Here is a 56,980-nt window from a genome sequence, read left to right as displayed (position 1 = left end):
CTGTTCCGCAAACAACGCCCGTGCTGCATTCGCCACAATCGTGGAGGAGTTGCTCGTGATCCGATTCACCGTATCCATCCGCTTGGTACCGTCCAATACCATTGCTTTCAACGCATCAATCTGCGCATCACTCACGTAATCGCCACGGGTATCGGCTTGGGAAACCACTTTTGCAAATGCGTCCAACATAAACTTTGATCTCCTAAGGTGTTTAGTTCAAGCACGGCTCCGGTCACAACCAACGCAGACGATGCTCTGCAATCAAACTGCCTAAGCAGAATGAGACAAGCGCACCAGCTAATGGATCATGAACCGCTCAAATATTTCTCGCTCTTCCAGATAAGAAGCTTAGGAAATGTAAATTTTCCTAACAATCGGAGAACTTTACTCATGTAGATGACTGACCAAGCCGCATCTACGTGCATTAACAAGTTTTCCAACTTCTTTGTTTATACTATGTCGTTGAATCGTTATTCATTACAAATTATAAAGGCTCCTTTTGAGCCTGTAAGCCTGCATCTATCGGTACTCTAGTTGATTCTTCAGGGGAAGTATGAAGAGCCTGTTGAACAGAAACTGCCATGAAGGTGAACTTGCAAAGATGCTTTGAATTGTACTATCTAGTACAAATGGTACAGAGCTAACGGATAGAACTTAGATTTAAAAAGTAAAGAATTGCAACAAATCTGAGCCGGTCAGTTTTTCTTCAGACGATCGACTTGAACCGCGATCGCCCGCTTTCATCCTCACTCAACTCAGCAGCCATAAAGACATTGGCTCGGGTGTCTGATGCTAATGCGTCAATTGAAGCGGCGTGGCGACCTGCTGAATTTCTTGCAGCTTTTGCAGCACTAGCCCTTCTGTTAGCAGTCGTCTCGCTTCCTGTATGCCTGCCTCTAGTGAGGGGCAACCGCCACAGCGCCAGAGATAGAAACCGCCGCTCCAAAGTGTGGATTGCATCCATTCAGAGGGGTGTCCGCCGAGCACGGTTGTCATAGCCTTGACGAGTTTGGGGGTTGCGTCCAGAGCGACATTTTTACCCTCAAACCCATAGTCACGCGGATGTAAGTGCAGCCGTTCAAACCCGATCGTGGGTATGCCCAAACCAATGATGGCAGTACGCTCTCTCGGTAAGTCGCCACTGCCTTCTAAGCCTTTCACGCTGGTAAAGTGAGTCACGCCACGCTGCGCGATCGCATCCTGAAACATCAGTTCCGTTGGCGGATGGACAAAACCAGATACGACATGCGCATCACCAGCGTAGGGCGACCAGATGAGTTCCATCGTTGCAAGGGGAGGACGTTTGCCAATTTGGTCGCGATAGGGCACTAAGCCGTGCGCCAGGGGGAAATGGGAGGGTAAATAGATAAACCCTAACCCTGTTGCCGCCAAAACATGCTGCACCTGCGTGAGTGAAAGTTGGCTCCAATCAACGCCCAAGCCCCGCCAGAAGTCAATCAACGGTTCACCCTCTTTCGTTGGCATCCGATTGCCCCCATGCATAATCACGGGACACTTTGCAGTTGCCAGGATCAAGGCGATTAGGGGACTCAGCGGAGCCGTGCGCGATCGCCCATCGTAGGGCACTCCCATAACCGTCACTGGATAAGCAGACGCGATCGGCTGCAAACGTGGACCCAATTCTTCGTAAGCATCCAGCATGCCTGCCAGTTCGGTGCCAGTGGGTCGCCGAATCCGATGGGCAATCATGAAGGCACCAATTTGAGCCGGAGTTGCTTCTTGTAGCAACATCATCCGGGTGGCAGCAGCGGCATCCTCACGGGTCAGAGACTCGCTGGTGTGAGTGCCACTACCCACTTTGCGAAGCAGTTCTCGAAAGGCATAACTCATAATCTTTGCTCAAGGGACGCGATAAACTAGCACGTTGATTCTGACAAGCGATCCAGGGAACCCAACGGCTGCACGGCCAGCCAACTGCTTTTATTCGACGTTGGCGATCGATAGAGGCAACTCAATTTGGGGCGGCAACAAGGCTGCTACAAGGTTGAAAAAATGCTGAATCGGTGGGACTTGTAGACGATCGCGCGTTGTGACCAGCACCACCTGACGAGTAAACGGTGGATCGGTAAGCGTGTCCGTCAGCACGCCATTGGTCTGATCAACATTGGGTGCCAGCGATCGTACTGCCAGAGTCGGGTCAGCATACGCCTCAACCAATGCTGTTTCTGGCAACAGCGCGACCAAGCCACCCTGTCGCACCACGCCTCGAAAGGCATCGGGTGTATTCAGCTCGAGTACGGCACGTAGAGCGGCTCCACGTCGTTCAAACTGTTCTTGCACCAGGCGCTGCATGCCATAGCCATCCTTAAACACGACTTGCGGATACTTTGCCAATTCGTCCCAAGGTACTGTTTCGTAAGCGGCAAGGGGATGGTCTGCTGCAATCAGCACCTTAATCGGTTCATCGTACAGCACCTGCACAACCATCTCTGGGTTCGTGGTCAAAAAGCGGTTGTGCATAACGATCGCCACATCAACCAACCCATCTTTCAGCACTTTGAGTGAGCGATCGCTGCCCAATGCTGTCACTCGCAGTTGCACATCAGGATAGTCGTGGCAGAACTGTTGCAAGACGGGCGGTAGATGATACGCACAAATTGAGTGAATGGCTGCTACGCAGAGCTCCGGTTGCTTTCCCGTAAGCAAATCATCAAGGTCTTGAACGGCATTCAGCCACTCCTGACAAATCTTTTTGGCACGAGGCAGAAACCGATCGCCCGCTATCGTCAGCTTCGCCTGAGTCGTGCGATGAAACAGCGGCATTTTCAAGCCTGCCTCCAGACTTTGAATCTGACGACTAATGGCCGATTGCGTCACACCGCAACGCTTTGCAGCTTGTTGAAAGCTCCCTGTGTCTGCCACTGCTAGAAAAGCTTGCAGTTGCTCTAAGCGCATGAATCAAAAAATGTAGTGAAGATCACTCAAAGGGGTTGTTATGAACTTAACGGATCTGCGCTGGCAGTTCGGTAGAGATTGATACAGCCAACGTGCTCAACGGTAGTGAGAAGCTCATTGAAAAATCGCTCTAGCGGTAGACGAGTGGCAGGAGTCAGAAGCCAGCAGCCAAGCATTCGGGAGAAGCGAAGCCTGTCTCCTGATCGTTGCAGCCGTCAGCTTTATAGCGACTAAAAAAGCCCCACAAGATGCAGGGCTGCTCGTTCGTTGAGAGTTGAACGTTTGCTTTAACGGAACTTACCAGGGTTCAGCAACCGGGGGCTGGAGACTCTGGATGTACCGCTTAGTTTTTCACCTGTCCCCCCGTCCCGGCGATCGAGGAAGGGACGCAGGTTGATCCCATCAGCGCGACTGCTGCCGATGTCGCCAATCTGGGCATTGGACAACCCACCAATGGCGCGTCCGATTTGATCCAAAATGTTGCTGCTGCCGCCACCTACGTAAGTATTGACGCCCTGAGTCTGCTGCCCACTATCGGCAACGGTCAGGTTTTGAAAGACACGATCGCGCGTCGATGTCGGATCTTGGCCATTGGGCACCGTCAGCACAATGCGACAGCTTGAAACTCTCTCAGTCGTCACACAAACAGTGTTGTAGCCGTTCTCTGCGCCCGTCTTCATTTCCAATAGCCCATCCGGTCGGTATGACTCCAGACGACGGCTAATTTCGCTGCAGCGACGGTTGGCATCCCAACCACCACCCATGTTGCTTGGCACGGCCCAGGGGTACGACTGGGATGGCTGGCTTTCGGGGTGGTACATCACGGTGTACTGTCCGCTTGCCATCTCACACGTGAAGCGGTTACCAGACGCTGATGTGGTCGTTGAGCCACTACTGGGTCTGGTCGTCGAGCCAGGTCTCTGAGGCTCTGTGTTGACAATGACATCACCTGAACCAGGTGCCGTTGTTTGAGCCACCTGCAAAGGCCGTACGGTGCGAGCAAAGGTCGGTGGTGCGATCGCGCCACTGCTTCCTAATAGCAGCACTATACCTAGCGATACGCCTAGTCCGTTGAAAGACGCCGCTGAACGACTTAACCCTCTTCCTAAACTCGGTAACGACATAGCAAAAACCTCAAAAATACTGTGGTGACTGAAGCGACAATGGCGAAAATAGTCGATCGTTTGCTAATGACAGCCCAAGACCTTGCACATTGCTCTCCCACAATCTTGAAGACTGCCTCATCTGAATCAAAGTTCCCTTTAACGGCATGATTTCAACGCGTTATACCCCTATCGTTACCGCTGGCCTCATGGGCAAAAACTTTTGCCAGCAGGGCATAGCGCTATTCTGCAGCGCGTTCCATAACCAAAGGCACCGCTGTAAGCAAACCTAGATTAGGGGAGCTAATTTCACAAAACTTTATTTTGAAACAGTAGGTATCGTATACTACGCGTTGGTGATTAGCAGGAGCAGAACCGTAAATGTCGGAGGCAGTGAAGCCCCTGACGGTGCCCAAGGAATTGCTAGGTCCTCCTGGCGATTTAAATCCAACGCTGCTGATGTTCATCAGTGCAGTGGCGCTGGCGTTGGTCTCTACTTTGGGTTACTTTTGTTGGCATTGGTACCATTGGTGCAGTTTTTTACTCAATTTTGTGGCACTGCACATTGTTGGTACTGTGATTCATGATGCCTGTCACAACGTGGCACATCGCAACCGAGTGATCAACGCTATTTTGGGCCATGCCAGCGCGTTGATGCTATGTTTCTCGTTTCCAGTATTTACACGTGTCCACATGCAGCATCATGCTCATGTGAATGACCCCCATAACGATCCAGATCATGTCGTTTCTACGGCTGGGCCGTTGTGGATTATCAACGCACGCTTTTTGTACCACGAGTTCTACTTTTTCCAGCGCAAACTGTGGCGAAAGTATGAACTATGGGAATGGGTTGTTGCCCGTCTGGCGTTGGCCGCGATCGTGTACGCTTCTTTCCAATTCGGCTTTACAGATTACGTCTTCAATTACTGGTTTGTCCCGCTTGCGATCGTGGGTTTGGCGCTCGGGTTGTTTTTTGATTACTTACCGCATCGCCCGTTTAATGAGCGCGATCGCTGGAGGAATGCGAGGGTTTACCCCAGCGCCATTCTGAATCTGCTGATCATGGGGCAGAATTACCACCTGGTGCATCATCTTTGGCCATCCATTCCTTGGTACAACTATCAGCCGGCTTACTTCGCGACCAAGCCGCTGTTAGACGCTAAAGGATCGCATCAGTCATTGGGCATCTTACAAACGCCGAAAGACTTTTTTGGCTTTCTGTACGATGTTGTACTAGGTATTCGCTTTCACAAACCGCAGTCAGCAGTGACAACGCCCTTTAAAGAAACCGTTGCTGTACCACCCCTAGTGGATGAAGTAGTTGACGTTGAAGCGGCTGAGCCGTTGCTTTCAGGACGTTCTACACCGTCTTCGTCATAAGTCTGGTAGCCATTGATCGTGGCTATGGCTGTTCGCATCTACCAATTTTCTGCGATCGGCCACCTGAAATCTATCCAGGTAGAGATACTCTCTGCCAGCCTTCCCTCAATAATGTAGGCATAGCAAGAACCTTAACGCTTGGTAAATTTGAGGGAAAAATTATGGTCGGAAATCTTTTAACCTTGCTGGCGACAGCCCTTAGCCTGCTCATCGTTGATCTCGCTGTGCCTGGAGTTGATATTGCCACCTTTCCTGCGGCTTTGATTGCAGCGGTATCGATCGGGCTGGTCAACGCGTTTGTGAAGCCTGTTTTGTCCATTTTGTCCTTGCCATTGACGTTTCTCACCTTAGGGCTCTTCACCCTAGTGGTGAACGGCTTGTGCTTCTGGTTGGCATCCGTGCTGGTACCTGGCTTTAGAGTCGATGGTCTGCTGGCGTTTATCCTGGGCCCTGTTGTCTTATCGTTGGCGAGTACGTTTTTGAACAAGTATTTTGCAGAACGCAACGCTGGTGTGGTTACACAAGCCACACCTGAGGCCTAAACAGGTTAAAGGGACGTTGCAGGTAACGTCCCTCATTCGGAAGGCTATGACATTTCTAAACGATTCCTTTGAAGCAACGCTGTGAGGCACCGAGAGGTGGATTAATAGCGTTGCTTCGGCGTTGGACTTGAGGTCATAGCGTCGATTTTGAGATCAGAGCGACCTGAGCCATCGTCCAATCAGGTCTCAAAGACCTCGCATGACGCAGGTAGGGATGGTAAATCTCAAGATCTGGGTTTGGTGTATTGAAGTGGATAAGAAAGCGGATGCAGCGCTCCAGGCTACCGTTGACATGCATCTGCTGTACGTCTAGCAGGGGTACGTTTGACCACCGCGGACGCTCACGGGCGATCGATGCCGGAAAAATCGCATCCAGGTCACGGGTCGCCGAAAAGGTGGCGCTGACAATTTCGTCAGGATCGATTTGATTGTGGGTTTCTAGTTCGTTCAGCAGTTCATGTACTGCTGAACGAATCGCTTCAATCGAATTTTCTGAGACTGTCGTTGCTCCACGTACTGCTCGCACTTTCCAACCCACGCTCAATCCTCCGCGCCTTTCAATAAAGTTTTTAATGCTAACCAGAATTAAATCAGGCTTCTCTGTCGGTTGAGAGACCCGAACTCAATCATGGCTGATCTTCATCATGGCTGCAAATGCTCAGCATGGCAGCTAGGGTGCAAGTTCCCTTATCAAGACTTTGCGTTTAGAGAGACAGTGTTTAGGGACGATAGAGCCAGAGCGGTAACCCGCTTGTAGACAGCTCAAACTCCAGCCACTCAATGCTCGTTGCGAACCCAGGCAGAGCAGCCAGTTGACTGAATTGGCTAGACTCTCTTGAAACCAGCCGATTCAGCAATGGTTTGCGTTCTTCTAGCGTAAAACAGCGGGTTTTTTCGGGATCTAGCCCTGCCAGTTCTGCGGCCCAACAACGCGCGTCTTCCTCAGTGCCCAGGCGATCGACCAAACCAAGGTTCAACGCCTGCTGTCCAGTAAACACGCGTCCGTCGGCAAAGCTTCGCACTGTTTCAACAGCGAGTTTGCGCCCGTCAGCAACGGTTTGCACAAATTGCTGGTAGCTCACATCAATGAGCTCTTGCAAAATAGTTTTTTCGGGTTCAGTGATTTCGCGATCAAACGCCAAAATATCTTTATACGGACCCGATTTCACCACTTTGAACGAAACGCCAACCTTGTCAAGTAGGCGCTCTAAGTTGTTGCCCCGCAAAATTACCCCAATGCTGCCCGTGATCGTGCCGGGATTCGCCACAATGTGCTCGGCACCCATCCCAATGTAAACGCCACCGGAGGCTGAGATGTTGCCAAAGCTAGCCACAATTTTGGTTTTACGCTGCAAGCGCTTTAAGGCATCGTAGATTTCCTGCGAATCGCCTACCGTGCCGCCGGGGCTGTCAATCCGCAATAACAATGCTGGAAAACGACGCTCTTCGACTGTTTTGAGTGCATCCAACACACGTTTGCGCGTTGCACCCGCGATCGCGCCGTTGATTTCGATCCGCGCAATTTGTTTTTGAAACCGAGGCTTAAAGGGCCAGACCATAGTGATTCAAGAGACAATGGGTCAACTTAGACAAGAGCGATCGGAAACAATGCCGTGATCGTCCTTGTGAGACACCGACAAAACGGAATAAACCAATTTCTGCAGGGCGCTCCAGTTCCAGTGTGCCTCATTACTTCACAATTAGACGATCAACCAGATCGACGGCAATTTAGCACGGGTCAAGTTGCGGTCGATCGAAGCGCCTCAATTCACCGATCAAAACACAGCGATCCAGCTACGGCAGGGCTGAAGCATGAGTGAATAATGAGAGTTATGAGCGAGCTTTTCTGTAGCAAGAACTCAATCCTAATCCCAGGAGAAGCGTTGCAGCTGATCAGCCAGTGAGCAGCCACGATCGCTCTTTAAGCTACTTAACATAAGTACAAGATTAGCTACAATTGTAGAACTCGATCTGATCAATACGCGTTCACACGTGGCTGCCAAGCTACGCTTGCATCATGGACTCAAACCTCACTCCACCGCAGCCTAGCCTGGCCCCCGGCGGGAAGCTCATTGCGCCACTGTTGTTAATTGCGCCTTTTTTCTTTTGGGGCACCGCTATGGTCGCCATGAAAGGTGTCATTCCCAACACGACGCCACTTTTTATGGCAGGAGTGAGGCTCGTACCTGCAGGTGTGATGGTATTGGGTGCTGGCATGCTGATGGGCAGACCACAACCTAAAGGTTGGGCAGCGTGGCTATGGATTCTGCTATTTGCCGTCGTGGATGGCTCTCTCTTTCAGGGATTTTTAGCAGAAGGGTTGGTCAGAACCGGCGCAGGTTTGGGCTCTGTGATGATTGACTCGCAGCCGCTGGCGGTGGCGCTGATGGCGCTGTGGCTCTTTGGCGAACGGATTGGGCTATGGGGTTGGCTAGGGCTGCTGCTCGGTGTCGTTGGTATCAGTCTGCTCGGCTTGCCAGAGGAATGGCTGCTGAATGTTTGGCAGCAGCGATCGCTACCGAACGGCCTCCAACTGGGTGCGGATCTAATGCACGATCTGTTTCAAAATGGGCAGTGGCTGATGCTGCTGGCAGCTCTATCAATGGCTGTGGGGACGGTACTCATGCGCTACGTCAGTCGTCATGCCGACCCCATCACTGCCACTGGGTGGCATATGATTCTGGGTGGACTGCCCCTGTTTGCACTCTCATCACGGTTTGAAGACGATCAGTGGTTGCATTTAGATGGGTCGAGCTGGATAGCGATGGGATATGCAACCGTGTTTGGTAGCGCGATCGCCTACGGCTTGTTCTTCTACTTTGCTTCCAGCGGTAGCCTGACCAGCCTCAGTTCGTTGACCTTTTTAACACCGATCTTTGCGCTGCTGTTTGGTAACTTGTTCTTGTCCGAACTGCTGAGCCCACTACAGTGGTTTGGGGTAAGTCTGACGCTCGTCAGCATTTATTTCATCAATCAGCGTGAGCGTCTGGCAGTCAGGTTCAGTCGTACACCTGTCGTTCAGACCGTGACTGACGCCTTAGCTAAACCAGAAACTGTTGCATTGGCAGAGTTGGCAACTGTCACAATGCCAGTGAGCGAACCGGAGTGAGCTTGACATTGCACCGACCCTTACGGCTATTACTGTTATCGACCTCTGTGGGAGCACTAGGCTCAGGCTTAGGTGGCGGTGTCGAGCTGACGTTGCACAACATTGCTAAGGCGTTAGTTTCACGACAACACACCGTCAAAATTGTGGCACCAGAGGGATCGGTGTGTGACGCTGCCCCTGTTGTAGAAATTGAGGGCGCCTTGCAAACGACTGCACAGAGCGAGGGACGAGAGGCGCCGATCTCTATGCCTGGTCAGGCCGTTTTAGCCAACATGTGGACGTATGCCCGCCAGATTCAAGATGAGTATGATTTGCTGGTGAACTTTGCCTATGATTGGCTGCCGTTTTACTTAACGTCCTTTTTCGACTGCCCGATCGCCCATCTGGTGAGTATGGGTTCGCTGACAGACGCGATGGATGGCGTGATTGGACAAACGATCGCGCAATTTCCAGACAGCATTGGGGTTCATAGTCGAGCCCAAGCCGATACCTTCGCCTTTGGCGCACAATGTCATGTCCTGGGTAACGGCTTTGACCTGTCGCTCTACGACTTTTGTTCGCAGCCAGAGCGTAGCCTCGCCTGGGTGGGTCGCCTTGCACCGGAAAAAGGGTTAGAAGATGCCGTGGCTGCAGCGCAAGCGACTCAAATACCGCTCAAAATTTGGGGGGTCATGCAGGATCACGCCTACTGGCAGGAGATTCAGCAACGTTATCCAATGGCACCGATCAGCTACGAAGGGTTTCTGCCAACGGCTCAACTTCAGAAGGCGTTGGGCAAGTGTCAAGCCTTGATCATGACGCCTCATTGGGTCGAAGCGTTTGGCAATGTCGCGATCGAAGCCCTTGCCTGTGGTGTCCCCGTCATTGCCTATCGGCGAGGGGGACCCACAGAAATTGTCCAGCATGGCAGGACAGGCTGGTTAGTAGAGCCAGACGATATCGTTGGTCTGATAGATGCGATCGCCCATCTGGAAGGCATCGATCGTCATACATGCCGCCAGCAGGCAGAGGCAGAGTATTCGTTAGAAGCTATGGGCGATCGACTAGAGCAGTGGTTTACAACCGTGCTGGCTCAATCGGGCCGCTGATGCCGTTCAAATGCTTGTAAAGCAATAGGATTGATCAACGACTGAAAAAACGAGGTTTACAGATGCAGCTTGGAGACTCAAACGCCCCTTCATAAAGCACAGAAGCTTTAAGCAATATGGGTTATGCGTCCCTAAACTAGCCTGTGTTTAAAGTAGCCCACCAACTTAAAAGCACTCAGTGAGACGCTGTAATCATTCGTATCATGCAGGTTACTGAGCAAAACTATGTGATTAAGATCACCAACGAGGATGATCTTGATCGCATCGGCCAAACGGCGCTAAAGACATACTTTAGGGGACTCAACTTTAGCCGAGTCATCAACAGGGAACACACGACTGACCGACAGGTTTCTTTCGAGGACTGTCGGTTTTTTATTTGCTGAAACACATGTGATGAAGATCACACTATATGCTGATCTAGATCGCATCAGCCTTTTGGCTGATGCACGATACTATAAAAGACTCAACTTTAGCCGAGTCATCAACAGGGAACACACGACTGACCGACAGGTTTCTTTCGAGGACTGTCGGTTTTTTATTTGCTGAAACACATGTGATGAAGATCACACTATATGCTGATCTAGATCGCATCAGCCTTTTGGCTGATGCACGATACTATAAAAGACTCAACTTTAGCCGAGTCATCAACAGGGAACACACGACTGACCGACAGGTTTCTTTCGAGGACTGTCGGTTTTTTGTTGGCGAAACAGATCACAGGTGGCAAGGCTACCCGTAGTGAGTAGTCTACAGCTTATGTCCGAGAGGGCAAGAGGTGTCTGACCCCTAGCTTGTTATCTCCCATTACCGCATAGCGCTCATTGTCTCTTTCCAGGATAACTCTTTACAAAGAATATTCAAGGCACGTTGCTCTTCTCCTTCAAACAAGCGACTATCGATCAGTTCGGTCAAAACTTGCTGTGTGAGCTGAGCCGCAAACGTACCGCCACAGCGCAGCAGATGGCTGTAGTAGCAAAATTGAGGTTGCCCATCCTGATTACGATGGAAGCGATGAATTTCGTCCGGTGTCATGGTTTCAACCGGTGTGTTGACCGGGACAACCACACGCGGAATACCGTGAACCCCATAGGATGTTCCGTTTTGACCTTCCAGGGTGCCAATTAAAACGGTCCATAGCAGCGTGCGGGTTTCACTAATGAGGTCAGGCGCAAAGACGGGATCGGGTTCGCTCGACAAGCGTGGCCCCATATTGAGAAACATGGGGTTAAACAATTGGGTGTTGTAGACGAGCCCAACGGCCCAATGACGATCGCCGCCATCTAACCGCACAAAGCAGCCAAACCCATAATCATCTGGCTTTGGTGAATTGATCCGGCTGCGTTCATCGTCGAGTTCCACAATGTAGTCGCAGTGCGAATTAGATTTGACGACTTTGCCTAGACGCATAATGAATCCTCCTTTGGCGATCGGTCATAGCCTTCTTATTAAGAATAGGCACGAACGGCTAAAGTGAAACATTTGTACCGGAAGTCGAGGTGACTTATGTCCATTGATGCTATGCCTTGCCAAAGTATCCTAGTTATACGATTTTCACCCCAGATCCAGAAGAACCATTCGTTTTGAGAATTAAGGCAGTGATTTTTAGAGTGAGCATTGCTCACTCTACCTATGCCAGTAATAGATCTACTTTTAGAGTGGTTTCTGAGAGCTAATGTTCTTCCTACAATGCCAGCATCGATTTCAGGTGATTGCCATGTTTGGATTGCTCTGGGGTATCGTCGTTGTTCTAGTTGCCTTCTGGCTACTGGGTTTCTCGCTTCACATCGCTGGTGGTCTCATTCACCTCTTGCTAGTGCTGGCGATCGCGGTCGCAGTCTACAACTTCGCGATGAATCGTGATGCCCGACAGTAGACGCAATGTGCAGAGGCCACATGATGCAAGATGAGCTTGATCGCGCGATCACAGTCCTAATTTTTCACGGATGACATCGGGCTTCTCTTTGAAGCCAACCATGACAGCAGTGCCGTCTTTGACAAACAGGGGGCGCTTGAGCAGCATGGCATCCTGGGTAAACGCCTCAATCCATTGGGCCTCTGCCCAATCATCTTTGGCAGTCCCCAGGGCGCGATACGACTGCCCAGAAGTGTTTCGCATCGGCTTAGAACCAAGGGCTTCTACCCAGTTTTGGACCAATGATTGAGCCGGGGGCTGCTCCTTGGTGTTGATGAATTCATAGGCGACACCGTTGCTTTCAAGCCAGTTAAAGGCTTTCTTACAGGTGCCGCAATTGGGGATGCCATAGACTTGAAGAGACATGCGTAGATAAGGCGATACAGCTTTTCCTAGTTTAGAACCTACTCTCTGCTTCCTACCCTAGCCTCAGACGTTTGCGCCAGTTCGGTCAAGAAACGGAGCGCTTTTGTCACATGACTGGCGCAGTCATAGGGCGAACTGGCGTAGAAGGATCGCCATGCCGCTGCTTTGTGCTCGTCATAATGAGTGCGATGGCTAGGATGCTGATCCAGCCATGCCAAACGAACCGCGTGACCCACCAGCACATCCAGCACAATGTAGTCTTCAATTTGCAGGTTGGGGTTGCGATCGGCGATCGCCGCCAATTCCATCAGCGCTTCGATGTTGACCTGGCGATATTCGGGCGCTTGCATTTTGTTGAGCAGATGCTCGACCTGAAGGGCAAAGTTTTTCTCGCCGGGGGTGGTTTCTGCCAGCAGCAGATCGCTGTCCAACCGATTGCGGCGTTCGAGCTTATCACCAATGACCAAACCCTTGCAGTGCTTCAGCAGATTCCAGACATTGGGGTAAAACTCTTTGGGCACCCGGTTCAGCGAGCCATCGAGCTGGCGTTTACGCCACCAGTTATCGATTTCAGGCTGAGAATCATTGCTGGTTATAGCCTCCTCCGATCGCACCACCCATTCAATGTTCATCTGCCGCTGCTTGACGGGCAACGACTCTTGCTGGAAGAGAGCTTTGTCTAAGCCCTGATAGCCCTCCAGTACATGTTGGAGGCGGATCTGAATTTCGTGCGGACTCAATTGCATGAGACGCTCGTAGGCTTCATCCTGCGGCACATCCAGTTCCCCCGCCAGTTCGCTGGTGATCAACAAAATCAGATAGCCGACTCTCAGGGTGAGCAGCCCATCAAACAGTGAGGGTTTAGCTTTAATGAGCAGACTGAGGTAAACCAGAATCTCCTGGGTCAGCATCCGATCGCGAATGTCTTCTCGACAAAATTCAGCGATTTTCTCCAGCAGTTCGACAGGCGTACTGGGTCGGGTGATCAGCGAAGCTTCACTATAGGCACGCCCTACAGCGATTTGCTTCTGCCGCACCAAAATATCCATCACCGCATCGATCAGCCCCATGTCTAATTTATTACGGAGTCCCGCAGCACGACGGACGATCGCCCAGAGTTTCAGCTTGCCTGCTTTGGCATAGATTTCATCTAGCAAGTTGCCAACGGTGACCGATCGGTCGGGCTGTCCAAACCCGGTGTCAAAATCCAAACCCTCCAACCGCACGAGCGTACTCAAGAGTTCGACCTGTTCGTACAGGTTGGCAGATTGCTTCAGACTGGAGAGCAACAGCGCAATGTTCGTCTGGCACTCTAGCTGGAATTCCTGGGTGATGCTGAGGCGCACCAGTTGATCGGGATGGAAGCTGAGGTAAGGGGTTTCCGGTAGCGCATCCTGCACGGGCGATCGGGTGAAGTCGAAGTCGTGGAGAAAATCAATCCGCTCGATCGCCGAGGTCAGCATCAACTGGTTGAGCCGTCCCAGCTTCACCTGAATGCCATTACAGTTGCCGCTGTTTAATTCCTTCAGGAGCGTCAGCAACGGCATGGTGTCACTAGCTTCTGGGTCATCGGCTGCTAGCATGTCCTGCGTCACAAGCAACGTCATAGTGGGTCGTCCAAGCTGGCTCCAGTGTCGTTGAATGTGTGCCAGTTCGGTGCGAATTTGCGTCACCAGGAAGTGCGGATCGAAGGTGAGATAGAAATGTTGTTTATCCAGAAGAGAGGGCAAAAAGACGATCCGATCGCCCCGAATCTGAAAAAGACGCGATGTGGTCAGACTCCGCAAACGACGAGCTGGACGACCCGTTAATGCCAGCTTATCGTTGCGCCCAATCTGGGTATACACAGCCGCCAACTCCTGCGCGTCCCGCACCTGAAACGCTTCTGCTTGGGTTGGCGTCTGGGTCGCAATGCCGTAGCCCGCCAACTGCGACTGGAGCGCTTCATTTTCGGCTAACAGAGCAAGCTGCACAGGCGGTTTACGCTGCTGCCGCACGTGCAGATGACGACCCAGTGGATCAATATCGCTGACCGCCAGCAGCTTTTCGCTCAAGAGTTGCCCCAGCAGGTACAGGCTTTGTGCCCACACCAGCGGCACGTTTTCATTCGGTAGCCGTTCTTGACTCTGGGGTGCTGCCTGTTCTGCTTCTACGCAATCTGCTGGGACGTAATATAGCTCTGGCAGTAAGTGCAATCCATCGCGCTCCACCAGTACGGCTTGCAGCTTTTGCTGGTATGCGTCCGCTTGTTCGCGATCGCCCCGAAACATTGCATCTAGCAGCAAATAGGTAAAAAACAGAGGCCACTCACATTCGATATGCTCAAACTGCTTCAGTTCCCACGGCTCGTAGTGCAGACGACTGGTGTCTTCCAGAACGGTTTGGTGTCCATCGCGCAGAAAGCGTTTGCAGCCGTACTTGCCCTGAAGCTTTGTCACAATGTCGTTACGGGTACGATCGCGCAGGGGCTCGTCATCGACCGCAAAGGCCGGAAAGCCAACAACACTCAACAATGCCGCATCGACTTCTTTCGAGCTAGATTCTCTTGGCAAGAGCGATTCGAGGGTGATGCGCGATCGGGCAATTTCGTCCGGCAGTACGTGGATCACAGACGTTTGGCTTCCGTGAGCACCAAACAGATTGAGCCCACTCATGGCTTCCAGTGCGGCTTTCGCCATGCCAACGGAACTTGCATTTAGCTCTGGATTCCCGTGATTGATTTTGTTGCCTCGCTCCCAGATGCCAAAGTCGGGGGTGCGATAGGCACGTCCGATGTAGTAGACCAGATTTTGAATAAAGTTGACTTCATCCGTCGTGAACACAATGTGCAGCCCTGAAGCCGTCATCTGCGCCAGCATGAGCAGGAAGATAGAGGTTGCATCAAGCTGCAAGTGCCCCCACTGATCATCCCCAACGACGGTACCGCCCGTATGGGTGTCGTACTTGGCATGCAGCGCATCTAAGGGCGATTGCGTCTCTTTAAATTGCTCGACCTTTTGCACCTGCCGCATCATGGCAAACAGCAACCCACGCATCAGTTTAATCACACTGTGCTCAAGCTCAAAGGTGCGCCCACGATCGTCATCCAGACGGCGATACGCCAGCCCCAGCCCCCACACCGCGAGGATGCTGTAAACGTTATCTCGCACCCAGGCATCGGTGTAGTCGCCGTGGGCATTGACGGCTGTACTGGCTGGCAGCAGCCCCGTAATCGGGTTCTGGCGCACCAGAATAATTGCCTGAATTTGTTCGTAGTAGCTGTCCAGTCGTTCTTGTAACGTCGCAGTGCGCATCGGCATACTCTGTTTAAACAGGTTCAGGTTGAGGAGGTAGAGCGTAAACAGAGTTTGTCAAAAGTAGTACGCGTACTATACCAGTGATCATAAAAAGCAGGTGCCTATAAAAGTGAGCGCCAGATCGATTAACCAGCGATCGCTATTCTAAATTTTTCTATTATCGCCTTTTCATCAGGTATTAACGTCGCCGTTTACACGCAGAAACCGCTGGTGGCGTTTCGTAGATGAGTTTCCACAGATTAAGCTAGCCAAACGCTAAAACGCTCCTTTTTCTCCGGATCGGCTTCGCAGACTGGGAAGAATAGAGTGGTAGATGCACCCTGATAATGGTCCTCGGCTCTTGTAGTCGGGGCTTTTTCTTTTTAAACCAGTCTTTCAAGTCAGATGGCTCACGCTAAATGTAACGGTTTGCAACGTATAATGAGAGCAATCCAACCTTGAAGAAGTTTAAAGAAGCCACATGCGCGTTGCGATCGCGGGAGCAGGTCTGGCAGGTCTTTCCTGTGCTAAGTACCTGATCGATGCGGGACATACCCCCATTGTTTTGGAAAGTCGAGATGTTTTGGGTGGCCTCGTCGCTGCCTGGAAAGATGACGATGGCGACTGGTATGAAACTGGACTCCATGCTTTCTTTGGAGCCTACCCCAATATGCTCCAACTAATGGCAGAACTCGGCATTGAAGACCGATTGCAGTGGAAGCAACACGCGTTGATTTTTAACCAGCCCGATAAGCCCGGAGTGCTGTCACGCTTTGATGTGCCGGATATTCCCGCTCCCTTCAACGTCATCGTGTCGATTCTGCGTAACAACGACATGCTGACGTGGGAACAAAAGATTCGTTTTGCGATCGGGCTGACGCCTGCGATCATCCGTGGTCAAAAGTATGTCGAAGACATGGATCAGTACAGTTTTGCAGAGTGGTTGGCACGTCAAGGGATTGATGAAAAAGTCAGCAGTGATGTGTTCATTGCGGCGTGTAAGGCACTGACGTTCATCAATCCCGACGAAGTGTCATCGACGATTCTCCTCACGGCTCTGAATCGCTTTCTTCAAGAACGCTACGGCTCTAAGATTGCGTTTCTAGACGGCTCCCCCACTGAGCGGTTATGTCAGCCGATCGTCGACCACATTACGGCGGGCGGTGGCGAAGTGCAGCTCAAGAAGCCGCTGAAAGAGATCCAGCTCCATGACGATGGGTCGGTGCGAGGGTTTCTGATTCGTGGTTTGGATGGCGCTGCGGATGAGGTGATCACTGCCGATGCCTATGTCTCTGCAATGTCAGTCGATGTGATGAAAGTATTGATGCCACCTGCGTGGAAGTCGATGGCGTTCTTCCAGAAGCTCGACGGGTTAGAAGGGGTGCCGGTCATTAACTTGCACTTGTGGTTTGATCGCAAGCTGACGGATATTGATCAACTTCTTTTCTCGCGATCGGACTTGTTGAGTGTCTACGCTGATATGAGCGTGACCTGCAAAGAATATGCTGACCCCGATCGCTCGATGCTGGAGCTAGTGCTCGCTCCGGCAAAAGACTGGATCGACAAGTCGGATGATGAAATTATTGCGGCAACAATGATCGATCTGGAGCGGTTGTTTCCCCAGCACTTTGGTACTGGGAATCCCGCTAAGCTGCGAAAATTCAAAGTCGTCAAGACGCCGCGCTCGGTCTATACCGCTACACCAGGACGACAAGCCTATCGTCCTGATCAGCTTACACCGATTCCAAATTTCTTTCTTTCGGGGAGTTACACCATGCAACGGTATCTTGGCAGTATGGAGGGTGCCGTACTTTCTGGTAAGCTGACAGCGCAGGCACTTGTGAACAGTCGCTCGTTGACTGAAGTTGTGAAACCAACTAACGCAAGTAATCAGCCCCAGTCGATGGCGAATGTTTAAACGTTTGCGATCGGTATAATGGTCATACTTTTTACTGAAGGTTGCTTCTATCAGCTAACAGTGTGAGTACATGACATCACTAAACAACCGGGGCTAAGGGCAAAGCGCTCTGTTACTAGAGCAATCTAAGTAGCGCATGATCTCCCTTTTGTGCGATCGGCTCATCTCCCAATTTGAACCTGCTCCCCTGTCATGTTCGCCAAGCGTGCTCAAGGAAATGCTGAAATTGCCTGATTATTCGTGTGTAAGGACTCTCGCTTCCTTAGACGATGCCTACGAACTCTGTCGTCAAATTACGGCAAAGTACTCGAAAACGTTCTACATGGGCACAATGCTGATGCCCGAGGCAAAACGTCGTGCAATCTGGGCAATTTACGTTTGGTGTCGTCGCACAGACGAGCTGGTGGATGGTCCTCGCGCAAGTTTAACGACACCTGAAACGCTAGACGAGTGGGAAAAGCAGCTAGAATCAGTTTTTTCAGGTCATCCAGTTGAAGACCCAGATGTTGCGTTAGTGGATACGTTGGATCGCTTTCCCATCGATATCCAGCCCTTCCGCGACATGATTGCCGGTCAACGCATGGACTTGCACCGATCGCGCTACGATTCGTTTGAAGAACTAAAGCTTTACTGTTATCGGGTTGCGGGTACCGTTGGTTTGATGACAACGCCAGTCATGGGTGTTGATACGACTCCTCGTAATGCCCCGTGGGATCTCTATCGCAAGGTCAAGACCGATCCGACCGATGAAGCGGTTGCCCTCGGTATCGCTAACCAACTCACCAATATTTTGCGAGATGTTGGCGAAGATGCCAGCCGTGGCAGAATTTATATTCCGCTGGATGAACTGGCGCTGTTCAATTACACCGAAGAAGATTTGTTAAATGGCGTGGTTGACGAGCGCTGGCGAGAACTCATGCGCTTCCAGATCCAACGTGCCCGGAAGTTTTTTGTCTCTGCTGAACGGGGTATTCGTTCACTCAGCCGTGATGCTCGCTTCCCTGTCTGGGCAGCGCTGATGCTCTATAGCGGCATTCTCGATGAGATTGAACGCAATGACTACGATGTGTTTCGCCGTCGAGCCTATGTGCCTAGCGCTCGTAAGCTGACCTGCCTGCCGATCGCTCGCCTAAGAGCAGCCGTACTGTAATTCTGTTAAGTTGAAGTGATGAGTTCTAAGTTTTATTGGCACATTGCAAACTCAAAACTCCAAACTCAAAACTCAAAACTTCCTCTCTCCAATGTCTCTCTCTTTACAAACATCGTCGCCCTTATTGGGAAAATCTCTTGCTGAGTTGACCGAATGGGTGCAGCAGCAGGGACAACGTCCCTATCGAGGTAAGCAACTCCACGAATGGTTGTATCAGAAAGGGGTGCGATCGCTCACAGATATTTCCGTTTTTTCCAAAGAATGGCGCGCTGAGTTGGAGGGCGTTGACATTGGGCGATCAGCCTTACACCATCGGTCTGCTGCTCCAGATGGTACGGTCAAGTTTCTCTTACGCCTTGCCGATGGTCAAATCATTGAAACGGTAGGCATTCCAACATTCAACTGGGATCGAGAGGTAGAAGACAGGAGTCAGGAGTCAGGAGAACAAGCGGGTGAAAGAACCGCATTTCCAACGCCTGACCACTCAGAATCAACCGACTCCCCAACTCAAAACTCAAAACTCAGAATTCAAAACTCTTTAGACCGTCTCACCGTCTGCGTCTCCTCACAGGTTGGCTGTCCGATGGCGTGTGACTTCTGCGCGACCGGCAAGGGCGGGTTTGTGCGCAATTTGACCACGGCAGAGATTGTGGATCAAGTGCTGACCGTGCAAGCCGATTTTCAGCAGCGCGTCAGCAACGTGGTCTTTATGGGCATGGGCGAACCCCTGCTCAACACGGAAAATGTGATCGCTGCTCTACGCTGCCTGAACCAGGATGTGGGCATTGGTCAGCGCACCATGACTGTTTCTACGGTTGGCATTCCCGATCGCATTCGCAAGCTTGCCGCCAGCCAACTCCGTGCCACCCTTGCGGTCAGCCTGCATGCTTCCAATCAAGCCTTACGCGAGAAACTGATTCCCAGTGCGCGACACTATCCGTTAGAAGCGCTGCTCGATGAATGCCGAGAATATGTTCAGCTCACAGGTCGGCGCGTCACCTTTGAGTACATTCTGCTGGCTGGGTTGAATGATTGTCCTGAACACGCGATCGAGCTAGCACATCACCTGCGCGGCTTCCAAAGCCATGTGAACTTGATTCCCTACAACCCCATCTCCGAGGTTGACTACCAACGACCGAGCCCTCAGCGTATTCAAACGTTTGTGAACGCGCTGAAAGCCAAACATATCGTCGTGAGTGTTCGCCAATCGCGTGGACTTGCAGCCGATGCCGCCTGTGGACAGCTACGTGCGTCTGCTGCAAAGAAGCCAGCCACTCATTCAGCTGTCGCTAAAACCCATGAAGCTTCGATCTAGAGTCCAGAGATTTAGACTGCAGCATTTGTAGATCTGCAGCCTAAACCAAACCCTAGAATGGCTGTTCAACGACGGGCATAGATCCCAGGAGCATACGCTTCAATCACTCGACCTGTCTCTGAACACATCACCATTAGATAGTCACAGGCTGAGCATTGAGTTCGGGTCAGTCGATCGGCTTGAAGGTAGTAACGTTCGGCACGACTGCCACAATTTGGGCAATGAATACTTACAACATTAGGCATATCTAAAATAGTGGATGTATTAAGTGTTTTAGAATCTAACGCAGTTTTCGATGCAGTTCGTAACATTAGATTGAATGGCGATCGCCACCCCGCAAAGTTCTAAATTGGTATCAACAAGGTGTATCAAAAGCAACGAAACCAAAGCAGGAATGCGATTACACAACTTCTTTGGCTTGCCACTCCATTATGTTGGTATTTATGCTGATTGGCAATGAGACTCTGGTTAGAGACGGCTTACTTTACACAAGTTCTAGTCAGGGATCAAAGCTTACAGGTTCGTTTTGGGTGCAGTCACACCAATTTGAACTGGTTATAACAACAGCATCAGCTAATTGGTAGCAGAGGTTACAATGCGTTAATCAATCAAGGCGATCGCAAAATTAATAACGTATTAGTAATGATCAAACTGGTCGGCGGTAAGGCTGTTAGCTGAAGTCTTGGGACGACAAGCGACGGGTATCGTTAGCGGCAGAGGGTTACCACGAGAACTTAAGCCGTGGCTATGACCAGCAGCACCAACAGGGATAAGAATATTAATCAAAACCAGCTCTAATGCAGTCGTGAGACAGTTTTATGCCAACTTTTCCAGAGCATCTCGTACATCGACTAAATGGTTGTTAAAGACCTCTAAAGCAGCATCCAGAATTTTGAAAATAGCAGGGTCGCGGATGGAGTAAAAGACAAAGTTACCCTGCTTGCGGCTGCTAACCAGATTCCGGCTCCGTAGCACTGCTAGCTGCTGGGATATCGACGATGGTTCTATTTCCAACCATTCCGCTAGATCATTCACGCTACGTTCTCCTGTTCGTAGAGCATCAAGAATCTGAATCCGTACCGGATTAGACAACACCTTGAACAGATCAGCTTTGAAAGAGCTGGGTTTTAAGGACATTTGAGTATCTGCGAATCTTCAGAGCTTTTCAGCTAAATTAACATTCGAGTGTTTGCCCACGCAAGGAATGAGCAGACTTACAGCCGTTTGCAAATGGGTCAGCCACGGTGCGTAAAGCCTTGCGGCATACAAGAAACGCGGAGCGAGTGCTTTGCACTTACAGCTTGTTCGCAGGCGTGAGCGAGCCGCTCACACTAAGTTGATGTGGCTTATTCAAATGAAAATTGCTGTAAAGAGACGTTGCCTTGCTCGGCGCTACGTTTTTGAGGGATGAATTTCGTAGGGGCGTCGCGCGCTTCTTGTATGCCGCAGGCTATAACGCTCCTATCATACAGGCAGGCATTCACAAAGCATCCATTCAGCCATGCCCCTTACTCATCAGCCTTCAATCGTCTGTTCCTTTCATCAGGGGCCTGAGGCATCATCGCCAGGACGGTTGTACTTTTGGTTGGGTGCTCACACGACAGGCCGCATCTAAATACTTAGTGATGGTAATCGCGCCATCTTCATGAGTGGTCAGCAGTGGTTTCTCGCTCATATTAAACCGAGAGGCTTTGACATGGCTTTCGTAACGGCGCAACAATTGAGGCGACAATGCTTGTTCTGCCTGATTCGAGATGATGATGACTTCAGGCGAGCAGACGTTAAAGACATCGGAGCAGTAGCCTTCTTCCCGCCCGTGATCGGCAGCAATAAAAGCATTGACTTTTTTCAGGCGATCGCGAAAATCATGGCACTGGAGGAGCGCCTGCCAGCCTTCAACTTCTAGATCGCCCGGAAAGATAACGTGCAGATCGCGATAGGAGAGAAACGTGACCAAACTTAAGTTATGGACATTTTGACAGTCTGGATATTGGTTCCAGAAAAAGGTCATTTTGATGTCGTTAAGCGTCATACTATGACTGATTTGGCTGCACTCTGGATGAGCCTTAACCGTCATTGAGAGCACATTATTAAAATGTTGCATCGGCAACGTTAACCCAGGAAAATGTGTTGCATCCAGTGAGGGGTTTGCGATCAAAAAGTTGACTGGCAAGCCATGCTCGAAACATTGGTCTAGCAGAGCCGTGATACCGGCTAAATGACCTTGAGAATAAGTTGGCAGAATGACTCCATCAAGGAAACGATGCCGTTGTTGAAAAATGTGTTGTGCCGGACGAAACCCTGTGCGAACGTTATAGCCGCAGTCCAGCAGAATGGTGTGTCGATCGCCGGTGTCGATAGCGGCACAGAACCCGTGATCAACGTCAAAAATCTTGATATCTAACATCTTTATTTACTCCAAGTGAAAAGGCACCAGGTTGTTCTTTAATTGCTCAGCGAAGACCCATTAATTGTTAGTAGGTCAAAATCAAAAACTGGAGGCGTAGTCGAGTGATGTAGTGTGGCGTTCATCTATGTCGCGATCGACATAAAAGTAATGATCTATCTCACAACGTTGGCTCCTTACCACTGTCGTTTAGCGATCAGCGTGAGAGTCTGAACAGACGCGCTTTTTGAGCATGAAATGATGACGGCCAACACACCAGAAGAGAGGGAGGAGTGGCGCATCGTTTGCCCTATTGTGCTGACTACGAGTGATGCCGATTGAACCAAGCAGTCAGAGCGCAATGGACAGTAACCGGCCAAGAAACCAAAGCTTAGAGATCAGGGCAATGACAACTAGAAGGATGAAATCTGCTTACTTTGGTTACTACTTGCCACACCTTAGCACAAATGTTAAGCTATATGCAAGACTTTGAATATTCCAAGATACAAATTTAATGAGTTTCAAAGATTTATAGATGTGGATGTGCGCCTCGAATTCACTGCTTTCAAGCTCACTGCACTCAAGCCCAGAGCGCTTCAAAACACCGTCCTGTCTAACGTGAGTGCCATTTCTAGAGAGTCTGCGGTGTGAAGAGCGTAGACTCAGTGCCATCGATTGCAACGAAGGAGGTTCTTTGAACCCAACAACAGGATTAAACAGTATCAGCGATGCTTTGCGTGCTTGGGTAGGGCGTACGTTTGCTCATTGGCAGGGAGACTTAACCGGAGGGTTGACTGCTGCTGTGGTTGCCTTGCCGCTTGCTTTAGCCTTTGCCGTTGCGAGTGGAGTTGATCCGAAGGCGGGGCTATATACAGCGATCGTGGCGGGCATTGTTGCAGCTGTCTTCGGGGGCTCTCCCGTACAGATTACAGGCCCGACTGGAGCAATGGCAGTCATTCTGGTGGGGATTGTTGCCAAATATGGCATTGAGAAGGTGTGGATTGCCGGAGTGATGGCGGGCATCATTCAGGTTGCTTTGGGCGTTGCCAACCTGGGGCGCTTAGTTAAATTCATTCCTTATCCAGTCACCGCAGGCTTTACGAATGGCATTGCCGTCATTATTTTTGGCGGGCAATTGAACAACTTTTTGGGATTGCAATTACCGCGTAGTGACCATTTTCTGTCCGGTTTGTGGCAAACCTTGACACATCTGGAACTGTGGAATGGGGCGGCGATAGCGCTAGCCGTTGTTGTGATTGTCATCAAGCTCTTTTGGGCACGCGTGACAACCGCCATACCGGGTTCCTTGGTGGGTTTGGTGACAGCAACAGCGATCGCCACTTTCTTTCACCTGCATGTGCCCACTATTGGCTCCATTCCACAAGCCTTACCGATGCCCCAGTCAATTCCCCATTGGAACGACTTTGGTCTCATTCGAGAGCTGATCAATCCGGCAGTAGCGTTGGCGGCACTAGGCAGTATTGAATCATTGCTTTCGGCGGTAGTAGCGGATGGGATGACCGTCAGTGAAAAGCACAACAGCGATCGCGAGTTGATTGGGCAGGGCTTAGCCAATATCGTCGTACCCTTCTTCGGTGGTATTCCAGCAACAGGGGCGATCGCTCGGACAGCCGTAAATGTGCGATCGGGCGGCAAGACCCGCCTGTCTGGAGTGGTTCACGGGGTAGCACTTGCCATAATTGTGCTCACTCTGGCACCGTTGGCCGCTCAAGTGCCGCTGGCTGCACTGGCTGGTATCCTGATGGTGACGAGTGTGCGGATGATTGAGTGGGACGCGATCGGGTTGCTGCTGCGGGCGACCTACGCTGATTTCTCAGTCATGATGCTCACCTGGATGGTGACTCTTTTCTTTGACCTGGTGCTGGCAGTAGAAGTGGGTTTAATTGCAGCTGGTGCCTTATTCATCAAGCGGATGAGCGAACTGAGTTTGGGTAAAGTGCCTGAAACAGAAGTCTTTCCACCCGGTGTGCCGCTAGAGTTAACGAAGCAAATAGCTGTTTACCGGGTAGATGGTCCCGTGTTTTTTGGAGCGGCTGAGCGCTTTGTGACGTTTCTGCGAGATGAGCCTGAAGTCAAGTATCTGATTTTGCGACTACGGTATGTGCCGAACATGGACACTACAGGGTTAGTGGCGCTAGAAGATATCTATCAAGACCTGGAGCGACGTCATTGTCGCTTACTGCTTAGTGGGTTACAGCCCGAAGTCCAAACCCTTCTGGAGCGCAGTGGTTTGCTCGACAAAATTGGACGTGAACATTGCTTTGAAACCACAGATGCTGCCATTTGTGCGTTAAATCCTGCTTTAGCGGTCTGCCAACGAGGAGATGCTGCCAATCTGAGCTCGAACGAATGGGTTGCTTGAGGGCTCAAAACCCAAACAGAAAAGCGGCCTGTTACCAGTAAAAGTAAACGCCCTCACGCTGAAACAAGCCGCTTTCATCTCTGTATAATCTCTACTTGGTGCAATCTTTATCTGATTGAGCAAGCTGTTGTTATTTGGCGATCGGGATGACAGGATTCGAACCTGCGGCATCCTGCTCCCAAAGCAGTAGTACTGAATTACCAAAAACAGCGCTAGACTAGGCAGGATAAGGGCTATCGGCGCTGTTGGCAGGGTGGTTGATCATCCTGAAACATGTTGTAACACCCTCAAACGGACACAAATTAAGGGCTGATTTAGGGCTGAAGCATGGATGAAATAGAGCGGGTAAACGATCGCTTAAAAGCTGCAAATGTCCCAGTACGTGTGCGGTTGAAGGGGAAGAACCTGGCACTACGTGCCACACTGCCTAAGAAGCCCGGAGATGGTATCGGCCGGAAGCAATATGACATCAGCTTACTGATGCCAGCGACTAAGGACGGTTTAAAGCGGTCTGAACGAGAAGCGCATAAGCTCGCCCAAAACTTAGCTGAGGGGTCTTTTGATTGGAAACTCTACACAGGGTCCCAGCATGACCCGCAAGCGAAACCGATCGCCCAGCTAGTGGACGAGTTTAAGGATGAGTATTGCCGCACTCACCGCATTCAAGATGCGACCTGGCGTAATACTTGGGCCGGGACGTTTCGCAAACTCCCCATAAATGAGTCAATCAGTGAAGCATTGCTGCTGGCAGCCGTTCTATCAACAGAGCAAGATAGTCGCAATCGCGAGCTTACCTGTCAACGGCTGCAACGGTTCGCCGCCTTTGCAGGGTTACAAGTAGACCTGAGCAGTTACAGTGGCGCTTATGAGCCAGAGCCGCGTGACATTCCAACCGATGAAGCGATCGTAGAATGGCGCGATCGTATTCCTAACCAGAGCTGGCAGTGGGTGTATGGCATGTTAGCAACGTTTGGCTTAAGACCACATGAAGCCTTTGCCTGCGAGTTTATGGATCCGCTGACACTGAAGGTGCATCAGGATACGAAAACCGGAGGCCGTATCACTCGCGCCATACTGCCAGAGTGGGCTAAACAGTGGCAGCTAATTGAGGTGAAGTGCCCAAACACGCGCAGTAAAAGCATCAAAGGCCGTGGTGGGTTGGTGAGCCGTCAGTTTGGTAGTGAACGATATAACCTCCCCTTTGTCCCCTACGATTTGCGTCATGCCTGGGCGGTGCGGGCATCGGTTGCGAAGGGGTTACCCGTCAGCACTGCCGCTGCAATGATGGGGCACAGTGTCACCACACATACCCGTGTCTATCATCGCTGGTTGAGCGATGCCCAAAATGAGCGCGTTTATCGATCGCTGATTCTGGGCGAGGGTTAACCAACGGCTCGGATCTTACGAAAGTGTCGCTGTAAAGCTTTTCTGCAACTGGGGATGTGATATTCCCACGTCGGGCGATCGCCCTTGCTGACGTTGCGAATTTCACCTTTAGCCTCGCTGAAGGCTCCATCAAGGCGCAGTCGCTGGAGATGCTTCGGGTTCTTCACGCCTTCATTTTGGAGTGCTGTTGCTGCGACGTTGGGATCAGCCCATCCTTCAATATGGGCAGGAGTGCCAGCAATGTAGTCGCGAAGCTGTCGCACCTCAGATTTAAGCTGGGCCATTTCGAGCAGCATTTGGGCAAGCATCTTTTCGGCGTCTTGAGTCATGATGCCAAGTCCTCCAAAGCCGGTAGTGCTGCCTGTAGCGCTCTCTGAGGAATGATCTGCCTAATCGCCGATCGTGCTTCCTCGCAATCAGCGGCATCCCACATTTGCCGAATATTGTCCAATTCTTCTTTGGAAAACCAAGAAGGCGGGGCATGTCCAGAAGTAGGTTCACCGCTGGGATCAGAAGAATGCCCGTAGTCGCAGTTAGCCTCTGCTCTGACGGTATGAGACGGCTCTTTCTGCTTTTCCTCACATCTGCTCAAAAATCTCTCTGTGAGAGCTTTAAGGATAATCTCGCGATCGATGTCCTCCCGATTGGTGATGGTGTACTGGCACTCGCGATCGCCTCGCTTACCCTTACGGCTAACTTGATCAGCCTCGTAGCCCAACTTGCGAAGCAGCTTGTTAACGGTTTGAGTTGGGGTATGTTTTGGCGTGATGGTGAGCCGCAAATAGCGACGAAACTGACGTGCATGGAGCAAGGCCCACTCATGAACCGCGATCGCTTCTGGGGTCGCACTGTCCCACTCCAACACATTGCCATCAATAAAAGGATGCAGCGGGCATTCGTGCAGTAGTTTTGCCTTACCTGCAACAACTGATAAGCGATGCACAACGACAAACTGGTTACGCTTCGCAGCGGTGCTGACTTGATACAGCCAGTCCCATCGGTTGATCTGCTGAGCCGCTTCAGGATGCTGTGACAGCCAAAGCATCTCTGTCGTCTTCAAAAAGCGCCCTCGTTTGGCGATGACTGCCTTGAGAGCAAAGTCCACATCGCTAAGCGGTGCACCAGGCAACTTGTCTTCTAGCAGGCATTTCTTGGCTGCTAACCGCTGCGCGCGCGTTGAACTTGTATCGTTAAGGGTGCTACGAGCTAGAGATGGTGTTAGGTGTGACGTGTCAGCTTCTGCCCACTCCATCGCTTTTTCTCGGTCGAGCTGCTCTAGAACTGCCTCCCAATCATCCGCAATGTGGTCTATTCTGCCCAGAACCTGCTGTGTAACCTCGTGCCCCTGGTTCTCCCAAATCGCCATCAAGTTGTCACGCAAAGCAGTTTTGCCGTAGGCTTCTCGTGCTTTGTAACGACTGTAATGGCGTAAGTAAAAACCTAGATCCGTGGTGTGGTCGTTCCATTGCTCATCTAGCCGCTGCCATTCCTGGACTAAATCAATATCATCCTGCTGGCGCTCAGCATGACTGGCAAAATCGATCAGCTTGGCGATGCCGTTTTTGTTGCGCCGCAAGTCGCGCAGAATAAGGTCTGGACGAGAACCGCTGTAAAGATCATCCTCAGTTGCAGCACGTTCGCAGATATAGCCAAAGCGAGGCACATCAGTACGTAGTCGATCGCAGAGTTGCTTCGCTTCACGCGGCTCCAAGTGAGTAAAGTGGAATGCCATCCCACTGAAGTAGCCCTTATCATCGTCAATGCTGACACCACTTCCCATTGTTGGGCTATAGCCAAATACCCTGGGGCGACGTTCGTAAAGCCACTCAGTCGGGTTTTTGATGCACTTGTGCGCCCAGTCTTCCTGTGAGTTTTCGGAGGTGATGAAGACGCAATCAAAGCCCTGATCTTGCAGCCAGCGCTCGATTTTTGCGAGCCATCGTTGAGAGTCGCTAGTGACAACCAGGTTTTCACCCTTATCCAGGCGAATTAAAATCTCCTCGCCTGTAATCGAGGGAGAGTCGTAAACATAGTAGCTGCGCGGATTGGTGACTTGCCTGGTGAACTTTAAGTGCTCTACCACCTCTAGCCCAGAAGCCTCTCGAACAAAGTCAAGCTCCAGGTTCGTTAAACCATCCTCAGAAAGAACGATCCAGCCGCCCCGCATTGCGACTTCTCGAAATAGCTGGCGAGTCCGTTCAATCACGAAAGCATGGTAGTTCTTGCAGGTATCGCCGTAGGTAACTTGCTTAAACGCCTGCCCTGCCTCATCAACCACAATCAACGGTGGATGATTTGGTAAATTCTCTGGACTGATTAGCCCGATCGATTCAAAGCAGGAAGTGCCTCTAAACCGCCCTTTATCCCTAGCAAAATCAGCCGTCGATCGATGGGGAAGTCCTAAAGTGTTGCCTGATTGCAGTCCGAGCAAGTTGCGGGGAGTAAAGAGCCACTCCAAACCCAGTGGGTAGCGCTTGCGATGCTGCCCTACCAGGTCCTTTAAAGCGGTGGCTGTTTTACCAACGCCCATTGTCCCATCGACCAGAATAATCCCTGGTTTGTCCGGTAACCGCATTAACCCTTTGGGTATGTATCGACCAGTCTCCCGAATCGTAGGCTCGACCCTTAAGCCGTTTAGCTCTGCCTGAATGCGCTCAGTTTCTTCCCTCCAGCGATCGCGCCGTCGTTGCTCTGCCTCTTCCTGTGCCTGTTTGCGATCTTCGCTTTCCAGAGACTCTAGAAGTTCTAGATCGCCCTCAAACTCAGCCGTATAGACAGCACCAGGCTTCCGTTTTTGATGCGTGTGCAGTTCGACAACGTTCGCTGGTTTCGATTGCTGTGGATGCCATACAGGAGGCTCTACGCCATGCGACGACAGAAAGGCTTTCGCTTGCTCGACGTACTCTTTGCCGCGTGGGAAAGGGGCACCTTTGCCATAGGTGGCATAGCGCCAATAGGTGAAGGCATCGATCCGCTTTTCGTTCGTACAGGCAGGGCAAACATAGCCCCAGGTGCCTTTCTTCCCACTGATATAGGCAGAGGTGCCAGAGGTTGAATCATGCCAATGGCAGCGCCCTCTAGCGTGTTCACCGCTCGGTTCAAACTGCCAGTTGTGGTTATATAGCTCGAAAGCATCTTTACCCAAGCGATCGCACGTTTCTTTAACCGCATCACTCAGGCTAGTGTCTTCTGATCTACCTTCTGCCTGCCAGCGCTGTTTGCGTTGCTCACGCCGTTGCTGCCGTTCGGCTTCTGCTTGGGCTTTGGCTGCCTCATAGCCAGCTTGACCAACTTCTAAGGCAGCTTTAACCAGCGCTGCTTTTTCGGCTTCCCCATGCCCCTTGTGATTGGGGAAAATGGGACAGAGAACTTCTTTCCACCAAATGTCCGAGATGGTTTCAGGGAATGCCCAGCCTTGATAAGCAAACCAGCGGCGGAACCCTGCGACGAGTTCCTCGTAGGTGTAGCGATCGCTGCTGTAGCTCAGTAACCGTTGCTCTGCATTTTTCTCCTTGCGATAAAACCCAGCAATCCGCATGGGTTGATGCAAACGCTCGGTGACGGGATCTGACATGAAGGCGACGATCGCCAGTCGTCTCAGGTAGTTTGCTTGCTCCAGTGGTAAATGCTGATCCGCTTTGATATGCGCGTGGATTGACCTCCCACCACTAGACAAAAGCGAAGCGTAATTTATACGAGCGACCTGATTGAGCAACTCATACTTGCCCAACTGATCCTCAGTGGACAAGGAATCCATCTCAATGCCAATGTCATCGGTTGAGTCAACGCAGCCAGTCACAGGCAAGCCAATCGGCTGTGTGGGGTTGTAGAATACTCCCCCCTCTTCAGTCTGGCTTTTCTCTCTGAGGAACTCAAAAGCTGTCCCGACCAGCTTGCCACGTTTGCGATCCTTGCCTTGCCCAACAGTTTCCCATAGAAGGAAGCGCCCTGATTTGCTGAAGTTGCCAACATAGAATTTGTTGTGCCCAAGCTTGAACCAGATTTCGCTATTCCCGTCTTTGGGCTGTAGGGTGCTGATCTGGGCTTTGAACGCTTCTTTGTCGCTAAGACCTTGTGGGATTAAGGAAGTGTTCATTTGACCACCTCCCGCGCATCTGACAGAGCCAGGTTTAACTGCTGCTGCAAGGCTTCCAGGTCAACCCCTACAACTTTGTCAGGATCGAGTGCTTCAGCCTTGGCTGCATACGCCGCTTTGACCGTCTCCCAGGAGGCATTGCGATCGACTCCCAGCGTTTCATACCAGGGCGTGATCTGCGTATCGAGTTCACCGAACTCCAGCGTCAGGTGATGCGCGACCCATTGCCTTGCCCAGCGGTTTTCCTTGTTGCAGAACCGAAACAGGTAATCGACAAACTCAGCTTTCCGCTTCTGGCTGTAGCGATCGGTCAAGATCGCGTGTCGCAGCCAGTCTCCCGGTGGGTTGTGCCCGAAGACCGTGACAAACTGTTCGATCGCCCAATCGGGTGAACGGTTGGCTTGATAGGCTTCTTTGCGCCACTCCCGCAGTTGCTTAATTTTTTGCCGCGTCAGCGTATCAGCAAACTCGTTTAGTTGAGCCAGGACAAGATCGCCCTGTTCGACGACGATCGCTGACTCCTGACTAAATTCAAACTGGCAGTGCGGGCAAATTTGGGCAAACTGTGGGACTTCAGCTTTGCAATTTGGGCATGTCTTTGTGGGTGCGGGAACGTCGTCTCGCGCTGGCTGCGAAATGTCGTAATCCTGGTAGCCCATCGGATTACCGAAGCGCTTCAGGTTGCCGCCAAAGTCGAGTAACAGGTAGTCTGTCTTGCCAGGGTGCGGACGGCTCCCTCTACCAGCGGTTTGCTGGAACAATGCCCGTGATTTTGTGGCTCGAACATACAGAATCGCGCTAATGGCTGGCAGGTCGAAGCCAGCGGTCAGGCAACCGACCGAGCAGATCACTTGGGTGATACCCCGACGAACACGCTCAAAGATTGCCTCGCGTTCTTCCTTCGTTGTGGAGCCAACAATCAGCTCTGCTGCTATGCCATTTTTGTTAAACCATTCACAGGTCTTTCGAGCTTGCTCAACCGTTGCCCCCACCATCAGCGTGGCGCAACCGTTGCACAGCCGCCGCCATTCACTCAGAATGTGGTCTAGAGCCTCGTCTCGACAAGCTTGATCGGCAACATCGGTATCGACAAACTCGCCTTGTCTGACTCGTAGCGTCTCCAGATCGAGGACTCCGCCGATCGTGAAGCCACGACAGGGAAGAGCGCCGCCCAGCTTGATAATTTCTGGCGGTTGTGGTCCTTCGACTAAGCCACTAAACTTTTGCCCCAACCATTCTTTCTTAGAGAGTCGCCAGGGTGTAGCCGTCAGCCCGATCCGAATCGCCTTCGGGAACGCAGTCTCAATATCACCGTAGGTAGTGTGGAAGGCTGCGACGTGCGCTTCGTCCACCATCACCAGGTCAACACAACCCAGGATTGCACCTAACGGCTTGCCCTTTCTGATCTGTGATCCGATCGTCTGAAGTGACGCGACAATTACGGGTGCTGCTTCGTCCACCGGGCGATCGCCCTGAAGGATAGTGCAATGCACTCCCAGTTTTTTTAGCGTCTTGTCGGTCTGTTCGAGCAGGACGGTAAGCGGTACCAAAAAGACACAGCGCCGCCCTTTAGTAACAGCGTCTCGCATCATCCAGGAGGCGATTACGGTCTTACCCGCGCCCATTACTGCGACGATTAGAACGCTAGTGGAACCTTCCCGCACTAGCCCGTAGGTTTTGCCGACAATCTTCTGCTGGTAGTCTCGAAGCTTAATTGCTGGTGCGACCTGCAATGGGGCGTTCGCTGTCTGTGTAGCAGTGGAGGTCATGCCGCCTCCTTCACCGATCGATTCTGAGAGGCTTGAGCGTTTTGCTCGGTTGCCCGACTTTGGGCTTCAATTCGCTGCCAGCGGCGCAACAATCGTTTTTGCTGGTTACCGAGAAATCCGCCTGACTGCTGTCTTTGCAGTAGGGTCTGAGCCTGTTTTCGGAGTCGAGAGCGGTAGTGAGGGGACGGCTTAGGGGCTGTTACACCCCGTGGTTTATCAGTTATGATTTCCATAGCAAAGCTACCCACTGCACAGGTGGGTTCCAATGTTGCCTGAAGGCGATCGCTGAACCGGAGTTGGTAGCCCTGGGGTCAGAGGTCGCTTTTTGATTTACCGGAGTTAGAGTTGGTAGCCCTGGGGTAAATCATCTTCAACCTTGCGATCGCTAAAATCAGTATCGGCGATCTAACCAGAGGTAACACGGTTTAACTTTTTCTTCTCAAACCGTTTACTGGAGCCTGTTTCAGAATCACTAATTTGTGTGTTATCTTTTTTCCTCCTTCCTTGCCTAGAAATTTTTCCTTTTCCTGACTGTTCATCTTTGGTGAACAGCTTCTGGCCCGCAGCAAAATTTGTCACCGTCATCCTTGCTTTGACGAAGGGAGTATAGACCGTAGTTCTAAAACGATCTTTTTGTTTAGCATGACGAATCGCTGCATCGAATAAAAGCTTTGTAGCTGGCCTCTCGAAAGGATTGTCTGCTATGGATAGTGGAGACAGCAGTGTTTTATTTTGCGAACGCGTTTTCTGATTCAATTCAGTCTTGTTTGTTTTTCGGTCGCTCAATGCTTGAACAGTCGGCGAAATCTCCCACTCCTGCATAATCTTTGCGAACCACAGTGCAGGGTGTCCATATTGAGGCTCAAGAAGAAACGTTTCACTGACAAGATTCAAGAGGGCAACTAAAAAAGCTGCTTCCAACTCTATTGCTTGCTTAATCGATCCTCGAAACCGATGGACACGAAACTTCGAATCCCATTTCTGCCGAATCATTTCGGCAAGAACAAGCCAGCGATAGCGGTGAGAAAGCAACCCAAAATCACTGGTTTCTTCTATGGCTGGTGGTGAGCTTAGAATGTGAATGACCGTTTTCCAAACGCCATCTGGGATCTTGTGTGAAAGTAGCGGAATTTCAGTTACTGATAAGTCCATCTTTTCTACGATTGCGTAATAATCCGATTTCTACCTGGATGACACATTGGCTTTGAAACCCTAGAAGCAGAATAAGCAGAAAGCGTATTTTCCTAACCTTTCCCAGGTAGCGCTTCGTGCTGTTGAAACGTATTGAGAAGATAGAGACGAATTGCCAAACGCGCGATCGCGGTTGGATTGGTCTGCTCCAACCGCGCTCTATCACACAGAGCCTCGAAATCGTGCTCGTTTAAACGAGTGGGCACGACTACGTTAAGGGGAGATTTCTGGACGATTGCCTTCATTGGATAGTCACCTCCAACGGGTATACAGACATCTTTGCAAAGCTCTGAAGTAAACGGAAAATCGGGTCAAAAAAAAAGACAAATGTAACGAAAAAGCAACAATTATATAAGGCCGCCTATGAGGCTTCCATCCTTCCAAGAAAAACCTATAGGCTTTTTGCTATTGCGCGAAGTGCGGGCATATAAATTCCCCTCACTGTCCCAATGGGTTTTAGACCGCACAGCTAGTTGGCGTTTTCTTGCTTCCATATAGTTGCCCCACTGTGGTTCAAGGTCTGTATATCGATATGGGTGAAGTGCAAGGAGTACAAATTCAAACCATCCTCCTTGCTTTAACTCCTTTCTATATTTTTCAATCAATTCGCGGTCTTCATCGGGGTCTAGAGAATGGTTGAGAAACTTCTTAAACTTTCTTTCCTCATCCCTCTCCGATCTACTAGGCTCTTGCGCCGGTGGCGTAATTATTTCTGTTAAATGTTTCTTTATAGTTTCGATACAACCTTCTAAAAACATCTCTAGCATCCTTTCAGAAGGCATATCTACACCTTCCACCTCTGCAAACTCCTTGACTTTTTGCTCTCCAGCAGTCATGAGACCAAAAATCGCTACGTCAACATTGACATTCAAAAGTAAATTACTAATCACCTGTTTTGGCAGGGGACAGTCCTTCAAGGGATCAGGAATAATTCCAAAAAGCCTATGGAATATGGCTAACCCCCTCATAAACTGGCAGTTTTCCAAAATACGAAAGTAATACTTCTGTGTATCAGAAAGTGGTTTGAGTTCAAAATTTCTAACAACATCACTAAAGCGGACAGCACATGAAGCTGCCTCATGTTCTTCAGGGCTGTCGTTGAACATGAAAACATGTGGCGTGTGAGAGGTATAAGTTGTAATCCCACCTGTTTTTTCTGGCGGCGGTCCGTAATCTATAGAATCTTTAAGGAGTTGTTCGAGCCGTTTACTTGGTCTACCTTTTTGAAAATCTTCCGCGAATTCTTTTTGTAGGTTGTGAAGCGTCTCCATGTCATCACAGTGCAGAGTCAAGGTAGCTTGAAAAGGTTGATCTGAGACGATTGCTTTATCTGGATTACAAACAGCGTAATTTTCTCCAGTCGATAGGTTCCTTTTTTGCTGCTTAAGTTTGGATTTTCTACCCATAAAACATTGCGCTCCTTCTTACGCAAAAAGCTGACTGCTCAACCTTGATAGCCCCTTATTGCTATCCTGGGATACTAAAAAAACTGGTATGCAAGCGATTGCCCCTAAATACCCTTGCGAAATTCTCTAGCCGCTTCAAGTCTTGACGTTTCAGCCAGCAGGACGCAACGTGAGAGGTGAGCTAAGTCGAGACTAGCCAGTTCAGAGATTTCGCTGCGATCGATGCGCTCATAGCCATCAGCCCGCAACCTGTAGAGGCTAAACAGCCCATCTTCCCAAAACCAGACTTCAGGGACACCTAACGCCTGATACCGTTGGAGCTTGGCTGTGCTGCCACTGGTAAAGATGACCTCGATCGATAGATCTGGTGGATTTTTTGGCTGTCCAATGCAATAAGACTCATCGGCTTGAGCTGAGACAACATTCTCGCGCTCTTGAGTGACAGAGCCAGTTGGCGCAAACTCAATGTCCTTCGCCAAAAAGAACACCTCCAGCAGCATCCCAATCACTGACTTGAAGAACTCGTGGTCAAGACCTGGCATGAGAATTTCGATCGTCCCTTCGTAATAAGACAGGCGCACACCGGGGGAATCTTCCGACGCTTGCTGAATGAGCTTAAATTTCTCCCACGTTCCTTGCAGAATAATGCGCTGGTCAGTGGCTTTTGAGAGTACCTGTGTCATGGCGACTTCCTTTCAGGGCTTGTGCCTAATTCCCCACTAGCTTCAGCTTTGGCAACTTCTTCTACCAGTATTGACTCAATCAAGTTGCTTAGAGATCGCAAACGGCTCTCTGCAAGTCTTTCAAGCTTTTCTTTAACCTCAGGTTCACAGTAGGCAACCAATCGAGCCTTGTTTGTCGCCACGTCGCTGAAAATCATTACGTTTCCTCCTTCAGAGTACCTCATGGCACATGGTTTGATTTAAGTGTACACACTTTATGCAAACTGTGTGCTACTTTATGGAAAAGAATGAAACGGTAGTGAGACACGACTGGAACTAGCCGAAACAAATTAGGAACGAAAGAATCGTGTTCCTAGCCGTTCCAAAAGCGTTCCAACTGTTTCACAGCAGTTCCCACAAGCATTTGAGGAAAGCATGAATACATCACTAACTAAGTTTTGCCGTGACCACGACCTACCCAAGTCCAGCGTTTATCGCCGCGCTCAAGAACTAAATATTGACACCAGCGATGGGCTATCGCCTGAAGCCTGCGATCGGCTGCTGCATGAGTTTGATGTGGTGACTGAGCCGCCAGCCGTAGAGCCAGAGTCGGCAGAACAGCAAGCCGTCACTGTTGAAGTTGGCAACCATCAGATCGTGCTGTCGCAACCAGCGATGCCGCAGACATACAGCCTGGAATCGCTGCGCCAAAGTGAGGTTGTCGCGTTTGATGATCCGTTGGCGATCGCCGCCCAATTCTTGCAAACTGCTGACGTGCTTACAGAGGAGATGCAGCGCGATATCCGAGTACGGGAACAGAAGTTGCAGCAGACCCAGCAAGCGAAAGCCGCGATCGCTGAGAAAGCCCACGATTTCAAGCTGGAAGCGCGACTTTACCGCGAACGGACAGAAATGCTGGCTACAGCGCAAAGTCAGGAGACACAGGGTTTGCAGCAGTCTTTAACAACCTTGCAAAATCTGGGAAAGCAAGAGTGAGCAGGCAGTTACATCCTGTCTGGTTGCTTGCTTACCTGCTTTGCATTCTGGCGATCGTCGCCGTTGGCAGTATGGCGATCGCCCACGCTCAAAAGTCTATCAAGTTAGTGCCAGCATCGCCCCGAGCAGAGTTTGACGCTGGCACCTGACTCCCATCCATAAACAGGAGTATTCCCATCATGACCGATGTCATGCAGGCGATCGCTGATAGAGCGAGTGCGAACCCTGCCTACACTCAACCCATTCGAGTCAGCCGACCGCTCAAACCAGAGTTAAGCCAGTGCCACAAGGTTTGTCGGACACTGGCTGTTTTCGTGTGTGGTGTGACCGCTGGCGTGTTGTTGCACAAAGCGCTCGAATGGTACTTTCCCGCTGACTACGCCCCGATCGCTCAACCCACTTCGCAGAGGGCAAACCGATGAATCCAGTACTGACTCAAATCATTAAGCATCCTGAATGCGGTTATATCTTGCCTCAAGCCGTAACTTTTGCGGCAATGGGGACTAACGATAAGACCGTGAACGCTCTACGGAAAGCAGGCAAGCTGATTGAGGGCGAACACTTTGTCAGGGTGCCTCAACGTGCGGGAATGCCGCGCATCCATTGGACGGTGGCAGGATTGCAGTCATTAGCGCTCGGGCTCGGTACTGACCGGGCAAAAGCCTTTAACGCAGACCTGACGCAGTGGCTTCAGACTCGCAAGGCACCCGCTCACAATGACTCTGCTATCCAACATCAACCACGCGGCTATGCTGTGCCTCCAACAACGGCAGAAGCCTATGCTGATTATGAGCCAGTAAGGCTTCAGCCCTGGCAGCAGTCAGCACCATTAGCACCATTAGCCGTCACTGACTATCAGGAACAACAGACCTCCCCTGGTCGTTACTCGCTGGCAGAGTTGCAGGAAATGAGAGCAATCGCCCAGACCGAGCGCGATGGTCAGATGTTGGCATTGCTCGATAAGGCGATCACAGCATTGGCAACTCATCAGCCAGCGCAACAAAGCCAGCCTGCGGAGCGTGTTGTCTACGTCCAACCGCAAAAGACGACTAACATTAACTTCCTCTGGCACTGGCACGGCGGGAGCAACAACTTCGGCAACGGCTCGATGGAAGTCTTCTTTGGACTGTTGCTGGTGCTTGTCTTGCTGTCTGGTTTGTGGGTGATCGCCCTGGTGTCTACGCAACGCTCACAACTTGTCTATCCATACCAACCGGGGATGCGTACCCATGTTGAATAAGCGACCGTTCACGCCTGTAGACCTGGTGTTTATCGCTTGCATGTTCACGCTTATGGCAGTGGCGCTCTACACCGTCCCTACTGCTCACTCCCCCTCGTCTCAGGAGGTCTCGACTGATGACTGACAACCAAACACCTAACGATGCTGCGCCCGTTGGCACTCCCAAAATGGTGATTGAGGGCTTTAACCCGTTCGCGGGTCCAGCCGTCAACAAGCAAGTGGTCATTGACTCCAATGATTTAAGCCCGATCGGAGAAGCGGAAAGCCTGTGGTTAAGGGCACTCGCCTTTCCACCCCGTCCGGTTGATTTGACCTTGCAGGCGGTTTGCTGGGTGAGCAGCAGTTGCTTTCTCACCAGCGCCATCAAAGCAGGCTTGACACTCACGCTGCCAGTCATCGGGGCGATCTTGCTGGTGATCGTTCTGCCTGCCACCCTAGCGGGTTTGTATGCCTTTTGCACGTTCCCACGCTTGCAACCCTTACTCATTTATCGTCTCGTCCTGATTGCGATCGGCTGCGTTGTGGGGCTGTATCTATGAGCGATCTGCATCCCTCCCAGTTTGAAGAACGCGCCAGCATCAACCGCCATACGGCTCTGGCGAGTTGGGGTATTGCCGCTGCTGCTACAGGCTGCTTGGCATTAGGAGCGATGCCCGATCGCGCTCCCAGTTGGCGGCTCCCCTTTACGGGCGTTGCCTGGGGGCTGACCCTACTCGCCAAGCCACTGCGGAAAATCGTCATCGACTCGGAACGCCGCGCTAATGACGGCAGAGACATCAGTCAGAAGGCTTGGCAGGATTGGTTACTTGCGAGCATGAAACCCACCGCTAGCGCCACACTCACACCTGTAGAAGAGGACGCGGTAGAAGAAATCATCCCCTACGACTGGAGCCAACTGAAGCGCGAGTCAAACCACATCCTGCTCATGGGTCCGTCCGGCAGTGGCAAGGATACGAGCGCTCGGATGATTTCAACCATGTACGGCGATGACCATCAGATCCTCGTCATTGACTGCCACAACTTGAAGAATCCCTGGCAACCTCTAACCGTGGTGGATTCTACGATCGCGGCGTTTGCTCAATTAGGACTGCTACTGGATGAATTGAAGCAACGGAAGGCAGAGGGTAAGAAGGGTTTACCAGAGCGCTCACCGTTGCTCGTCATTATCAACGAATGGTTAGCGCTGGCACTGCAAGCCAAGTCCAGAAAGCTCGACATCTGCGATCGCTTCATCCGCGTCATGCTGTCAGAGGCTCGCAAGTACGGCATTGTTTTCTTGTTTATGTCGCAGGCTGAAAGTGCTGAGTCAATGGGCTTAGAAGGCTTTGCTGCGCTCAAAGATGCGTTCAAAGCGATCCGGCTGGTGAAAGCCTGCAAACGGTATATGCAGACATCCTCAGACCGGGTACTGCGCGATTACGTGATGGCGCATAAGGGCTGGGTGTGCATGGTGGATGATGAACTCGCGCACCATCTTACCCATTACCATCACCCACGCTTCGGGAAAGACATGCCACCAGTGGCTATCCCGCCGCTGCGATCGCTGCCGTTAACGATTGCTGTCGCCGTAGCCGTGGATGATGGCACCGATGATGGTGGTTATGAAGTGATTCAGAATACATCTGTTTACGCAAATGTACCACCGCACCCAGCCACTGCACCCGACCGCACCTTCACCGCACCCAATACCGCACTCGACGAACCGCTCTTAGACGACCGCACCCGCTTAGAACGATTGTGGAGATATGATTTCAGCCCGACCGCACCCGAAACCGCACCTTTTTCAGATCCATCCCCAGACAGTGATAGAGGGGGTGAGGAGTCAGGGTGCGGTCAAGAAAATGACGAGATTGACGGCTTGGATGATGAGTATCTAAGAGCACTCGTTTTCCACTGTCTTTCAGAAGGCATCACAAACGAGGCTGATCAGATTAAGCAAATTTGGGGCATCGCCAAAAGTGGTGAAAACCCGCGCTATCGAAAAGCGGTAAAACGGCTGAGGGAAGTCAAAGCCAGATTCAATCTATGAACGTGCAACTATCACTCTTCAATGTGGAGCCGATCGCATCTCCTCCCACTCCTGAACGCTGGCTTTACCCAATGTGTACGCTGTTCAACTCTGGCGATAGCGGGCTTTATCACATCGCCGCCAGCAGCAAAGAAGAAGCACGGGCGATCGCTGAAGACCAGCTCCGTTCCAAAGGCATCCCGTTTCGAGGGGTTGCTTGCTGTCTGGGGACGTACTGGCGGAAGTCGCTCGATGGCTACCCCTGCTCACCTGTCAGGCAGTGCGATCGCTGGCTTTAATGTCACACGCCCGCACCTGGTAATAGTTTTGCCGCTGCCAGCGCTTTGGACACAGCTTCTCTAAACAACCATTGTAGATCGCTGGCGCTCATCGCCCCGAACAGCCTTTCTACTGAAAGTTGTTCGAGTGTACGTAGAATATTAAGGTCTTACGAAGCAACCGTTTCATTTATAAAAAGTTTGACTTTTAGATGTTTTATATAGAGTAACGCCCAAACTTTCAATCTTACGGCTTAACCTCGTATGACACCAATTAAACCGTTTGCTTTGACTTGCGTTAATTATCAAAACAGAGCTGCGCTTCCAGGAGCACCAGGGATTTATTACGTGCTCAATCTATCAAAACATGAAATTCTCTATATTGGTCAATCTAAAAATATTCGAGCGAGATGGAACGGACATCATCGCGACTGGGAGATTGGGATGTTTCAAGCGATGTATGAAAGCAGCATCGTTATAGCTTGGGAGTTGTGTGACAAAAGTCAACTAAACGGATTTGAGAAAAGAAGGATTAAAGAGTTCAAGCCAACTCTAAACGGCAAGAACAACGATAATACAGAAAGTATTCTCTTTGGCAAAGAAGGACTAGAGGACTTACCAGCATATTACCGTTACGTTGTAAGTAACCCTAGTCAAGAACTTATTGATCATGTCGGTGAGCGAACGTTTAATTATCTCAAAGCAAAAGCCAAGCTGATTGAAGTCTTCAACTACAGGCACCCATCGAACCGTCAGTTGGTTCCTCATTACAGATTTTTTGAGAAAGAGTGCCTTATGCATGTTGCTGTCAATTTTGATAACGATTCAATCTTCTCTAAACTTACTAATGAGTTTTATGAGCTAGTGAATGATGACGTGCGTATTATTCTGGATTACTCTAAATGCCCCGAAAAACCTTGGAAATTTGAAAGTCTAGGCTGGTCAGAAGATAAAGTGGTTCTTGCACTAACGTTTCTCTTCAGCGAGTTTGTTGAAGCTGGCATTAAAGCAATCAACGCTGTTATGCCAGTTAAAGATCCTTATCAATTGGTTTTGGAGCAGGGTAAAGATCCTTCAGTCAAAGCTACTTTCCTTAGTATATTACGACCAATCTATCGCAAAGCAGCAAAGAGGCATTGGGAGAAAATTGTTCTTATATCAGATGTAGAGTTTGATGAGAAATCTTATTTGCTAGTAGAGCAAAACTAGGGATTGGAGTTCGAGGAGCCTAGAAGTGAAATGCAAGTTAAGCCTCAATCAGCTTTTGAATCCGACACAAAACACTGAGATACACACTTTTGATGTGGCGATCGAGAAGCCTCAAATCTTTCGCTTACCCTGGCAATAAATCAACCCTGACAAAGCGACAGGCTGACGGGTTTAGGCCGCATCATCGCCACTGGGCAGCAGCTTATCAGCCTTCAACTTTTCCTCGACTGCTGCTCGAATGTAGTCCTGGTGATTGCCAACCTTGCCTAGTGCTTCTGCCACATCCAACGGGTAACGAGTGCCTACTACACGACCTAACTCGCGATCGCTGGCACGTTGAAACGATTTAAGGTTTTCAGTTTTAGGGTTTGGATTAGACATACTACCGCCTCAGTATTGAAGCCACTCTATCACAGTTAACAAGTGATAGAACCTCATAAAAGCTTTACATCAAAACAGCTCATTCACTCGTTAACAGTGATACATTAGGTTTATGCAAAAGAGAAAGCGCTACCCCTCCGACCAAGAAGTAAGCAGCGCCTCTCAACTAAGTCCCATTATTGGAACATCTCATTATGTCTCAAACAACGATCGCAACAAAGACTGTAGATGCCGTCATTCTCTATGGCTCAACCGATCCAGCGCTCAATCTAGCAACGGTACGCGCCCAGGCGATGACCGCAGACGAGCTGTATCAGGCAGGTTTCGATCATGGCTTCAATAATCGCGGTATGCGCGGTTCTTTGGCTGACTTCCCCAAATACGTTCGCGGCTGGGGTGAAGGCTATCGAGCTAGATTCTAGACCTTGACCGCTGCTGCCTCGCGCCTCGCCCTGTCGCACTGGCAGGGCTTTTTTTTATGTCAATCAAACGGTATCCTGAGTTTTCCGAGTCGGTATCCAGGGCTGTGGATGACCAAAGCGATCGTGTCCAGTTGGGCGACGACGATCTTTATCTGCCTTTAACCTTGCACGGGGAACTTTCACTGAGGCTTCACAGCAATCATCAGGATTTTTCTACTGTCCTGAGAATTGCTTAGGTATGCCCTTACTGGTGACCTATGAAAGTTCTCTACTGCGCGATCGCAGCCTCGGTTGCGCTTGCATCTTTGCCTACCTTACAAGCATCAGCGCGTCCTGTTGAACCTGATTACCCGTGCTATATGCGAACGGCTGCGGGGAAGCTTATCGATCTAACGGCTTCAATGTGTGCTTTTCAACGGTTGGAGTTAGTACAAGCTTCGAGCAGTATAGTGCCAGCTACAGGATATGCTCCGCTGTTACCCAATGGTGCTGACAGTTACGATCCTCGCTACCGCTCTGTGAGAACAGAATCGAACGGTGGTGTCACTCGAATCATTTCTGGCGGACCTGGCGATGACCTTTCTGACGGTCGCGATCGCACCACTGTGATCAGTCCTGGCATCAACTCAACTGGCAACACATGCGTTTATGCTGGCGATCGGGACTCCATAGGGCGGCTCTGTGGCGGACGCGCTTCTAGCGAGAGACCAGGTGGTAGGTAGTCACCAGGACTTCGTCCCACAAGATTACTCAATGAGCTTCAAAGCGGAAAACATTTTCGATACCTCTTTGACTATTAAAACTATAAGCAGGAAAAAACATGCGTAAGCTTGTGTTTGTCGGTCTGATACCAATTCGCACCTGAGAGCGTTATTTAGATCGGATCAAGATCCTAACGTTACTTGCAGGATCGTATGTCCAGAGTCAGCTCCGTGAAACGGCATCTATCCGAAGCGCAGGTGAAGGCTAAGATTACCACTGCCCCGACAGTTCGTTGTCAGCAGAAATGGATGATTATCTACAACGCTCTTGTGGATCCACGCCCTGCATCAGCGATTGCCAAGCACACAGCCACTAGCCTGCGCACCGTCCATCAGGTGATTGCGGACTATAATCGCGCGGGGGAGAGTGCCCTTCAACCCAGAACCCGACCAGGGAAAAACCCTGGTGCTTATTTGAGCTTTGCACAAGAAGCAACCTTTTTAGAAGCGTTTCATGAACCCGCCAAGCACGGTCATTTGACTACCATTCAAGCGATTCAAACCGACTTCGAGACCAAAGTTGGGACTGCGGTTGCGCCGAGTACAATCTATCGCCTCCTAGAGCGTCACGGCTGGCGTAAACTCGCCCCCCGACCGTATCACCCGGAGGGGGACAAAGCAGCCCAGGCGGCTTTTAAGCAAACTTTCCAGACTTGGTTCAAGCAGCCATCGCAGACCGTCCAGAGGCGGACGACCGTCCCCTTGTGATCATGGCAGCGGATGAAGGACGTTTCGGGCGACTGGGTCAAGTGATGAGAGCTTGGCGTGGCCCTGGCGTGCGTCCCGCAGGCGGACAGCAGTTGGTGCGTGAATATCTCTATGGCTTCGTTGCCGTTGCCCCGGCCTTAGGCATGATGACCGCTCTCGTCTTACCCTTCTCCAAGACTGAGATGATGAATTTATTTCTCAACCAGGTGGCGCAGGAATTTGCAGACTATTTTGTGGTGATGCAGGTGGACGGAGCCGCTTACCATACTGGACAGGACGTGGTGGTTCCAGAAAATATACGCTTGATTGTGCAGCCGCCTCGCAGTCCAGAACTCAATGCTGTGGAGCATGTCTGGGAAGAGCTTCGAGAGAAGCACTTCTATAATCGTGTTTTCGACTCCTTGGATGCCGTATCGGACACTTTATGCAAGGGATTGAAAGAGTTAATGGACTTACCAAATAAGATCCGATCGATGACTAACTTTCCTCATATGAGAGTTACGTTTTAAGCTGCGAATTGGTATGACTGGCTCGATCGCTTTAACTGTCGCTGGCTGCTCCTCTCCCTCAAAAGTCACTGTCACAACCGCACCTGCGACAGACTCGCCTAATGCACCAGAAACTTCAACCGCCACACAGCCTTTTGATGCCAAGTCAGCTGCAGCCTTAGTCCCTCAAGTGTCTGCTCCTGAAAATATTCCAGGACTGGTGCAAGCAACCAATGGTGACGAACGGGCTAGACAGGTACAGAAAATCATTGACAGCGAGAAAAGGCAAGACCCGTTTGCAGCGGTGCCAGTCACACTACAACAGTCAATCCCGCTTCCCGATCGCACAGTCATTCCTTTCAACAGACCGACGGTTTCCGCTCCGTCTCCCACTTTGTTTCCCGCACCGATTCCACGACAAACAAAGATTAGAAGGAGAACACCTGCGCCAAAAGTTGCTTACTACCCTTACTCCCCTCCTGTAAAGCCCTTATCAGTGAAGAACAAACCAAGCATCACTGTTCCCCCAAGACAACCCGTAACGACACAAGTAAAGCAAAACAGTCCGGTCATCGCAGTCTTACCGCCATTGCCATCGGCGGCATTAGCGAATGCGGTTGAAGTCAGTGGTGTTGTTGTCGTCGGTAAAGTGACTCAGGTAATTGTAAAAGCACCCAATGAAGTCTCTAGCCGTCACGTACAAACCGGGCAACGTCTTTCCAACGGACAAATACTGGTCAAGCGCGTTGAGATGAGCGATGGTGCCGAACCAATAGTCATTCTGGAAGAGAATGGCATTGAAGTTGCCAAAACGATCGGAGTCTTGATACAGGCTGCCAATCCCGTTTAGTTTATTTTCTTCAGGTATTGAAGTTTAAGACCTGATGATGTATTCCCGTAGGACTTACGCACTTGAGGCTTGAAACCTCGATCCCCCCTTGCCCCCCTTAAAAAAGGGGGAGCTCCAAAAGCCCCCTTTTTAAGGGGGTTGGGGGATCTTCTGCGTAAGTCCTATCCCGCTGTCGTTCAGCAATTGCGAATCAGAACCGCCGCTCGCGCAATGCCCACGTCACAACAACCAGCAGCCCGATCGCAGCCACTACAAAAAGCCCTGCTTCATTCGTTGGCTGGTAGTAGCCATAATCGAGAGCAATGTCGGTTGGACTAAAGTCTTCCACTAGCGATTACACGCTCCACCATACAGAAACTCCTGGTGTCCGGCAGGATAAGCCCTCATGCACCAAACGCCACCGTGCAGCTTCACCATGATCGGGTGATAGAACCATGACATCGCCGCCGCAAGAAGCAGCATGGCGAGGACAGTAGCGACAACCCTGCCAGGTCTAAAAGTGGTGGGCTTGAGCTTGAGTGTGGTGGGTTGCATATTGAGAAAGCCCAGTCTTTGGACTGAGCAGTAATTCTTCAGGTGAACCTAATGGCTTAGAATGCCCATTCAGCGCGAAGGTTGAACAAACACTCCTGATACTTAGTTCATGCTCGACAGTAAGAAGATACGAAAAAGCCCGATCGCTGGCATCGGGCTTATGTCATTTGCAGGGTGTATCTATGTCAATGCTAGTTTGCTTAGTGTGCCCAAATGCCATTACACGTCACACAGGCTAAATAACAAAAATTACAGACAATGCCATCGCTACAACACCGCTCACAAACATGATCCCCTGAAAGATTCCTAACGGTCTTACCGTTTTGTGCTGTGTGACTTCTGAGCCTTTTTTGTTTTTGGCGACAACAGAAGAGATGATCGATATTGCCAACACCCCAGCAACGAAGCTGAAAATTAAGCATATGAGCGAAATCTTAAGTATGATTTCAGTGGGTGTGTTTCTGAAATTATTTGCAAACGTCAAACCTAAGCCGACAAGTACAGAAGCTAGCGTTACTTGCTGCTTGACAAGCTCTATCGCTATATCTAGGGACTTTTGCCTAGCCAAATTATCGTCAACGTAAAGTTTGGGGGCTGTAGACGGAGTATCCATGTCTTCACCTCTATTCGGCTTCAGTGTCAGGACAAATGATCGTAGAACAAAGGAATTGAAACTCTAACTGTTTTTCGCAGCAAAGATACTCAAGAAATCTTTTAATGGAGCTGGCGTTTAGATCACTTGCCCCCAAATCATCCCAGTATCTGATAATGTTTTCGGCGAGTAGAACGAAATCTTTTTCAAGACGTTCGATCTTCTCTGAAAATTCCCGCTCAGATCTGCTTTCGCCTAGAATTACAGAAATATGCCTCTCAGCCCTTACCTTGATAGACTTAGAAGAGCCTTTTTCAACTTTGAAAGCACCGAGTCCTACAACTGATTTGAAAAGTCTCCACATTTCCTTTCTTGAACGACCCAAAGTGTTCCGATTTACCCTAAAGTATTTCTCCTGATTTTCAGACTGCATGCAGTACGCTTTTATCCTATCCTAAAAGTTAATTAGGATAAGGGTAATTTGAATTACCTGCCATGTCAATCAGTCTTAATGTAGTCTTAGCCTTAATCTAGCTTTAACGATTTAATTTGTGTATCAAAAGCGTAACAGTTACATCAATCTTTGCAGTACGGGGGGAATGTAAAATTTTGGTAAACGGCACCCCTTGACCTGATACGCGCAAAGCATCTGTCCTCACTTGCTTCTAGCTACCTCATAGAAACCGTCCACAGTGTAAAATCACTATCCAGCAAGCGTTTCAGTAATTACGCTATAGATAAGATCAAGACCTGACCCACGATCAGAATGGTGATGAGCTTACGAGACATGGGCTAGCTTCCATATAAAAGCCCGATGCCAGCGATCGGGCACGTCCATTCTTAAAGGTGCATTTACCAAGGCATGGCTGGCTGGCTTAGAGTGCCCCATCCATAAGCAGGGCTAACCAGACGATCGCCCGCTTCACTCTGGACTACTCGCCAACTGGCACAAGCGCTCAAACCTTTACACCGCCGCTTTTTCCCTTCTCCCCCTCCTCGCCCTTCTGCTGAAGGATGCAGAAGTGCTACGAGAGAATGGGGCTTTCAGCCGTTGAAACCATATCAAAAGAGGCTATGTACTACTGATTTTTGATTAGTACAATGTCCAAAAGTAGTCCAAACCATTACTAATCAAGGGTTTCAGCAGTGCAGCTTAAATGATCTATTTCCTGAAATCCCTACAGGTAAAGAGTTACAGCCTCATGTTGCACTTTTTTGCCCGTATGTCGGTGCGACCCCTTAATGGGTCGGTGGATATACTGATGCAAGAGACGATCGTCCGGTGGGTGCAAGAGGCGATCGCGCTTAATTGCTCGTTGGTTCGGCAGATTCACTGAGGCGATCGTTTTTAAGTCCTCTCAGTCGATCTGCTCTCAGTCTGTTAGCTTAACTCCTCATCCATCTCTTCCCATGACCCCCACACGCGCTGTTGCTAATTTACTGCTCTCGTCTACGGTTGTGTTCGGAGCGTTGCACAGTGCAGCCCGGGCACAGGTTGTACCCGCCAGTAATGATGCCAATACCATCGTCACGCCCAGCGGCAACACGTTTGATATCACAGGTGGGACAACCGCAGGCACCAACCTCTTCCATAGCTTTCAAACCTTTGGGCTGAATGCCGACCAGATTGCGAATTTTCGCGCCAATCCAGCGATTCAGAATATTCTCGGTCGAGTGGTGGGCGGCGATGCCTCTGTCATCAATGGGTTAATTCGAGTTACGGGCAGCAATGCGAATCTGTACCTGATGAATCCGGCAGGGATTGTGTTTGGTGCCAATGCTCGCCTGGATGTGGCAGGTTCCTTTACAGCCACGACAGCAAACGGGATTGGTTTGGGCGATCGCTGGTTCAATGCGATCGGCTCTAACGACTACGCTAATTTAATCGGCAATCCTGGCAGCTTTGCTTTGACGATGAGCCAACCAGGAAGCATTATCAATGCGGGCAATCTTGCCGTAGGAACGGGACAGAGCATCACCCTGCTGGGTGGCACCGTCATCAACACAGGAACGTTGACCGCGCCAGGTGGCAACATCATCGTTGCAGCCGTACCAGGCGAGAAACTCGTCCGCATCTCTCAGGATGGCAGTTTACTGAATTTGGCATTGCCTGTAGACACAGGTACAGCGGTTAAGGCACTGCCCTTTACACCATTGACGCTGCCTCAATTGCTCACTGGGGGGAATTCAGGCAGCGCTACTGGTTTAACAGTCGAAAATGGTCTGGTGAAACTCATCGGCTCTGGCTTGCAGGTGCAAAATGGCGATGTCGTTGCTAAAACAGTTACCGCTCAAACAGCAACGCTAGCAGCCGCCAACAGTTTGACCCTACCTGAAAGTCAACTTCGCGTCACCGATGATTTGCACTTGTTGGCAAACAATGCAGTCATTGTGCGGGATAGTGTGACGAACCCAGTCAACATTCGAGCGGGTGGAAATTTAACGATTCAGGGCGATCAGACGGTTGATATCTTTGCGCTTCACCATGCTGCCAGTAGCTTAGTTTCGGGTGGCGATATGGTGTTGCGATCGACCCAGACAATCAGCGGCGATGCTCACTACTTTGCAGGCGGCAGTCTCAAATTTGAGCAGCTCAATGGTAATCCAGGGAATGTTTTCAGTCCTTACGACCCAATTATTCTGGCAGCAGGCGATGTTACCCTGGGTGACTACACGGGAGCTTCGTTGCACATCCTTGCAGGTGGTAGTGTGACACTCGGCAACGTCGTGATTAATGCTCCAGGCATTGCCGCCGAGACGATTAATCCGGCTAATGCTGCCCTCTTCAACGGTAGCCGCACCTTTGCCAGCCTTGCCCCCATCACCCGTGCTGATGGCAGCCCTTTGTACGTTAATGTGACTCCCACGGTAGACAATGACGGCAACATACAGCGCATTCCAACCGCAGCCAATCAGTTAGTAATTGATGGGCGTAATCCTACCCTAGACGTGCGAGCAGGCATTGATTGGAATCAGTTAGGAGGCTTGCCTGTAAATCGCTCCATTCCAACGCCCCTGCCCAATAGTGCGCCTTCATCAAATCAACCCACATTTACTGCACCCACAAGCGCCAATATTACGGTCAATTCTATTGAAGTTAATGGAGTTCTTGGTTCTGATATTAGTACGCCAGGTAACCCTGGTTTTGTCTTGCTGACTAACCAGTACAAACCCAACACTGCTCTAACTGGTGGAGCCATTCAAGTAGTAGGAACATTACCAACTGGGACTCCTGCTACTAGTATTCGCTGTGTCGATTGTTCTACCCGTAATTTTGTTGTTGGTACACTTGCGATCGACTCCCGCAGTGCTATTAATCTAGGTAATATCGAAGCTACGCGTAGTAGCGCGGCAGCTCAAAGTAGCAGCACAAATAATATCAATGTTGATTTAGCCGCAGTTGGAAATATAGCTACAGCTTCTATTATTGCAACAGGTCTCAATCCTTCAGACTATGCTGCCAGTTCTGTTGTTTTGCGCTCTACTGCTGGTGACATTCGAGTCAGCATAATTAGTGCTTCAAGCAATGGAGTTAATATTAAGGCGGCGGGTCTTTTTCAAGCAACAGGCGTGGCAAGAACACGATTTAATGATCCTCGCCCACGAGCAACTTCATCCGCTCCGGGCACCCCTCTCTACAACTTTTTGATTGCTAGAGGTGTTCCAGCCACTGCAATCCCTAGTTCCATCATGGTGTTGTATGATGCGTCGCTGTACGAAAACAGTTCGATTCTCGTGACACAAGGGGGTTCGGTCGTTATTCAGTACGGAGATGCTTCAAGAACTCTGTTTGATACGAGTACTACTAATAGCCAAGGGGGAGCTTTCCTTCGGGGTATCATTCGAGGCGGCGATGCAGCGTTCTCTCTAGGACCACGGGTTAGCGGCTCTATCATTTCTGGTCAAGAGCCTTATGCAGTTGGAGTCTTTACGGGTGGAAACTTGCAATATCAACCTGTTACTGCTCAAAACGTTAATTTTAATCAATTTTCTAACAGATCTAATCTGTATTTCAATCAGCAGTATGCACCCCTTATGTTTGGTTCAGCAGATTTTCCAGTAGATGTCAGTGGACTTGTTGGAGGCATTACATTCACTACTGGCACTGATTCAGTCCTATACGGTTCCATTCAAAATCTATCCTTTCCAGCGATACCGAAGCAACCGAATCCTGTTACTGGTGGAGTTCCAACCGTCGATCGCCTTGCTGCATTGCGGCAACGGTTCCAGGGAGAAGATGGGCAAGTGGCGCAGCGACAGTTGACGGCTCAGGAGAAGGAAGCTGTTTGTGGGGCAGCGGCGACGATCGCGGTGGTGCCGTCTGGTCAGCGTGGGGGGGCAACGGGAGATAACCCCAGTCGCACGACTGCTGGCGCGGCAACGTCTGCCCAGACTGACTGTAGGCAATCAAACGATGACGGTCAGATCCTCAAACTGCTAGAGGACGAGCCTGGTGCCAGCCAGAATAAACAGTTAGAGTTGGACAGCTTGCCCACACCCGCTGCCACTGACCCTCACAGCGCTCCTACTCGTAACTTGAAGTGATATGCGGTAGTGTTTCAACCATGTTGTTCTTCTCTGTAGGAACGTTACATGTAACGCCCCTATAGCAGGTCAGCCACACGTCTGTCACACAACCATGCTATGTAACTCTGTAAAGCTTGCCTGATCGGATTAACGCTTGTAGCGATCTCTGGAACCGTCAATATTAGGGGTCTGAGGAGCAACGGAACGGTAAATGTACTTAAGGCTCCAGTTCTATTTCAGTTAGAGAAAACCTTAGCCAGCAGCCCTAACCACAAATGCCTTGAGCTTAGGTTAAAAGCTATGCGTGACCTATGAACTGGATTGCATAAACCTGTTGCCAATTGATGCTCTAGTGCAATACGTTTATGCAACAGCCAATGCCTATCTTTCTGGTTAGCTTCGGATCGTTGCACAAACGCTCGTTTGTGCAACGATGAGTACCTCTAATTATGAGCGGTAGTAGCCGTTAATTCATGGTACAGGGCGAAAGGGCTGAAAGGCTCTATTTGCAGTGCTTTAGGACACTATCAGATAACATTTGAGAACGCTTAAATGCATTTACCGTTCCGTTGCTCCCCAGACCCCATACACATCTGTCTTTACCGCGAGAGAATCGCAGCGCGTTGCTGGGCGGGCGTGACATCCAGGTAAACGCTCAATTCATTGAGCGATTCATGCCCGGTAATGCTGGCGATCGTCTTCAGTGGGATGCCCTTACCGTGGAGGTTAGTTGCCAGCGATCGTCTAAAGGAATGCGTACCCACACCCCTAAGCTCTAAGGCCTCACAGACCTGCCTGAGTTCCTTGTCTACTGCTTGCCTGGTGATGTGCCCTGCTGTGCGTGGTGAAGGGAAGAGATAGCCCTCTGTGGGCAAGGTTGCGTCACTCAGCAGCGCTACCAGTTCAGGGTGCATCACCACCTCCCTGGCCTTGCCTGTCTTGGTATGAGTCAGGGTAAGCGTTCCTGCTAGCAAGTCAAGGTTCTCTGCTCTCAGTGCCAGCGCTTCACCCATGCGGCAACCCGTGAAGGCAGCGATCGCCACTTCGTGCTTTGATGCGATTGAACTCTGCTCTCTACTTCACGACAGATTTGTTAAATCATCTGTTTCTGTCTCAAGCCCTCTTTTAGCACAGTGCGAGTTCCCACCACCGACCGATTAGTATCAGCGTCAGTGTTGCTAATCTATGATCGTTAAGATAATCAAATAACAAACTTAACTGGTGCTGTACAGACGTTTTGCTGTTGTGGTCTGGTATTGCACCCCGAAGGAGAGCGACCGCAGGGGTGCGAGCAGCGCAAGTTGAAGAGAGCTAGGGCGTTCGGTGTGGAGTTTCTGTCGCTTCCTCCACTTTATTACTACCAACGGGAGGCTAAACCCTCTATCAGAGCAGCCAGAGGTAGCAAACGAGTAAGTCATGTGCCCGATTGTATATGAGTTGCTGACAGCCTTAAGCCAGAGATGGTTTGAGGCTTTAGCTTTGTCCAGCCCAGACGAGAAAGCCCGCTGCCAGCGATCGGGCGATGTGTTTTCTACTCAGGAGTGCATCTACTTATGGCAATGCTGGCTTGTTTAAGATGCCCATTTATAAGATTGGCTAACCAGGCGATCGCTTGATCTTGTCCTCATCGAGTCTCCAATGAAAGAAAAAGAGCGAAAGCTGCGATGATGGCTCCTGTAGCGTCTACCCTTGTCTGTCATGCGTTCCCTCTTGAAAAAACTGCGATCAGTTAAGCTTCGCCTTTCGTTCTTCTACTGGACGGTAGGAGTGGTACTCTTCATTGCCCTAAGCTTATGGGTGGCTTCCTGGGGAGGTCGAGTGTCGCGAGATTGGGAAAAGCTACAACAGCAGCCGACAGACGCGACCAAAAAGCAGTTTGATGCCTCTCTGGATGTTGTCAAAGCGATTGTTGGCGGCGTTGGTACGATCGCCACCATTGGCGGTGGCGTTTTTGTCCTTTGGAATCTGCGGCTCACGCAAACACGGCTTATTACAGAGCGGTTCTCTAAGGCTGTAGAGCAACTGGGCAGCGACAAGATCGAAGTCCGTCTTGGTGGCATCTATGCGTTAGAACGCATCGCGTATGACTCAAATCGAGACCACTGGACCATTATGGAAGTCCTCACGTCTTTCATCCAGGAGAAATCGCCGATCCCTACTGAAGAGCAGATCCGCGTCAAGGCTTATGAGCTATGGCAGAACAGCAATGGCAGCGGTACAGAACAAGAGCATTGGACTCAAGCAATTAAGGCACTTACAGGTGAACGAGTCACGAAAGACGTTCAGGCAGCTTTGACAGTCATTGGACGGAGGCAGAAAAAGGACCCACCTGATAAGTACCTTGATCTCAGCGGTGCCAATTTGCAAGGGGCAAAACTCAACAATGCCAATTTGCAACAGGCAGACCTCAACAGAGCCAATTTGCAAGCGGCAGACCTCAACTATGCCAATTTGCAACAGGCAATCCTCCTCGCTACAGATCTCCGCAACACCAAAGGACTCACCAACCCCCAGTTAGGGGGAAAACAGCCACCGCTACTGTGCCATGTGGCTCTACCCGAAAGCTTCCTGGACAAAGACAAGCTCAAAGATCGAGACTGTGATCGCCTGCCCCAAGAGTTGCTCAAGCGTTATCCGCAAATCCTCAAGGACATTGAAACAGTTAAGAAATATGTGGATAAGACAAGGCAAAAGCAATGGGAGTGACCTCTGCATCAAGACGGCTGCCTGCTAGTCCACACACTCACAGCAGTTCCCCTGCCTTTTGCGCTTCACCGTTCAACCCTTCGATGTACAACCCGACGTTGGCGATCGACGCGTGTCCAGAGCGCTCCTGAATCGTCTTCAGGTCTACACCCGCCCGGTAGAGGTTGGTAATTGAAGTGCGCCTGAAACTGTGGGTGCTGATGCCCTTCAAGCCCACATAATCACAGACTTTGCGGAGTGCCAGGTCACAAGACTTGGTGGTGATGTGGCTCCCCGTCGCGCCCGTTCTGGCAGGGAACAGATAACCCGACTCAGGCAGGTCAACCGCATCAAATTCCGTTTGCAGTTTTTGCGGGATGCTCACTTCTTTCGTGCGCTTGGCTTTCGTATTGGCAGAGCGAAAGACGATCTGACCGTTTTGGATATCACCGACCTGAAGCGCGACGGCTTCACTGATCCGGCAACTGGTGTAATAGCAGATGGCAAAAATGAGCCGATGGGGATGCCGCAACTCACCCAACACCAGTTCTAATTGCTCAGGACTGAGAATCTCCGCCTGACCATTCCTTTCCACCTTCATCGCTAAACCCCTCTCTACTTCGTCTTCTGTTATTTTACGAAGTAAGAAACCTAATGTCTATAAGGTTTCTGGTTTTGGGGTTGCAAACTGGCACAGCGGCGATCGCCGCTCTTACAGATTACTTATCATTCCCGCTGCGATGGAATGGGCGTTTCATCGTGAAACTACCCCGATTCATCAGTTTTGCTTAAGTCGTTAACGCTGTTTACACTTTTTCGTGTGCCATCTCTTGACGCATTGCGTACCATTGTGTATGCGCGTTTACGGCGTTCTGATGAGTAAGCCCAAAGTGACGATCGGCTGTCGCATTCCTGATGACTGGATAGGGCAGATTGACGCAGTAGTGAATGAGTTAGGCGTAAGTCGCTCCGAGTGGTTCGCGGGATTGGTCAGTGAGGCATTAAGGAAGCAAGACGCTGGAACAGTGCGATCGCTCCAGCAGCGCTTGACTACTGTGGAGCAACGGCTCAACAAATTGGCGCGACTGGTGATGCAGTAATTACGTGAGCACTTGAACAAGTGAACAAGTAGTTGCGTAATTACGTATCTAAGTGATTGCGTGAACAAGCGAAAAACTTGCCAGTGGACGAACAGGCGTAGAATCACTTGATTCTCTGAGTTCGCTTTTCTACTGGATGTACTAGCGACTGATCAAACCAGATAGAAGGATAGCAAAAAGAAACCAAGTAGCGGTTCCGAGAAAGCCAGCAATGAGAACGCCTTTTGCCACCTGATCAGTGACATCTGCTTGCTTGCGATTTTTTAAGTCAGAACGCAACCCGATTAATTCCTCTTTAACTAGCGCCAGCTCGCTTCGCAAAGCTCTGAGTTCAGTTACAGAAGGAGGGATGCTCTGAGGAGTAGGCTTGGGCTGATTCATAGCTATAACGAGATCAGGTAATTACCTCTCAAAATACTCAGCAGCCAAAGGAAATCCTGACGCTTCTGATTAAGTTTTAGACCAAGGTGATCACCTCAACACTACGCGATTGAATGTTAGCAAATGTCAGCATTTGCCATCAGTACTCAAGCGGCACAGGGACTAGGGAGACCGCAGAAGCTTAGACTTGTTTGGGTTTGTTAAGGTGCCGACAATTCTTCATGCCATTGTTCAGGATTTCTCTAGACACGGCGGAATAGGTTCAAAACCACTCTTGTCACCGCTAGCTATGAAGCCTGATCCGATCGACACCGAATTAGAAGCCTTGAAAGCTGCTCTCCTTAACAAAAGCAAAGCAGGAGAAGATAATTTCTCAAGTTACGTCAGCACGTCGATCCAGTCATTGCAGGCGATCGCCTCAGAGCTTGAAATATTTGAGCGCGAATTGAGACAGCGCTGCATACTCAGCAAAACTAAAGCAGTAGAAGCCGATAAAAGCTTGCAGCTAGCATTAGCGAAACAAGACATGGGGCAAGTTTTCCAGCACTCCATAGACAAGACGGTGCATTTAAGGCTTGCACAAGCGATGGACAAACAGCTTTCAAAGATCGAGACTGAGCGAATCAAGTTAAAGGTCAACCTGGAATTGGCAGCCAAAGAGCTTGGAAAATCCTAAGGTTTGTTAAGGGTGAACGAGTGCTAGACAATTTTTCATGCCATCTTTCGGGGTTTTCTCTAAGAACGTAGGAATACTTAAACGTCCCCTACCATCCAGTCATGACACCACAAGAGGTATTAAGCGCTGCCAAACAAGGCAACCCACAGGCGATCGCCGCTCTGATGAATCGATCGCTGAATCCCAAAGGCATCAAGGTCAAAACCAAACTGACAGGCAGCGAACTCCACGTCATGCTGGAAGCCGAGCATACGCCAAACCAGCAAGCGCTAGTCGCATATGTTTCCAAGGGCATTGCAAACTTAAAAATCGAAAGTATTAAGAACCTCGCTATTTATGGGCGCGTAGAGGGAGAAGATTTTCCAGCATGGAGCGATCGAGTGGGGTTAACAGTGCCTCATCAAGCCGTTGAAAGCGGCATCGAAACAGCTAAGACTGAACCTGGGAAAGCTAAACAAAAAACGACGCCAACTGTTTCTGATGATCCATATGAAAGACCTGTCGTTTTGATGCCGACAACGAAAAAGGCTAAGGCTACAGCGATTGTCTTAGGCGTGATTGCTTCAGTTGTCATGCTAGTAGTGGCAGACACCATAGGGCTGTTTCGTCCCTTGTCACCGCAAGCAAAGCCTTCACCTTCAGCCGTTGCGTCTACACCCAGCCAACCAGAGACCTCTTCAAGTAGCGATTCGACTAACTCTGGTGACTTAGTTAGCTTCAAAGAGGCGATCGCCAAGATCGACCCAGACAACACCATCATTGCCAGCATTGATAGCAGTAGCATTCCAGGCGAAGCGGTGATCACGGTTCAGAATGTGTGGCACAGTCAGCCTTATCAAACGCGTTTACAGACCGCTCAGAACTTACAGAGGGCATGGGTGAGAGTCGGATATCCTACGCAACCGGACAAAGCTCGGATTAAGCTGGTTGATTTAAATGGCAACCATGTAGGCGGTTCTGGCTGGCTAGCTGGATCGTTGGTAGACGTAGACAAATAAACCCATCGCGCTATTGAAGTAGCCAACGTTAGCCTTTCACTACAACCCCTTACCTAGTCAAGCCGATGAAACTTTTGCCCCGTGTAGCGCTGCCCGTATTGAGTCTTGCTATTGTGTTTGGCTTGTTCATGCCTGCGATTGTTAGCGCTGCTCCAGCACGCCCCAAATTCAGACCAGCTTTAAGTGGCAAATTTGATATTGCCAAGTTAAAGAAGTATGCAGATGGTGAGTATGTTATCTATCGCCGCAAAGGTGAAAACCGCTTTGTGATTCAGAAAGAAGAGTATCCCTACACTATCTCTGGCGTCTTCCTTTCCTATCAAACGATCGACTGCGTGACAGGCTGGACTCAGAACGAAGACAAAGACTATGAGAAATGGTTGCCAGCAAGTTACACCCACATTCCAACCACTCACAAAGGCAATCCAGGCGTGGTCAAGATGTATCGGAGCTATTGCAGCGATATGGGAATTAAGCCAAGGTTTTGACCCCTAACTGCTGACTCCATTGATAAGCAAGGCTAACTGAGCGATCGCGATCCTCGCCTTGGACTAACCGCAGACTGGCACAATGCCTCAAACATCGATGCTTTCGTTGTATACAGTTGCACTTCTGCCAACGCAATTAACCCACTGGGGTAACCGCAGCGTTAAAGCACTACTTGATGGATGTTTTGAGTTCTGGGTTAGTCCAACTTTTACGACTCTGGACTACGATTGGACTGTGCGACCCGTTCGCTCGAAATGAGTGGCAACACTCAGGGATGAGCGGCAAGAAGCGCGCCATAGCGTAC

At 50.4% G+C, this 56,980-nt stretch carries 58 protein-coding genes and 1 pseudogene; 31 read left to right on the top strand and 28 right to left on the bottom strand.

What is annotated here, in order from left to right; all coding sequences use genetic code 11:
- The 4 genes and pseudogenes from C7B82_RS09620 to C7B82_RS09605 form a co-directional block, all read right to left on the bottom strand.
- Positions 1–189, bottom strand: a pseudogene (locus C7B82_RS09620) (phycocyanin subunit beta); the annotation flags it as partial.
- Positions 190–792: 603 nt separating this feature from the next.
- Positions 793–1,851 (bottom strand): anthranilate phosphoribosyltransferase family protein, encoded by a 1,059-nt coding sequence (locus tag C7B82_RS09615; RefSeq protein ID WP_106256077.1) that lies wholly within the window; start codon positions 1,849–1,851, stop codon positions 793–795.
- Positions 1,852–1,941: 90 nt separating this feature from the next.
- Complete coding sequence (locus tag C7B82_RS09610) at positions 1,942–2,916, bottom strand: LysR family transcriptional regulator (RefSeq protein WP_106256076.1); 975 nt, start codon at positions 2,914–2,916, stop codon at positions 1,942–1,944.
- Between the two features lie 287 nt (positions 2,917–3,203).
- Positions 3,204–4,040, bottom strand: coding sequence for a COP23 domain-containing protein (locus C7B82_RS09605; RefSeq protein WP_106256075.1), 837 nt, complete (start codon positions 4,038–4,040; stop codon positions 3,204–3,206).
- A 360-nt stretch (positions 4,041–4,400) separates the two neighbouring features.
- On the opposite strand from C7B82_RS09605, the gene crtR reads away from it, so the two are divergent.
- Both crtR and C7B82_RS09595 read left to right on the top strand, forming a co-directional pair.
- Entirely contained in the window at positions 4,401–5,399 is a 999-nt protein-coding gene (gene crtR / locus C7B82_RS09600; RefSeq protein ID WP_106256074.1) for a beta-carotene hydroxylase, read from the top strand.
- Positions 5,400–5,560: 161 nt separating this feature from the next.
- Positions 5,561–5,941, top strand: a complete 381-nt coding sequence (locus C7B82_RS09595) for a phage holin family protein (protein ID WP_106256073.1) — start codon at positions 5,561–5,563, stop codon at positions 5,939–5,941.
- Between the two features lie 133 nt (positions 5,942–6,074).
- Here C7B82_RS09595 and aroH read toward each other — a convergent pair whose 3' ends face one another.
- The gene (gene aroH / locus C7B82_RS09590) at positions 6,075–6,479 is read right to left on the bottom strand and encodes a chorismate mutase (protein WP_106256072.1); all 405 of its coding nucleotides are present in this window, start codon (positions 6,477–6,479) and stop codon (positions 6,075–6,077) included.
- A 181-nt stretch (positions 6,480–6,660) separates the two neighbouring features.
- Positions 6,661–7,500, bottom strand: a complete 840-nt coding sequence (sppA, locus tag C7B82_RS09585; RefSeq protein ID WP_106256071.1) for a signal peptide peptidase SppA — start codon at positions 7,498–7,500, stop codon at positions 6,661–6,663.
- 458 nt (positions 7,501–7,958) lie between these two features.
- Between sppA and C7B82_RS09580 the strand changes: the two genes are divergently transcribed.
- Both C7B82_RS09580 and C7B82_RS09575 read left to right on the top strand, forming a co-directional pair.
- Positions 7,959–9,050, top strand: coding sequence for a DMT family transporter (locus C7B82_RS09580; protein WP_106256070.1), 1,092 nt, complete (start codon positions 7,959–7,961; stop codon positions 9,048–9,050).
- On the top strand, positions 9,047–10,138 hold the full coding sequence (locus C7B82_RS09575) for a glycosyltransferase family 4 protein (RefSeq protein ID WP_245939811.1): 1,092 nt from the start codon (positions 9,047–9,049) through the stop codon (positions 10,136–10,138). Before C7B82_RS09580 ends, C7B82_RS09575 begins: the two co-directional genes overlap by 4 nt.
- 804 nt (positions 10,139–10,942) lie before the next feature.
- Here C7B82_RS09575 and C7B82_RS09560 read toward each other — a convergent pair.
- Entirely contained in the window at positions 10,943–11,545 is a 603-nt protein-coding gene (locus C7B82_RS09560; protein WP_106256067.1) for a DUF8166 family protein, read from the bottom strand.
- A 307-nt stretch (positions 11,546–11,852) separates the two neighbouring features.
- Between C7B82_RS09560 and C7B82_RS09555 the strand changes: the two genes are divergently transcribed.
- The gene (locus C7B82_RS09555) at positions 11,853–12,011 is read left to right on the top strand and encodes a lmo0937 family membrane protein (RefSeq protein ID WP_181357424.1); all 159 of its coding nucleotides are present in this window, start codon (positions 11,853–11,855) and stop codon (positions 12,009–12,011) included.
- A 48-nt stretch (positions 12,012–12,059) separates the two neighbouring features.
- Here the strand turns inward: C7B82_RS09555 and C7B82_RS09550 are convergent, their stop codons facing one another.
- Complete coding sequence (locus C7B82_RS09550) at positions 12,060–12,416, bottom strand: Spx/MgsR family RNA polymerase-binding regulatory protein (protein WP_106256066.1); 357 nt, start codon at positions 12,414–12,416, stop codon at positions 12,060–12,062.
- A 38-nt stretch (positions 12,417–12,454) separates the two neighbouring features.
- Entirely contained in the window at positions 12,455–15,715 is a 3,261-nt protein-coding gene (locus C7B82_RS09545; protein WP_281258949.1) for a phosphorylase b kinase regulatory subunit alpha/beta, read from the bottom strand.
- Positions 15,716–16,172: 457 nt separating this feature from the next.
- On the opposite strand from C7B82_RS09545, the gene pds reads away from it, so the two are divergent.
- The 3 genes from pds to rlmN all read left to right on the top strand — a co-directional run bounded on the left by pds (position 16,173) and on the right by rlmN (position 20,074).
- Entirely contained in the window at positions 16,173–17,609 is a 1,437-nt protein-coding gene (pds, locus tag C7B82_RS09540; protein WP_106256065.1) for a 15-cis-phytoene desaturase, read from the top strand.
- A gap of 217 nt (positions 17,610–17,826) precedes the next feature.
- Positions 17,827–18,759, top strand: coding sequence for a 15-cis-phytoene synthase CrtB (crtB, locus tag C7B82_RS09535; RefSeq protein ID WP_106256064.1), 933 nt, complete (start codon positions 17,827–17,829; stop codon positions 18,757–18,759).
- Positions 18,760–18,850: 91 nt separating this feature from the next.
- The gene (rlmN, locus tag C7B82_RS09530; RefSeq protein WP_106256063.1) at positions 18,851–20,074 is read left to right on the top strand and encodes a dual-specificity RNA methyltransferase RlmN; all 1,224 of its coding nucleotides are present in this window, start codon (positions 18,851–18,853) and stop codon (positions 20,072–20,074) included.
- Positions 20,075–20,139: 65 nt separating this feature from the next.
- Here rlmN and C7B82_RS09525 read toward each other — a convergent pair whose 3' ends face one another.
- The 3 genes from C7B82_RS09525 to C7B82_RS09515 form a co-directional block, all read right to left on the bottom strand.
- On the bottom strand, positions 20,140–20,319 hold the full coding sequence (locus C7B82_RS09525; RefSeq protein ID WP_106256081.1) for a replication restart DNA helicase PriA: 180 nt from the start codon (positions 20,317–20,319) through the stop codon (positions 20,140–20,142).
- Between the two features lie 571 nt (positions 20,320–20,890).
- Complete coding sequence (locus tag C7B82_RS09520; RefSeq protein WP_106256062.1) at positions 20,891–21,211, bottom strand: ArsR/SmtB family transcription factor; 321 nt, start codon at positions 21,209–21,211, stop codon at positions 20,891–20,893.
- A 421-nt stretch (positions 21,212–21,632) separates the two neighbouring features.
- Positions 21,633–22,481: a ComEC/Rec2 family competence protein gene (locus C7B82_RS09515; RefSeq protein WP_106256061.1), complete on the bottom strand. Its 849-nt coding sequence runs from the start codon at positions 22,479–22,481 to the stop codon at positions 21,633–21,635.
- A 673-nt stretch (positions 22,482–23,154) separates the two neighbouring features.
- Between C7B82_RS09515 and C7B82_RS09510 the strand changes: the two genes are divergently transcribed.
- Positions 23,155–24,843, top strand: coding sequence for a SulP family inorganic anion transporter (locus tag C7B82_RS09510; RefSeq protein WP_245939810.1), 1,689 nt, complete (start codon positions 23,155–23,157; stop codon positions 24,841–24,843).
- A 327-nt stretch (positions 24,844–25,170) separates the two neighbouring features.
- Positions 25,171–26,229 carry a site-specific integrase gene (locus tag C7B82_RS09505; protein ID WP_106256060.1) on the top strand — a complete coding sequence of 353 codons (1,059 nt, stop codon included), beginning with the start codon at positions 25,171–25,173 and terminating at the stop codon, positions 26,227–26,229.
- Here C7B82_RS09505 and C7B82_RS09500 read toward each other — a convergent pair.
- The 8 genes from C7B82_RS09500 to C7B82_RS09465 all read right to left on the bottom strand — a co-directional run bounded on the left by C7B82_RS09500 (position 26,226) and on the right by C7B82_RS09465 (position 35,374).
- Positions 26,226–26,558, bottom strand: a complete 333-nt coding sequence (locus C7B82_RS09500) for a hypothetical protein (protein WP_106256059.1) — start codon at positions 26,556–26,558, stop codon at positions 26,226–26,228. The two genes, C7B82_RS09505 and C7B82_RS09500, sit on opposite strands and share 4 nt — an antisense overlap.
- A complete protein-coding gene (locus C7B82_RS09495) occupies positions 26,555–30,325 on the bottom strand; it encodes a hypothetical protein (protein ID WP_106256058.1) in 3,771 nt (1,256 codons plus the stop codon). Before C7B82_RS09495 ends, C7B82_RS09500 begins: the two co-directional genes overlap by 4 nt.
- Positions 30,322–32,094 carry a DEAD/DEAH box helicase gene (locus tag C7B82_RS09490; protein WP_106256057.1) on the bottom strand — a complete coding sequence of 591 codons (1,773 nt, stop codon included), beginning with the start codon at positions 32,092–32,094 and terminating at the stop codon, positions 30,322–30,324. The genes C7B82_RS09495 and C7B82_RS09490 overlap by 4 nt, the downstream gene beginning before the upstream one ends.
- A complete protein-coding gene (locus C7B82_RS09485; protein WP_106256056.1) occupies positions 32,091–32,327 on the bottom strand; it encodes a hypothetical protein in 237 nt (78 codons plus the stop codon). Before C7B82_RS09485 ends, C7B82_RS09490 begins: the two co-directional genes overlap by 4 nt.
- A gap of 172 nt (positions 32,328–32,499) precedes the next feature.
- Complete coding sequence (locus tag C7B82_RS09480; RefSeq protein ID WP_106256055.1) at positions 32,500–33,246, bottom strand: hypothetical protein; 747 nt, start codon at positions 33,244–33,246, stop codon at positions 32,500–32,502.
- Positions 33,247–33,338: 92 nt separating this feature from the next.
- On the bottom strand, positions 33,339–33,530 hold the full coding sequence (locus C7B82_RS09475) for a hypothetical protein (RefSeq protein WP_106256054.1): 192 nt from the start codon (positions 33,528–33,530) through the stop codon (positions 33,339–33,341).
- A 102-nt stretch (positions 33,531–33,632) separates the two neighbouring features.
- Positions 33,633–34,691 carry a hypothetical protein gene (locus tag C7B82_RS09470; protein WP_106256053.1) on the bottom strand — a complete coding sequence of 353 codons (1,059 nt, stop codon included), beginning with the start codon at positions 34,689–34,691 and terminating at the stop codon, positions 33,633–33,635.
- 104 nt (positions 34,692–34,795) lie between these two features.
- The gene (locus tag C7B82_RS09465; RefSeq protein WP_106256052.1) at positions 34,796–35,374 is read right to left on the bottom strand and encodes a Uma2 family endonuclease; all 579 of its coding nucleotides are present in this window, start codon (positions 35,372–35,374) and stop codon (positions 34,796–34,798) included.
- A gap of 414 nt (positions 35,375–35,788) precedes the next feature.
- Here C7B82_RS09465 and C7B82_RS09455 point away from each other — a divergent pair, with 414 nt between their 5' ends.
- The 9 genes from C7B82_RS09455 (at position 35,789) to C7B82_RS09425 (ending at position 41,084) form a co-directional block, all read left to right on the top strand.
- On the top strand, positions 35,789–36,349 hold the full coding sequence (locus C7B82_RS09455) for a hypothetical protein (RefSeq protein ID WP_106256051.1): 561 nt from the start codon (positions 35,789–35,791) through the stop codon (positions 36,347–36,349).
- Entirely contained in the window at positions 36,346–36,498 is a 153-nt protein-coding gene (locus C7B82_RS32135; RefSeq protein ID WP_181357423.1) for a hypothetical protein, read from the top strand. The genes C7B82_RS09455 and C7B82_RS32135 overlap by 4 nt, the downstream gene beginning before the upstream one ends.
- Before the next feature lie 30 nt (positions 36,499–36,528).
- Positions 36,529–36,771, top strand: coding sequence for a hypothetical protein (locus tag C7B82_RS09450; RefSeq protein WP_106256050.1), 243 nt, complete (start codon positions 36,529–36,531; stop codon positions 36,769–36,771).
- Positions 36,768–37,589 carry a hypothetical protein gene (locus C7B82_RS09445; RefSeq protein WP_106256049.1) on the top strand — a complete coding sequence of 274 codons (822 nt, stop codon included), beginning with the start codon at positions 36,768–36,770 and terminating at the stop codon, positions 37,587–37,589. Before C7B82_RS09450 ends, C7B82_RS09445 begins: the two co-directional genes overlap by 4 nt.
- Positions 37,579–37,713: a hypothetical protein gene (locus C7B82_RS34215; RefSeq protein ID WP_281258948.1), complete on the top strand. Its 135-nt coding sequence runs from the start codon at positions 37,579–37,581 to the stop codon at positions 37,711–37,713. The genes C7B82_RS09445 and C7B82_RS34215 overlap by 11 nt, the downstream gene beginning before the upstream one ends.
- On the top strand, positions 37,706–38,128 hold the full coding sequence (locus tag C7B82_RS09440; protein ID WP_106256048.1) for a hypothetical protein: 423 nt from the start codon (positions 37,706–37,708) through the stop codon (positions 38,126–38,128). Before C7B82_RS34215 ends, C7B82_RS09440 begins: the two co-directional genes overlap by 8 nt.
- On the top strand, positions 38,125–39,618 hold the full coding sequence (locus C7B82_RS09435) for an ATP-binding protein (RefSeq protein WP_106256047.1): 1,494 nt from the start codon (positions 38,125–38,127) through the stop codon (positions 39,616–39,618). Before C7B82_RS09440 ends, C7B82_RS09435 begins: the two co-directional genes overlap by 4 nt.
- A complete protein-coding gene (locus C7B82_RS09430) occupies positions 39,615–39,896 on the top strand; it encodes a hypothetical protein (RefSeq protein ID WP_106256046.1) in 282 nt (93 codons plus the stop codon). Before C7B82_RS09435 ends, C7B82_RS09430 begins: the two co-directional genes overlap by 4 nt.
- A gap of 243 nt (positions 39,897–40,139) precedes the next feature.
- Entirely contained in the window at positions 40,140–41,084 is a 945-nt protein-coding gene (locus C7B82_RS09425; protein ID WP_106256045.1) for a GIY-YIG nuclease family protein, read from the top strand.
- A gap of 171 nt (positions 41,085–41,255) precedes the next feature.
- On the opposite strand, the gene C7B82_RS09420 is transcribed toward C7B82_RS09425, so the two are convergent.
- A complete protein-coding gene (locus C7B82_RS09420) occupies positions 41,256–41,465 on the bottom strand; it encodes a hypothetical protein (protein ID WP_106256044.1) in 210 nt (69 codons plus the stop codon).
- 194 nt (positions 41,466–41,659) lie between these two features.
- On the opposite strand from C7B82_RS09420, the gene C7B82_RS09415 reads away from it, so the two are divergent.
- From C7B82_RS09415 to C7B82_RS09395, 5 genes are all read left to right on the top strand, one after another.
- Entirely contained in the window at positions 41,660–41,887 is a 228-nt protein-coding gene (locus C7B82_RS09415) for a hypothetical protein (protein WP_106256043.1), read from the top strand.
- Between the two features lie 257 nt (positions 41,888–42,144).
- A complete protein-coding gene (locus C7B82_RS09410; RefSeq protein ID WP_106256042.1) occupies positions 42,145–42,609 on the top strand; it encodes a hypothetical protein in 465 nt (154 codons plus the stop codon).
- Positions 42,610–42,801: 192 nt separating this feature from the next.
- Positions 42,802–43,356 carry a helix-turn-helix domain-containing protein gene (locus C7B82_RS09405; RefSeq protein ID WP_219904199.1) on the top strand — a complete coding sequence of 185 codons (555 nt, stop codon included), beginning with the start codon at positions 42,802–42,804 and terminating at the stop codon, positions 43,354–43,356.
- Entirely contained in the window at positions 43,302–43,865 is a 564-nt protein-coding gene (locus C7B82_RS09400) for a transposase (protein ID WP_146141112.1), read from the top strand. Before C7B82_RS09405 ends, C7B82_RS09400 begins: the two co-directional genes overlap by 55 nt.
- A gap of 13 nt (positions 43,866–43,878) precedes the next feature.
- Positions 43,879–44,694, top strand: a complete 816-nt coding sequence (locus tag C7B82_RS09395) for a hypothetical protein (protein ID WP_106256040.1) — start codon at positions 43,879–43,881, stop codon at positions 44,692–44,694.
- 190 nt (positions 44,695–44,884) lie between these two features.
- Here C7B82_RS09395 and C7B82_RS32130 read toward each other — a convergent pair whose 3' ends face one another.
- The 4 genes from C7B82_RS32130 to C7B82_RS09380 all read right to left on the bottom strand — a co-directional run bounded on the left by C7B82_RS32130 (position 44,885) and on the right by C7B82_RS09380 (position 46,253).
- Positions 44,885–45,022, bottom strand: a complete 138-nt coding sequence (locus C7B82_RS32130; protein ID WP_181357422.1) for a hypothetical protein — start codon at positions 45,020–45,022, stop codon at positions 44,885–44,887.
- Positions 45,022–45,228, bottom strand: a complete 207-nt coding sequence (locus tag C7B82_RS09390) for a hypothetical protein (protein ID WP_106256039.1) — start codon at positions 45,226–45,228, stop codon at positions 45,022–45,024. The genes C7B82_RS32130 and C7B82_RS09390 overlap by 1 nt, the downstream gene beginning before the upstream one ends.
- Positions 45,229–45,463: 235 nt before the next feature.
- Complete coding sequence (locus C7B82_RS09385) at positions 45,464–45,841, bottom strand: hypothetical protein (RefSeq protein ID WP_106256038.1); 378 nt, start codon at positions 45,839–45,841, stop codon at positions 45,464–45,466.
- Positions 45,842–45,851: 10 nt separating this feature from the next.
- The gene (locus C7B82_RS09380; RefSeq protein WP_106256037.1) at positions 45,852–46,253 is read right to left on the bottom strand and encodes a hypothetical protein; all 402 of its coding nucleotides are present in this window, start codon (positions 46,251–46,253) and stop codon (positions 45,852–45,854) included.
- A 769-nt stretch (positions 46,254–47,022) separates the two neighbouring features.
- Between C7B82_RS09380 and C7B82_RS34210 the strand changes: the two genes are divergently transcribed.
- Both C7B82_RS34210 and C7B82_RS09370 read left to right on the top strand, forming a co-directional pair.
- A complete protein-coding gene (locus C7B82_RS34210) occupies positions 47,023–47,157 on the top strand; it encodes a hypothetical protein (RefSeq protein ID WP_281258947.1) in 135 nt (44 codons plus the stop codon).
- 73 nt (positions 47,158–47,230) lie between these two features.
- Positions 47,231–50,365, top strand: coding sequence for a two-partner secretion domain-containing protein (locus tag C7B82_RS09370; RefSeq protein WP_106256035.1), 3,135 nt, complete (start codon positions 47,231–47,233; stop codon positions 50,363–50,365).
- 581 nt (positions 50,366–50,946) lie between these two features.
- Here the strand turns inward: C7B82_RS09370 and C7B82_RS09365 are convergent.
- Positions 50,947–51,408, bottom strand: coding sequence for a tyrosine-type recombinase/integrase (locus tag C7B82_RS09365; protein ID WP_106256034.1), 462 nt, complete (start codon positions 51,406–51,408; stop codon positions 50,947–50,949).
- 637 nt (positions 51,409–52,045) lie between these two features.
- Here C7B82_RS09365 and C7B82_RS09360 point away from each other — a divergent pair.
- Positions 52,046–53,053, top strand: a complete 1,008-nt coding sequence (locus tag C7B82_RS09360) for a pentapeptide repeat-containing protein (RefSeq protein ID WP_106256033.1) — start codon at positions 52,046–52,048, stop codon at positions 53,051–53,053.
- A gap of 37 nt (positions 53,054–53,090) precedes the next feature.
- Here the strand turns inward: C7B82_RS09360 and C7B82_RS09355 are convergent, their stop codons facing one another.
- Positions 53,091–53,633: a tyrosine-type recombinase/integrase gene (locus tag C7B82_RS09355; protein ID WP_106256032.1), complete on the bottom strand. Its 543-nt coding sequence runs from the start codon at positions 53,631–53,633 to the stop codon at positions 53,091–53,093.
- 274 nt (positions 53,634–53,907) lie between these two features.
- On the opposite strand from C7B82_RS09355, the gene C7B82_RS09350 reads away from it, so the two are divergent.
- A complete protein-coding gene (locus C7B82_RS09350) occupies positions 53,908–54,132 on the top strand; it encodes a ribbon-helix-helix domain-containing protein (protein ID WP_146141111.1) in 225 nt (74 codons plus the stop codon).
- A 141-nt stretch (positions 54,133–54,273) separates the two neighbouring features.
- Here the strand turns inward: C7B82_RS09350 and C7B82_RS09345 are convergent, their stop codons facing one another.
- Positions 54,274–54,513, bottom strand: a complete 240-nt coding sequence (locus C7B82_RS09345; protein ID WP_106256030.1) for a nucleotide exchange factor GrpE — start codon at positions 54,511–54,513, stop codon at positions 54,274–54,276.
- Between the two features lie 205 nt (positions 54,514–54,718).
- Between C7B82_RS09345 and C7B82_RS09340 the strand changes: the two genes are divergently transcribed.
- The 3 genes from C7B82_RS09340 to C7B82_RS09330 all read left to right on the top strand — a co-directional run bounded on the left by C7B82_RS09340 (position 54,719) and on the right by C7B82_RS09330 (position 56,675).
- Positions 54,719–55,189 carry a hypothetical protein gene (locus tag C7B82_RS09340; protein WP_146141110.1) on the top strand — a complete coding sequence of 157 codons (471 nt, stop codon included), beginning with the start codon at positions 54,719–54,721 and terminating at the stop codon, positions 55,187–55,189.
- Between the two features lie 101 nt (positions 55,190–55,290).
- The gene (locus C7B82_RS09335; RefSeq protein WP_106256028.1) at positions 55,291–56,187 is read left to right on the top strand and encodes a hypothetical protein; all 897 of its coding nucleotides are present in this window, start codon (positions 55,291–55,293) and stop codon (positions 56,185–56,187) included.
- 65 nt (positions 56,188–56,252) lie between these two features.
- Positions 56,253–56,675: a hypothetical protein gene (locus tag C7B82_RS09330; protein ID WP_106256027.1), complete on the top strand. Its 423-nt coding sequence runs from the start codon at positions 56,253–56,255 to the stop codon at positions 56,673–56,675.
- Positions 56,676–56,980 lie beyond the last annotated feature (305 nt).

It is taken from the genome of Stenomitos frigidus ULC18, assembly GCF_003003795.1.
Lineage (GTDB): Bacteria > Cyanobacteriota > Cyanobacteriia > Leptolyngbyales > Leptolyngbyaceae > Stenomitos > Stenomitos frigidus_A.
This window is presented reverse-complemented; position numbering and strand designations above follow the sequence as displayed.

Coding starts and splice junctions, on each gene's coding strand:
- C7B82_RS09615 (WP_106256077.1), bottom strand. CDS start 1,851: ATGAGTTATGCCTTTCGAGAACTGCTTCGCAAAGTGGGTAGTGGCACT.
- C7B82_RS09610 (WP_106256076.1), bottom strand. CDS start 2,916: ATGCGCTTAGAGCAACTGCAAGCTTTTCTAGCAGTGGCAGACACAGGG.
- C7B82_RS09605 (WP_106256075.1), bottom strand. CDS start 4,040: ATGTCGTTACCGAGTTTAGGAAGAGGGTTAAGTCGTTCAGCGGCGTCT.
- crtR (WP_106256074.1), top strand. CDS start 4,401: ATGTCGGAGGCAGTGAAGCCCCTGACGGTGCCCAAGGAATTGCTAGGT.
- C7B82_RS09595 (WP_106256073.1), top strand. CDS start 5,561: ATGGTCGGAAATCTTTTAACCTTGCTGGCGACAGCCCTTAGCCTGCTC.
- sppA (WP_106256071.1), bottom strand. CDS start 7,500: ATGGTCTGGCCCTTTAAGCCTCGGTTTCAAAAACAAATTGCGCGGATC.
- C7B82_RS09580 (WP_106256070.1), top strand. CDS start 7,959: ATGGACTCAAACCTCACTCCACCGCAGCCTAGCCTGGCCCCCGGCGGG.
- C7B82_RS09560 (WP_106256067.1), bottom strand. CDS start 11,545: ATGCGTCTAGGCAAAGTCGTCAAATCTAATTCGCACTGCGACTACATT.
- C7B82_RS09555 (WP_181357424.1), top strand. CDS start 11,853: ATGTTTGGATTGCTCTGGGGTATCGTCGTTGTTCTAGTTGCCTTCTGG.
- C7B82_RS09550 (WP_106256066.1), bottom strand. CDS start 12,416: ATGTCTCTTCAAGTCTATGGCATCCCCAATTGCGGCACCTGTAAGAAA.
- C7B82_RS09545 (WP_281258949.1), bottom strand. CDS start 15,715: ATGCCGATGCGCACTGCGACGTTACAAGAACGACTGGACAGCTACTAC.
- pds (WP_106256065.1), top strand. CDS start 16,173: ATGCGCGTTGCGATCGCGGGAGCAGGTCTGGCAGGTCTTTCCTGTGCT.
- crtB (WP_106256064.1), top strand. CDS start 17,827: ATGCTGAAATTGCCTGATTATTCGTGTGTAAGGACTCTCGCTTCCTTA.
- rlmN (WP_106256063.1), top strand. CDS start 18,851: ATGTCTCTCTCTTTACAAACATCGTCGCCCTTATTGGGAAAATCTCTT.
- C7B82_RS09525 (WP_106256081.1), bottom strand. CDS start 20,319: ATGCCTAATGTTGTAAGTATTCATTGCCCAAATTGTGGCAGTCGTGCC.
- C7B82_RS09520 (WP_106256062.1), bottom strand. CDS start 21,211: ATGTCCTTAAAACCCAGCTCTTTCAAAGCTGATCTGTTCAAGGTGTTG.
- C7B82_RS09515 (WP_106256061.1), bottom strand. CDS start 22,481: ATGTTAGATATCAAGATTTTTGACGTTGATCACGGGTTCTGTGCCGCT.
- C7B82_RS09505 (WP_106256060.1), top strand. CDS start 25,171: ATGGATGAAATAGAGCGGGTAAACGATCGCTTAAAAGCTGCAAATGTC.
- C7B82_RS09500 (WP_106256059.1), bottom strand. CDS start 26,558: ATGACTCAAGACGCCGAAAAGATGCTTGCCCAAATGCTGCTCGAAATG.
- C7B82_RS09495 (WP_106256058.1), bottom strand. CDS start 30,325: ATGAACACTTCCTTAATCCCACAAGGTCTTAGCGACAAAGAAGCGTTC.
- C7B82_RS09490 (WP_106256057.1), bottom strand. CDS start 32,094: ATGACCTCCACTGCTACACAGACAGCGAACGCCCCATTGCAGGTCGCA.
- C7B82_RS09485 (WP_106256056.1), bottom strand. CDS start 32,327: ATGGAAATCATAACTGATAAACCACGGGGTGTAACAGCCCCTAAGCCG.
- C7B82_RS09480 (WP_106256055.1), bottom strand. CDS start 33,246: ATGGACTTATCAGTAACTGAAATTCCGCTACTTTCACACAAGATCCCA.
- C7B82_RS09475 (WP_106256054.1), bottom strand. CDS start 33,530: ATGAAGGCAATCGTCCAGAAATCTCCCCTTAACGTAGTCGTGCCCACT.
- C7B82_RS09470 (WP_106256053.1), bottom strand. CDS start 34,691: ATGGGTAGAAAATCCAAACTTAAGCAGCAAAAAAGGAACCTATCGACT.
- C7B82_RS09465 (WP_106256052.1), bottom strand. CDS start 35,374: ATGACACAGGTACTCTCAAAAGCCACTGACCAGCGCATTATTCTGCAA.
- C7B82_RS09455 (WP_106256051.1), top strand. CDS start 35,789: ATGAATACATCACTAACTAAGTTTTGCCGTGACCACGACCTACCCAAG.
- C7B82_RS09450 (WP_106256050.1), top strand. CDS start 36,529: ATGACCGATGTCATGCAGGCGATCGCTGATAGAGCGAGTGCGAACCCT.
- C7B82_RS09445 (WP_106256049.1), top strand. CDS start 36,768: ATGAATCCAGTACTGACTCAAATCATTAAGCATCCTGAATGCGGTTAT.
- C7B82_RS34215 (WP_281258948.1), top strand. CDS start 37,579: ATGTTGAATAAGCGACCGTTCACGCCTGTAGACCTGGTGTTTATCGCT.
- C7B82_RS09440 (WP_106256048.1), top strand. CDS start 37,706: ATGACTGACAACCAAACACCTAACGATGCTGCGCCCGTTGGCACTCCC.
- C7B82_RS09435 (WP_106256047.1), top strand. CDS start 38,125: ATGAGCGATCTGCATCCCTCCCAGTTTGAAGAACGCGCCAGCATCAAC.
- C7B82_RS09430 (WP_106256046.1), top strand. CDS start 39,615: ATGAACGTGCAACTATCACTCTTCAATGTGGAGCCGATCGCATCTCCT.
- C7B82_RS09425 (WP_106256045.1), top strand. CDS start 40,140: ATGACACCAATTAAACCGTTTGCTTTGACTTGCGTTAATTATCAAAAC.
- C7B82_RS09420 (WP_106256044.1), bottom strand. CDS start 41,465: ATGTCTAATCCAAACCCTAAAACTGAAAACCTTAAATCGTTTCAACGT.
- C7B82_RS09415 (WP_106256043.1), top strand. CDS start 41,660: ATGTCTCAAACAACGATCGCAACAAAGACTGTAGATGCCGTCATTCTC.
- C7B82_RS09410 (WP_106256042.1), top strand. CDS start 42,145: ATGAAAGTTCTCTACTGCGCGATCGCAGCCTCGGTTGCGCTTGCATCT.
- C7B82_RS09405 (WP_219904199.1), top strand. CDS start 42,802: ATGTCCAGAGTCAGCTCCGTGAAACGGCATCTATCCGAAGCGCAGGTG.
- C7B82_RS09395 (WP_106256040.1), top strand. CDS start 43,879: ATGACTGGCTCGATCGCTTTAACTGTCGCTGGCTGCTCCTCTCCCTCA.
- C7B82_RS09390 (WP_106256039.1), bottom strand. CDS start 45,228: ATGCAACCCACCACACTCAAGCTCAAGCCCACCACTTTTAGACCTGGC.
- C7B82_RS09385 (WP_106256038.1), bottom strand. CDS start 45,841: ATGGATACTCCGTCTACAGCCCCCAAACTTTACGTTGACGATAATTTG.
- C7B82_RS09380 (WP_106256037.1), bottom strand. CDS start 46,253: ATGCAGTCTGAAAATCAGGAGAAATACTTTAGGGTAAATCGGAACACT.
- C7B82_RS34210 (WP_281258947.1), top strand. CDS start 47,023: ATGTTGCACTTTTTTGCCCGTATGTCGGTGCGACCCCTTAATGGGTCG.
- C7B82_RS09370 (WP_106256035.1), top strand. CDS start 47,231: ATGACCCCCACACGCGCTGTTGCTAATTTACTGCTCTCGTCTACGGTT.
- C7B82_RS09360 (WP_106256033.1), top strand. CDS start 52,046: ATGCGTTCCCTCTTGAAAAAACTGCGATCAGTTAAGCTTCGCCTTTCG.
- C7B82_RS09355 (WP_106256032.1), bottom strand. CDS start 53,633: ATGAAGGTGGAAAGGAATGGTCAGGCGGAGATTCTCAGTCCTGAGCAA.
- C7B82_RS09350 (WP_146141111.1), top strand. CDS start 53,908: ATGAGTAAGCCCAAAGTGACGATCGGCTGTCGCATTCCTGATGACTGG.
- C7B82_RS09345 (WP_106256030.1), bottom strand. CDS start 54,513: ATGAATCAGCCCAAGCCTACTCCTCAGAGCATCCCTCCTTCTGTAACT.
- C7B82_RS09335 (WP_106256028.1), top strand. CDS start 55,291: ATGACACCACAAGAGGTATTAAGCGCTGCCAAACAAGGCAACCCACAG.
- C7B82_RS09330 (WP_106256027.1), top strand. CDS start 56,253: ATGAAACTTTTGCCCCGTGTAGCGCTGCCCGTATTGAGTCTTGCTATT.